Source organism: Actinoplanes sp. 13, assembly GCF_056134165.1.
Genome location: NZ_JBVYOQ010000028.1, coordinates 1 through 57,671, shown reverse-complemented (window position 1 = coordinate 57,671; position 57,671 = coordinate 1). Strand labels below are relative to the sequence as shown.

46 protein-coding genes, 3 tRNA genes and 1 other RNA gene (1 of these 50 running past the window's edge) are annotated in these 57,671 nt (G+C 70.8%); 21 read left to right on the top strand and 29 right to left on the bottom strand.

Features of this window, described 5'->3' with window-relative positions:
- Together eccCa and mycP are read left to right on the top strand one after the other, a co-directional pair.
- Window positions 1-1,622 carry the 3' portion of a type VII secretion protein EccCa gene (gene eccCa, locus AC0NH5_RS35010; protein WP_474411354.1) on the top strand. Its footprint begins 2,260 nt before the window's first position, so the window shows 1,622 of its 3,882 coding nt (coding positions 2,261-3,882); its start codon lies off the left edge, out of view; the stop codon is at window positions 1,620-1,622.
- An 80-nt stretch (window positions 1,623-1,702) separates the two neighbouring features.
- Complete coding sequence (mycP, locus tag AC0NH5_RS35005; RefSeq protein ID WP_474411353.1) at window positions 1,703-3,007, top strand: type VII secretion-associated serine protease mycosin; 1,305 nt, start codon at window positions 1,703-1,705, stop codon at window positions 3,005-3,007.
- A gap of 26 nt (window positions 3,008-3,033) precedes the next feature.
- On the opposite strand, the gene AC0NH5_RS35000 is transcribed toward mycP, so the two are convergent.
- The 5 genes from AC0NH5_RS35000 to AC0NH5_RS34980 are packed head-to-tail and all read right to left on the bottom strand — an operon-like array spanning window position 3,034 to window position 7,585.
- Window positions 3,034-4,212: a MarP family serine protease gene (locus AC0NH5_RS35000; protein WP_474411352.1), complete on the bottom strand. Its 1,179-nt coding sequence runs from the start codon at window positions 4,210-4,212 to the stop codon at window positions 3,034-3,036.
- A 28-nt stretch (window positions 4,213-4,240) separates the two neighbouring features.
- On the bottom strand, window positions 4,241-4,969 hold the full coding sequence (locus tag AC0NH5_RS34995) for an NUDIX hydrolase (RefSeq protein WP_474411351.1): 729 nt from the start codon (window positions 4,967-4,969) through the stop codon (window positions 4,241-4,243).
- The gene (locus AC0NH5_RS34990) at window positions 4,966-5,529 is read right to left on the bottom strand and encodes a TlpA family protein disulfide reductase (RefSeq protein WP_474411350.1); all 564 of its coding nucleotides are present in this window, start codon (window positions 5,527-5,529) and stop codon (window positions 4,966-4,968) included. The genes AC0NH5_RS34995 and AC0NH5_RS34990 overlap by 4 nt, the downstream gene beginning before the upstream one ends.
- Window positions 5,526-6,374: an endonuclease III gene (gene nth / locus AC0NH5_RS34985; protein WP_474411349.1), complete on the bottom strand. Its 849-nt coding sequence runs from the start codon at window positions 6,372-6,374 to the stop codon at window positions 5,526-5,528. The genes AC0NH5_RS34990 and nth overlap by 4 nt, the downstream gene beginning before the upstream one ends.
- 35 nt (window positions 6,375-6,409) lie before the next feature.
- Entirely contained in the window at window positions 6,410-7,585 is a 1,176-nt protein-coding gene (locus AC0NH5_RS34980; protein ID WP_474411348.1) for a CapA family protein, read from the bottom strand.
- Window positions 7,586-7,791: 206 nt separating this feature from the next.
- Between AC0NH5_RS34980 and AC0NH5_RS34975 the strand changes: the two genes are divergently transcribed.
- From AC0NH5_RS34975 to AC0NH5_RS34965, 3 genes are all read left to right on the top strand, one after another.
- Window positions 7,792-8,469 (top strand): Crp/Fnr family transcriptional regulator, encoded by a 678-nt coding sequence (locus AC0NH5_RS34975; protein WP_014447921.1) that lies wholly within the window; start codon window positions 7,792-7,794, stop codon window positions 8,467-8,469.
- A 204-nt stretch (window positions 8,470-8,673) separates the two neighbouring features.
- Complete coding sequence (locus tag AC0NH5_RS34970; protein WP_474411347.1) at window positions 8,674-10,065, top strand: carboxyl transferase domain-containing protein; 1,392 nt, start codon at window positions 8,674-8,676, stop codon at window positions 10,063-10,065.
- 11 nt (window positions 10,066-10,076) lie between these two features.
- Entirely contained in the window at window positions 10,077-12,083 is a 2,007-nt protein-coding gene (locus AC0NH5_RS34965) for an acetyl/propionyl/methylcrotonyl-CoA carboxylase subunit alpha (RefSeq protein WP_474411346.1), read from the top strand.
- Window positions 12,084-12,086: 3 nt separating this feature from the next.
- Here the strand turns inward: AC0NH5_RS34965 and AC0NH5_RS34960 are convergent, their stop codons facing one another.
- Window positions 12,087-12,656, bottom strand: coding sequence for a TetR/AcrR family transcriptional regulator (locus tag AC0NH5_RS34960; protein WP_474411345.1), 570 nt, complete (start codon window positions 12,654-12,656; stop codon window positions 12,087-12,089).
- A gap of 75 nt (window positions 12,657-12,731) precedes the next feature.
- Here AC0NH5_RS34960 and AC0NH5_RS34955 point away from each other — a divergent pair, with 75 nt between their 5' ends.
- Complete coding sequence (locus AC0NH5_RS34955) at window positions 12,732-14,237, top strand: carboxylesterase/lipase family protein (protein WP_474411344.1); 1,506 nt, start codon at window positions 12,732-12,734, stop codon at window positions 14,235-14,237.
- 366 nt (window positions 14,238-14,603) lie between these two features.
- Here the strand turns inward: AC0NH5_RS34955 and AC0NH5_RS34950 are convergent, their stop codons facing one another.
- From AC0NH5_RS34950 to AC0NH5_RS34930, 5 genes are all read right to left on the bottom strand, one after another.
- On the bottom strand, window positions 14,604-15,602 hold the full coding sequence (locus AC0NH5_RS34950; protein WP_474411343.1) for a serine/threonine-protein kinase: 999 nt from the start codon (window positions 15,600-15,602) through the stop codon (window positions 14,604-14,606).
- A gap of 31 nt (window positions 15,603-15,633) precedes the next feature.
- Complete coding sequence (locus tag AC0NH5_RS34945) at window positions 15,634-19,263, bottom strand: adenylate/guanylate cyclase domain-containing protein (protein ID WP_474411342.1); 3,630 nt, start codon at window positions 19,261-19,263, stop codon at window positions 15,634-15,636.
- Window positions 19,260-20,078, bottom strand: coding sequence for an MBL fold metallo-hydrolase (locus tag AC0NH5_RS34940; protein ID WP_474411341.1), 819 nt, complete (start codon window positions 20,076-20,078; stop codon window positions 19,260-19,262). The genes AC0NH5_RS34945 and AC0NH5_RS34940 overlap by 4 nt, the downstream gene beginning before the upstream one ends.
- A gap of 72 nt (window positions 20,079-20,150) precedes the next feature.
- The gene (locus tag AC0NH5_RS34935) at window positions 20,151-20,642 is read right to left on the bottom strand and encodes a RidA family protein (RefSeq protein WP_474411340.1); all 492 of its coding nucleotides are present in this window, start codon (window positions 20,640-20,642) and stop codon (window positions 20,151-20,153) included.
- Window positions 20,639-20,794 (bottom strand): DUF4177 domain-containing protein, encoded by a 156-nt coding sequence (locus AC0NH5_RS34930; RefSeq protein WP_093619400.1) that lies wholly within the window; start codon window positions 20,792-20,794, stop codon window positions 20,639-20,641. Before AC0NH5_RS34930 ends, AC0NH5_RS34935 begins: the two co-directional genes overlap by 4 nt.
- Window positions 20,795-20,940: 146 nt before the next feature.
- Here AC0NH5_RS34930 and AC0NH5_RS34925 point away from each other — a divergent pair, with 146 nt between their 5' ends.
- The 3 genes from AC0NH5_RS34925 to bagB are packed head-to-tail and all read left to right on the top strand — an operon-like array spanning window position 20,941 to window position 23,928.
- A complete protein-coding gene (locus AC0NH5_RS34925) occupies window positions 20,941-21,771 on the top strand; it encodes an Rv0361 family membrane protein (protein WP_474411339.1) in 831 nt (276 codons plus the stop codon).
- Window positions 21,772-21,795: 24 nt separating this feature from the next.
- Entirely contained in the window at window positions 21,796-22,749 is a 954-nt protein-coding gene (gene bagA / locus AC0NH5_RS34920; RefSeq protein WP_474411338.1) for an ATPase BagA, read from the top strand.
- A gap of 48 nt (window positions 22,750-22,797) precedes the next feature.
- Window positions 22,798-23,928, top strand: coding sequence for an ATPase BagB (gene bagB / locus AC0NH5_RS34915; RefSeq protein WP_474411399.1), 1,131 nt, complete (start codon window positions 22,798-22,800; stop codon window positions 23,926-23,928).
- A 10-nt stretch (window positions 23,929-23,938) separates the two neighbouring features.
- Here the strand turns inward: bagB and AC0NH5_RS34910 are convergent, their stop codons facing one another.
- Window positions 23,939-24,241 (bottom strand): WhiB family transcriptional regulator, encoded by a 303-nt coding sequence (locus AC0NH5_RS34910; protein ID WP_041832981.1) that lies wholly within the window; start codon window positions 24,239-24,241, stop codon window positions 23,939-23,941.
- 309 nt (window positions 24,242-24,550) lie between these two features.
- Between AC0NH5_RS34910 and AC0NH5_RS34905 the strand changes: the two genes are divergently transcribed.
- Window positions 24,551-26,974 carry a transglycosylase domain-containing protein gene (locus tag AC0NH5_RS34905; RefSeq protein WP_474411337.1) on the top strand — a complete coding sequence of 808 codons (2,424 nt, stop codon included), beginning with the start codon at window positions 24,551-24,553 and terminating at the stop codon, window positions 26,972-26,974.
- A gap of 61 nt (window positions 26,975-27,035) precedes the next feature.
- Here AC0NH5_RS34905 and AC0NH5_RS34900 read toward each other — a convergent pair whose 3' ends face one another.
- Window positions 27,036-27,488, bottom strand: a complete 453-nt coding sequence (locus AC0NH5_RS34900) for a GatB/YqeY domain-containing protein (protein WP_474411336.1) — start codon at window positions 27,486-27,488, stop codon at window positions 27,036-27,038.
- Window positions 27,489-27,513: 25 nt separating this feature from the next.
- On the opposite strand from AC0NH5_RS34900, the gene AC0NH5_RS34895 reads away from it, so the two are divergent.
- Both AC0NH5_RS34895 and AC0NH5_RS34890 read left to right on the top strand, forming a co-directional pair.
- Complete coding sequence (locus tag AC0NH5_RS34895) at window positions 27,514-28,410, top strand: metallophosphoesterase (protein ID WP_474411335.1); 897 nt, start codon at window positions 27,514-27,516, stop codon at window positions 28,408-28,410.
- A 74-nt stretch (window positions 28,411-28,484) separates the two neighbouring features.
- Window positions 28,485-28,561: transfer RNA gene (locus tag AC0NH5_RS34890), tRNA-Pro, on the top strand.
- Window positions 28,562-28,833: 272 nt separating this feature from the next.
- Here AC0NH5_RS34890 and AC0NH5_RS34885 read toward each other — a convergent pair.
- Window positions 28,834-29,136 (bottom strand): hypothetical protein, encoded by a 303-nt coding sequence (locus tag AC0NH5_RS34885; protein WP_474411334.1) that lies wholly within the window; start codon window positions 29,134-29,136, stop codon window positions 28,834-28,836.
- Window positions 29,137-29,329: 193 nt separating this feature from the next.
- Between AC0NH5_RS34885 and pyrE the strand changes: the two genes are divergently transcribed.
- On the top strand, window positions 29,330-29,854 hold the full coding sequence (gene pyrE, locus AC0NH5_RS34880) for an orotate phosphoribosyltransferase (protein WP_474411333.1): 525 nt from the start codon (window positions 29,330-29,332) through the stop codon (window positions 29,852-29,854).
- 250 nt (window positions 29,855-30,104) lie between these two features.
- On the opposite strand, the gene cutA is transcribed toward pyrE, so the two are convergent.
- The 3 genes from cutA to AC0NH5_RS34865 form a co-directional block, all read right to left on the bottom strand.
- A complete protein-coding gene (gene cutA / locus AC0NH5_RS34875; RefSeq protein WP_474411332.1) occupies window positions 30,105-30,431 on the bottom strand; it encodes a divalent-cation tolerance protein CutA in 327 nt (108 codons plus the stop codon).
- A gap of 424 nt (window positions 30,432-30,855) precedes the next feature.
- Window positions 30,856-31,908: an aspartate-semialdehyde dehydrogenase gene (locus AC0NH5_RS34870; protein WP_474411331.1), complete on the bottom strand. Its 1,053-nt coding sequence runs from the start codon at window positions 31,906-31,908 to the stop codon at window positions 30,856-30,858.
- 8 nt (window positions 31,909-31,916) lie between these two features.
- Window positions 31,917-33,182: an aspartate kinase gene (locus AC0NH5_RS34865; protein WP_474411330.1), complete on the bottom strand. Its 1,266-nt coding sequence runs from the start codon at window positions 33,180-33,182 to the stop codon at window positions 31,917-31,919.
- 154 nt (window positions 33,183-33,336) lie between these two features.
- Here AC0NH5_RS34865 and AC0NH5_RS34860 point away from each other — a divergent pair, with 154 nt between their 5' ends.
- From AC0NH5_RS34860 to AC0NH5_RS34835, 6 genes are all read left to right on the top strand, one after another.
- The gene (locus AC0NH5_RS34860; protein WP_474411329.1) at window positions 33,337-34,140 is read left to right on the top strand and encodes a hypothetical protein; all 804 of its coding nucleotides are present in this window, start codon (window positions 33,337-33,339) and stop codon (window positions 34,138-34,140) included.
- Window positions 34,141-34,321: 181 nt separating this feature from the next.
- On the top strand, window positions 34,322-36,061 hold the full coding sequence (leuA, locus tag AC0NH5_RS34855) for a 2-isopropylmalate synthase (protein WP_474411328.1): 1,740 nt from the start codon (window positions 34,322-34,324) through the stop codon (window positions 36,059-36,061).
- Window positions 36,062-36,122: 61 nt separating this feature from the next.
- Window positions 36,123-36,764, top strand: coding sequence for an HNH endonuclease family protein (locus AC0NH5_RS34850; RefSeq protein WP_474411327.1), 642 nt, complete (start codon window positions 36,123-36,125; stop codon window positions 36,762-36,764).
- Complete coding sequence (locus tag AC0NH5_RS34845; RefSeq protein WP_474411398.1) at window positions 36,659-37,078, top strand: hypothetical protein; 420 nt, start codon at window positions 36,659-36,661, stop codon at window positions 37,076-37,078. Before AC0NH5_RS34850 ends, AC0NH5_RS34845 begins: the two co-directional genes overlap by 106 nt.
- Before the next feature lie 57 nt (window positions 37,079-37,135).
- Complete coding sequence (locus AC0NH5_RS34840) at window positions 37,136-38,701, top strand: beta-N-acetylhexosaminidase (RefSeq protein ID WP_474411326.1); 1,566 nt, start codon at window positions 37,136-37,138, stop codon at window positions 38,699-38,701.
- Between the two features lie 47 nt (window positions 38,702-38,748).
- A complete protein-coding gene (locus AC0NH5_RS34835; RefSeq protein WP_474411325.1) occupies window positions 38,749-40,128 on the top strand; it encodes a calcium-binding protein in 1,380 nt (459 codons plus the stop codon).
- A gap of 55 nt (window positions 40,129-40,183) precedes the next feature.
- Here the strand turns inward: AC0NH5_RS34835 and AC0NH5_RS34830 are convergent, their stop codons facing one another.
- The 9 genes from AC0NH5_RS34830 to ffs all read right to left on the bottom strand — a co-directional run bounded on the left by AC0NH5_RS34830 (window position 40,184) and on the right by ffs (window position 51,546).
- A complete protein-coding gene (locus AC0NH5_RS34830; RefSeq protein WP_474411324.1) occupies window positions 40,184-41,248 on the bottom strand; it encodes an ABC transporter ATP-binding protein in 1,065 nt (354 codons plus the stop codon).
- Window positions 41,245-42,279, bottom strand: a complete 1,035-nt coding sequence (locus AC0NH5_RS34825; RefSeq protein ID WP_474411323.1) for an ABC transporter ATP-binding protein — start codon at window positions 42,277-42,279, stop codon at window positions 41,245-41,247. Before AC0NH5_RS34825 ends, AC0NH5_RS34830 begins: the two co-directional genes overlap by 4 nt.
- Entirely contained in the window at window positions 42,279-43,292 is a 1,014-nt protein-coding gene (locus tag AC0NH5_RS34820) for an ABC transporter permease (protein WP_474411322.1), read from the bottom strand. Before AC0NH5_RS34820 ends, AC0NH5_RS34825 begins: the two co-directional genes overlap by 1 nt.
- A gap of 114 nt (window positions 43,293-43,406) precedes the next feature.
- Entirely contained in the window at window positions 43,407-45,152 is a 1,746-nt protein-coding gene (locus tag AC0NH5_RS34815) for an ABC transporter substrate-binding protein (protein WP_474411321.1), read from the bottom strand.
- A 57-nt stretch (window positions 45,153-45,209) separates the two neighbouring features.
- Entirely contained in the window at window positions 45,210-46,217 is a 1,008-nt protein-coding gene (locus AC0NH5_RS34810) for an ABC transporter permease (RefSeq protein WP_474411320.1), read from the bottom strand.
- Between the two features lie 400 nt (window positions 46,218-46,617).
- A complete protein-coding gene (gene recR / locus AC0NH5_RS34805; protein ID WP_474411319.1) occupies window positions 46,618-47,211 on the bottom strand; it encodes a recombination mediator RecR in 594 nt (197 codons plus the stop codon).
- Window positions 47,212-47,214: 3 nt separating this feature from the next.
- Window positions 47,215-47,514, bottom strand: coding sequence for a YbaB/EbfC family nucleoid-associated protein (locus AC0NH5_RS34800; protein WP_474411397.1), 300 nt, complete (start codon window positions 47,512-47,514; stop codon window positions 47,215-47,217).
- A gap of 414 nt (window positions 47,515-47,928) precedes the next feature.
- Entirely contained in the window at window positions 47,929-51,360 is a 3,432-nt protein-coding gene (locus AC0NH5_RS34795) for a DNA polymerase III subunit gamma and tau (protein ID WP_474411318.1), read from the bottom strand.
- 89 nt (window positions 51,361-51,449) lie between these two features.
- Window positions 51,450-51,546, bottom strand: an RNA gene (ffs, locus tag AC0NH5_RS34790) — signal recognition particle sRNA small type.
- An 82-nt stretch (window positions 51,547-51,628) separates the two neighbouring features.
- Between ffs and AC0NH5_RS34785 the strand changes: the two genes are divergently transcribed.
- Window positions 51,629-51,716 (top strand) — tRNA-Ser (locus AC0NH5_RS34785).
- Window positions 51,717-51,759: 43 nt separating this feature from the next.
- Here AC0NH5_RS34785 and AC0NH5_RS34780 read toward each other — a convergent pair.
- The 3 genes from AC0NH5_RS34780 to AC0NH5_RS34770 all read right to left on the bottom strand — a co-directional run bounded on the left by AC0NH5_RS34780 (window position 51,760) and on the right by AC0NH5_RS34770 (window position 56,543).
- Complete coding sequence (locus tag AC0NH5_RS34780; RefSeq protein ID WP_474411317.1) at window positions 51,760-55,047, bottom strand: toll/interleukin-1 receptor domain-containing protein; 3,288 nt, start codon at window positions 55,045-55,047, stop codon at window positions 51,760-51,762.
- A gap of 300 nt (window positions 55,048-55,347) precedes the next feature.
- Window positions 55,348-55,689, bottom strand: coding sequence for an STAS domain-containing protein (locus AC0NH5_RS34775; protein WP_474411316.1), 342 nt, complete (start codon window positions 55,687-55,689; stop codon window positions 55,348-55,350).
- 764 nt (window positions 55,690-56,453) lie between these two features.
- A tRNA-Ser gene (locus AC0NH5_RS34770) sits at window positions 56,454-56,543 on the bottom strand.
- 115 nt (window positions 56,544-56,658) lie between these two features.
- On the opposite strand from AC0NH5_RS34770, the gene deoD reads away from it, so the two are divergent.
- Window positions 56,659-57,366 carry a purine-nucleoside phosphorylase gene (gene deoD / locus AC0NH5_RS34765; protein WP_474411315.1) on the top strand — a complete coding sequence of 236 codons (708 nt, stop codon included), beginning with the start codon at window positions 56,659-56,661 and terminating at the stop codon, window positions 57,364-57,366.
- Window positions 57,367-57,671: the final 305 nt, after the last annotated feature.

Here is a 57,671-nt window from a genome sequence, read left to right as displayed (position 1 = left end):
CGACCCTGGACGAACTGCTCGGCCCGGTCGCCGTCACCCACGACCGCGGGCTCGCCTGCGCCAACCCGGCACTGCACGGCAACCTGCAGGTGCCGATCGCGCTCGTGGACAAGCCCCGGGAACAGCTCCGTGACGTCCTCTGGCTGCAGCTGGCCGGGGCGGCGGGACACGTCGCGGTGGCCGGTGGGACGTTGAGCGGCAAGTCCACTGTGCTGCGGGCCCTCGTCTGCGGTCTGGCGCTCACCCACACCCCGGCCGAGACGTGGGTGTACTGCCTGGACTTCGGTGGCGGGACCCTGGGAACGCTGCGCGACCTGCCGCACGTGGGTGGTGTCTTCGGCCGGCTGGAGGCGGAGGGGGTCCGGCGCACGGTCGGCGAGATGGTGACGCTGCTCGAGGACCGGGAGCGGTCGGGAACGGGGTCCGGCGTGGACCGTCCGGCGGTCTTCCTGGTGGTGGACGGGTGGGCCACCTTGCGCAAGGACTTCGAGGAGCTGGAGCCGGTGCTCACCGACCTGGCCACCCGCGGCCTCTCGTACGGCATCCATCTGGCCGCCACGGCATCGCGGTGGATGGACTTCCGGCCGGCCGTCCGCGACCTGTTCGGCTCCCGGCTCGAGCTGCGCCTCGGGGACCCCGCCGACTCGATCGTCAGCCGGCGGGCGGCGATGGCCGTGCCGGAGACGCCGGGCCGGGGTGTGCTGGAACACCCCGCCGACCGGAGCCGAGGTTTGCACCTGCTCACCGTCCGGCCCGAGGTGGGCCCGCTGGGCGACACCCCGGCGCTGGTCAAGGCGGTGGCGGCGGCCTGGACCGGGCCGTCCGCGCCGCCGGTCCGGTTGTTACCGGCCTCCGTCGCGTACGCCGAGATCAGATCCGCGGACAGTACGGGCCTGCACCTGCCGATCGGCATCGCCGAGTCCGACCTGCGGCCGGTGGCGATCGACTTCGCGGCCGACCCGCACTTCCTGGTCCTCGGCGACGCCGAGTGCGGCAAGTCGTCGTTCCTGCGGGCGCTCGCCACCACGGTGACCGCCCGGTTCGAGCCGGAGCGGGCCCGGATCATCCTGGTCGACTACCGGCGCAGCCTGATCGACCTGCCGGAGACCGCCCACCGGATCGGGTACGGCATGCAGGCCGCGCACACCCGGGAGCTGATGGAGTCGGTCGCCGGGTACATGCGGCGGCGGCTGCCCGGCCCCGAGGTGACCGCCCAGCAGTTGCGGGACCGCTCGTGGTGGACCGGGCCGGAATTGTTCGTCCTGGTCGACGACTACGACCTGGTGGCCACCGGCCCGGACAACCCGCTCACGCCGCTGCTCGACCACCTGCCGCAGGCGCGTGACGTCGGCCTCCACCTGATTCTCACCCGCCGATGCGGCGGTGCCGGCCGGGCGCTCTACGAGCCGGTGATCCAGCGGCTGCGGGAACTCTCCACGCCCGGGCTGGTGATGGCCGGTTCACCGGACGAGGGGCCGCTGCTCGGCACCGTGCGGCCGGCGGCGCTGCCACCGGGGCGTGGCCGGCTGGTGACGCGGCGTGAAGGGGTCCGGCTGATCCAGCTCGCCCAGCTGCATCCCTTCCAAGAATCCGGGCATTCAACAGACTCGGAGTGCGATTAGCCACTCAGGACCGCAGCGACACGCCCTCCGTTGGGAGTAATCTCCCTCCATCGACTGACCGACCGTCCAGGGAGAGCAGAGTGAGTGCAGACTCCCGGCGAATCGCCCCGGGCGTGCGACGACTCGGCACCGCCGTCGTGGCCGGCCTGTTCGCGTTCAGCGGGCCGAGCACGGCGGCTCTCGCCGGGCCGGCGTCCTCCGCTCCCCTTCTTGCGGAACCCGGTGCGACCGGACCCGACTGGGTGCGTGCCGAGCAGTGGCACCTCCAGACGCTCAACGTGCCCGGCGCCTGGGAATACACGGACGGCGCCGGTGTCACGGTCGCGGTCATCGACTCCGGCGTCGACGCCCAGCACCCCGACCTGGTCGGCCAGGTGCTCCCCGGCCTCGATCTGGTGGCCGGCGACGGCGACGGCCAGACCGACCCCGTCGGCCACGGCACCACGGTGTCGGCCATCATCGCCGGCCGCTCCGACGACACCTCCGGCGTCGTCGGGATCGCCCCCAAGGCCAAGATCCTGCCGATCCGGGTGCTCGACTCGGAGAACCGCTACAACGACGCCCTGGTCGTGGCGAAAGCAGTGCGCTGGGCGGTGGACAAGGGCGCCAAGGTGCTGAACCTGTCGCTCGGCGGCAGCGCCTCCAGCGCCACCCTGGCCGCGGCCCTCGACTACGCGTTCGCCAAGGACGTGGTGGTGATCGCCTGCACCGGCAACGCGACCGCGTCGAACACCGCCGAATCCGGCGTGTGGTACCCCGCCCGGGAACCCGGCGTCCTCGCCGTCGCCGGCACCGAGCGCAAGGGCGACATGCTCTGGACCGGTTCCATCACCGGCAAGGAGACCGTGATCTCGGCCCCGGCCACCGAGCTGGTCGGCGCCCGTGGCCCGGACACGTACTGGCGGGTTCAGGGCACCAGCTTCGCCGCCCCGATGGTGGCCGGCACCGCGGCACTGCTGCGGGCCCGCTGGCCGGACATGCCGGCCGGCGAGGTGGTCGACCGGATCATCAAGACCGCCAAGGACCGCGGCGCTCCCGGCCGTGACCCGGAGTTCGGCTTCGGCCTGATCGACCCGGTTGCGGCGCTCACCGCCGACGTGCCGGTCGTCCTCGGCAACCCGCTGGACAACACCCCGCCGCAGGGTGTGGCCCGGTTCGGCAACGCGCCCGCTTCCGGGCAGGCGCAGTCCGCGCCGGAGGAGTCGGCGCGGCTGCCGGGTGCGGCGACGGAGGCACCGGCACCCAACGCGGGCGGCTGGGTGGCGCCGTCACCGGCGGTGCCGACGGGAAGCAGCCATGCGCGGCTGATCGCGGTGCTGTTGTTCCTCCTGTCGGCGGTGGCCGCGGCAGTGACCATCCGGCGTTTCGCCCGCGCGACCGGCTGAGCACGCCGGTCCGGCCAGGCCCTGTTTCAAGCGCACTCCCCGGTGCGTACGCCGCGGTCGTTCTCCCGTCCGGCCTTTGCCACACCGGCCGCCTCGTCCGCCGTCAGCGCGAACCCGACGTTCTTGTCGTCCGCTGCCGCAGCGAAGATCACGCCGAGCACGTCCCCGTTCGGGGCGATCAGCGGGCCACCCGAGTTCCCGCTGCGGACAAAGGACTTGATCGTGTAAATCTCACGGGTCACGTCACCCGAGTCGTAGATGTCCGGTCCGGTGATCCGGCTGACGTCCCGGACCCGGGCGGACTGGGCGTTGTACGGCCCGTCCTGCGGATAGCCCAGCACGATCGCGTTCGCCCCGGTGATCGCCTCTTTCCCGGCGAACGGCATGACCGGGGCACGCAGCCCCGGCACGTGCAGGACGGCCAGGTCCCGTTTCGGGTCGTAGACCACGACGGTGCCCTCGAGCTGGCCGCGGGAGGTCTCGACGACCACCTCCTCGGTGCCGGCCACCACATGCGCGTTGGTCATCACGCGCTCCTGGGCGTAGACGAAGCCGGTGCCCTCGATGCGCCGGGAACAGCTGGGCGCCGCGCCGAGCACCTTGAGCACCGACCGCTTCGAGTCCTGCACCACCCGGCTCTTCGCGAGCCGCTGGTCGGGCTCGGCGACCTCCTTGGCCTGGGTGCGGGCCAGCCCGCCGAACACGTCCGGGAAGCCGCTGGTGTTGAGAGTGTCGCGCAGCGCCGAGGAGAGCGTCTGCGCCTCCTCCGGCATCAGGCCGTTGATGCCGGTGAGGATGGCGCTGCTGCGGAACTCGCGGTTGACCGCGGGGAACGGGGTCGACCCGAGCGGCACCGCCACCAGCCAGGAGGCCAGCAGCAGGGCGACCACCGAGATCACCGCGCCACCGGCGTCGTCGAGGTGTTGCAGCGGTTTGCTGAAGATGCCGCGGCGCAGGTTGGTGCCGAGCCAGCCGGCCAGCGTCTGGCCGAGCACGGCGAGCGTGAGGATGACCGCGAGCGCGACAACCAGCCGCACCGTCCCGTCCGCGAACTGCTGGGCCAGCAGCGGTCCGAGTTGGAGCCCGATCAGCACGCCGCTGAAGAAGCCGCCGAGTGACAGCGCGCCGATGACGAAGCCCTGCCGATATCCGCTGATCGCGAAGAGCAGCATCAGCACGACCAGAATCACATCGACCACGGGCACCCACTCAGCCTAGAAGTCGGGGACCACCTCACGGCACCACCTCGTCGGGCGCTCCCCCGCGCGCGGCCGGAACCGGCGCCGCGGCGTCGGGAAGCCCGACGAGACGACCCGGCTCCCAGGGGACGGACCACCCGGCCATGTCGAGCAGAACCGAGATCACCCCCGCTGTGAATCCCCAGACGAGCAGGCCCCGGACCTGGAAGGCAGGACCGATCCAGCCGCTCGGATGTCGCACCCGGATACGGTTCGCGGGGTCGGCGAGTTCACTGATCGGCAGGCGTGCGACGTGCGCGACTTCGGCGGGCTGCAACGGGTGCACCGGGTGCGGGCGGCGCCACCAGGCCAGCACCGGGGTGACCACGAACCGGCTGACCGGGATCCACAGGTCCGGCAGCAGGGCCAGCACCTCGGCGCTGGACCGGTCGAGGCCGACCTCCTCGTTCGCCTCGCGCAGCGCGGTGACGGTCGCGTCGGCGTCCTCCGGGTCGGTGGCACCGCCCGGGAAGGCGGGCTGACCGGCGTGGTTGCGCATGGTCGCGGCCCGCTGCAGGACCAGCAGGTCGGGCCCGCCCGGGGTGTCGGCGTCCGGCTCGCTCTCGCCGAGCAGCACGAGGACCGCGCTGGAACGTCCGCCGCCGCCGGCCGGTTGCCGCAGCGTGGTGAAGTCCTCGGTGCGGCACTGCCCGGCCCGGGTCAGCAGCGGCTCGAACCAGGGCGGCAGATCGTCCGGCCGGTGGAGAACGTGTCCCTTGCTCATCGCGTCACCGTCACGCCGGTGTGCTCCCGCATCAGTGTGATCAACTCGTCGACATCCACGGCCTCGCGATGCACGTACATCTCACCGTCGGCACCGACGAAGACGGTGAGTGGCAGCGTCGCCTGCCCGAGCGCGCTCGCGAACCGGCGGTCCGGGTCGAACAGGGTCGGGAAGCTGACGCCGTGGTCGGTGGCGAAGGAGACCGCGGCGGAGCGCCGGTCGTTGCTGTCCACCCCGAGCACTGTGTATCGCCCGTCGGCCCGGTCGGCGAGCCCCTGCATCACCGGCAGCTCGTCGCGGCAGGGCGCGCAGTACGACGCCCAGACGTTGATGACCGCCGGGACGCGCAGCCGGGGCATCCGGATCTCGCCGCCGCCGGTGAAGCAGGGCAGCGCGACGTCGGGCAGGTCGGTGCTGACCGGGGCGGGCGCGATCAGCGCGGTGCAGTCGGCGAACGGTGACGGTGGCTCCGGGCCGTCCGGCTCGGCCGAGGCCGTGCAGGCCGACAGCGCCAGCAGGACCACGACCGCGGCCGTCGACATCCCGCGGAACCGCCTCACGGTTCCTCCGGAGCGAGCGGCTCCTCCGTTGCAAGCGCGGCCGGCTCCTCCGCGGCGAGGACCGCGGCAGCCGGCACCAGGCCGGGGTCGACTCCGGCGGCCACGGCCAGGTCACGGGCGCGCGGGCCCTTCAACAGCCGCGCCGCCGGCTTGGCCTCGGTCGGGCCGGTCCCGTACGACGGGCACATGCTCGCCAGGGCGCAGGCGCCGCAGGCCGGTGTCCGGGCGTGACACACCCGCCGCCCGTGGAAGATCACCCGGTGCGACAGCATCGTCCAGTCGCGCTTCTCGATCAGGTCGGCGACCAGGAACTCGATCTTCACCTCGTCGGTCTCGTCGACCCAGCCGAACCGGTTGGTGAGGCGGCGGAAGTGGGTGTCCACGGTGATGCCGGGGACGTCGAACGCGTTGCCCAGCACGACATTGGCGGTCTTGCGGCCGATCCCGGGCAGCTTCACCAGGTCGTCCAGCTTGTTCGGCACCTGTCCGTCGTGGCGCTCGATCAGGGCCTGGCCGAGCCGGATCAGCGAGTTGGTCTTGGCCCGGAAGAAGCCGGTCGGCCGGAGCAGCTGCTCCATCTCGGCGCGGTCCGCGGCGGCGTAGTCGGCTGCCGTCCGGTACTGCTGGAACAGTTTCGGCGTCACCTGGTTGACCCGCACGTCGGTGGTCTGCGCGGAGAGGATCGTCGCGACGGCCAACTCGAGAGGGTTGGTGAAGTCGAGCTCGCAGTGCGCGTCCGGGTGGGTCTCGGCGAGCACCCGGGCCATCCTGCGGGCACGGCGTTTGCGGCCGAGCTCCGTCTCGCGCGCGTAGCGGGAGGCATTCGCTGCGCGGGGTCGAGTCACCGGTAAAGAGTACGTCGGCAACGCGAGATCATCCGTCACGCCGAGGGCTTGATCGTCCCGTCGTCACCGATCGTGACTCCGGTGTCCGGGAAGTCCTCCGCCGACAGCTCGCCGACCATCTTGCGGCCGCGCTCGTTCTCGTCGTCGCGGACCGGCACGCCGGTGCTGTCGAGATAGGTCGAGAGGAACTTGCCGCCCGCGTACTCGCCGTCGCCGGTGAGCGACACGTGCAGGATCCCGGAGTATTTGAGCACGCCGGTGCGGGACAGCGTCCGTCCGCCGCCGGCGAAGTTGCCCAGGCTGTACGCGATCAGTTTGCCCTGGTAGAACTCCATGCCGCGCAGCACGTGCGGTCCGTGCCCGACGACCAGGTCGGCGCCCGCGTCGACGACGGCGTGGCTGAACCTGATCGGGTCGCCCCGGTTCTCGCCGAAGAACAGCTCGGTGCCCGGCTTCACGTGCGTCTTGTCGGAGCCCTCGGCGCCCATGTGCACCTGCACCACGACCAGGTCGGCCTTGGTGCCGGCCTCCTCGACGACCTCCCGCGCGGCGTCCAGGTCGTTCAGGTCGTTGGCTCCCGCGTACGACGAGAAGCCCACCACCGCGACCTTGATCCCCTTGACCTCCACGACGGTGATCTGGTCCTCGGCCCCGGTGTGCTCGATGCCGGCGTCCTCCAGTGCCTCGACGGTGTTGCGGTAACCCTGGGCGCCGAAGTCCTTCGAGTGGTTGTTCGCCGTGTTGACCAGCTGGAAGCCGGCGTCCTTGAGGTGTCTGGCGTAGGACGGCGGCGACCGGAACGCGTAGCAGTTGGGCCGCGGCGGCGAACCGCACTTGGAGGTGCCGGTGTCACCGGTGAGCGGCTGTTCCAGGTTGCCCATCACCAGGTCGGAGGCGAGTCCCTCGCGCACCGAGTCGAAGAATCCCTCGCCGCCGTTCGCCGGCAGGCGGTTCGGTGCGCTGCCCATGATGATGTCGCCGGTGGCGGAGAGCGTGATCGACTCGACGCGCGCGGATTCCTCCTGTTTCGCAGGCCGGCTCGCGGCCGTCGACGCGGCCGGTGCGCTCCACGACGGCGTTGACGGACTGTCGCGTTGCGCCAGGGCAATACCCCCCAAACCGACACCAACCAGGGCAGCGAGGGCGATGGTGACGGTGAGTACGGGCCGGCCGAAAAGGCCCCGCCCCGGGGGTGGGGGGTGCGGATTCATCGACCGGGACGATACCGTCGGCCTGCAAGCGGGATCGACCGACGAAAGGCCTGTCCTGATATGCCCGTACCGCCGAATTGTTTCCGGCGGTCCAGGCGAATCTGGTTACCGTCCGGTATCTGGATCAAGGGGTGGCCGCCCGTTTCCCGCCCGCGTGCGCCTAGACTGATCGAGCGCAGACGTTGCGCGTTTTCGGAGGTGCGGCGATGGATGAGGTACTGGCGCGCAGCGGAATCTTTCAGGGCGTTGACCCGGAAGCCGCCGAGGCGCTCGCCAAGGAGATGGACACGATCGAAGTCCGCAAGGGCGACGTGGTCTTCAACGAGGGCGAGGCCGGTGACAGCCTGTATATCGTTCTGTCCGGCAAGATCAAGCTCGGTCGACGAGCCGCTGACGGCCGGCAGAACCTCGTCTCCATCATGGGCCCGTCCGACATGCTCGGCGAGCTGTCGCTCTTCGACCCGGGCCCGCGCACGGCGACCGCGACCGCGGTGACCGACAGCCGGCTGGCCCGGCTGAAGAAGTCGTCGCTGCGGCCCTGGCTGAACAACCGGCCCGAGATCGCCGAGCAGTTGCTGCGGGTGCTCGCCCGCCGCCTGCGCCGGACCAACGACGCGCTGGCCGACCTGATCTTCACCGACGTGCCCGGCCGGGTCGCGAAGAACCTGCTCCAGATGGCCGGCCGGTTCGGCACCCGCGACGGCGGCGTCCTGCGGGTGACCCACGACCTGACCCAGGAGGAGCTGGCGCAGCTCGTCGGCGCCTCCCGCGAGACGGTGAACAAAGCGCTCGCCGACTTCGCCTCGCGCGCCTGGCTCCGGCTGGACGGCAAGAGCGTGATCATCCTGGACCCGGAGCGCCTGGCGCGTCGCGCCCGGGTCTGACCTTTCGCTTATAAGGGGCCGTCCATCCGGACGGCCCCCTAAACGTGCCCGATCCACCTGTTCGAGGGACCGGGCCGCGGCGATCGGGTCCGTGTCGCACCCGCACGGACGCTCGTTACGGAGGTGGCCGAGAGGCACCGGCGTGACAGGGAAGGGCGCGGCTTTGATTGCAGGCAGGGGCGTAGCGGGCATCGGGGTGTCTCCATGACCGTGCTCGACACCACGCTGGACCCCCGCGATCCCGCGTACCTTTCGGGGCGCAGCTCGACCCTGCAACTCCTCGCCGAACTGGAGACCGTGCTCGACCAGGCGCGGGGCGGCGGCGGGGAGAAATGGGTCACCCGGCACCACGCGCGCGGGAAGCTCCTCCCCCGCGAACGCATCGAGATGCTGCTCGACCAGGACAGCCCTTTCCTGGAGCTGGCGCCGGTGGCGGCGCGGGGCTCGGAATACCCGGTCGGCGCCAGCGTGGTGACCGGTATCGGGGTGATCGAGGGCGTCGAGTGCGTGGTGATCGCCAACGACCCCACGGTGGACGGGGGCGCGGTCAACCCGTACACCGCCGAGAAGATCCGCCGGGCCGCGCGGATCGCGTCGGTCAACCGGCTGCCGCTGGTCAACCTCGTCGAGTCGGTCGGCGACGCCAAACCGGGCGGCGGGATCGCCCGCGAGCTGAGCCGCCTCACCGCCGACCGGGTGCCCACCGTATGTGTGATCTTCGGGGTCACCACGGGTGACGCGGCCTACCTGCCGGCCCTCTCCGATTACACGATCATGGTGCGCGGGCACGCGAAGGTGCTGACCATCCACCCGCAGCCGGTACGCGCAGGCGCCAACGGCCACACCGGCGTCGAGGTGCGCGCCACGCCCGTGGTGCCCGCCGGGCCGGCCGGGCCCGCCGACCAGTTGGCCGAGGACGAACGCGACGGCTTACGGCTGGCGCGACAGTGCGTACGCCGCCTCAACTGGCGCAAGCACGGCCCGCCGCCGCGCACCTCGCACCCCGCACCGCCCCGCCACGACGCCGAGGGCCTGCTGACCCTGGCCGCCCTCGAGCCGGCCGGCTTCGAGCCACGCGAGGTGCTCGCCCGGATTCTCGACGACAGCGACTTCGACGAGTTCAAGCCCAACGCCGGAGCCCTGCTGACCGGCTGGGGTGAGCTGCACGGGTACCCGCTCGGCGTGCTCGCCACCCCGGGCAGCCCCTGCTCGGCCGCCGAGGCGCAGAAGGCGGTGCACTTCCTGCACCTGGCCAACGCGACCGCCACCCCGCTGCTGTTCCTGCTGCACGCGGGCCTGCCCGCGGGCGAGGAGGCGGAGGCGCCCGACGCCCGGCACGACGCCCCGCTCGTGCACGCGGTGGCCAAGTCGGCCGTGCCGCACCTGGTCCTCGGGGTCGGATCGGCCGCCTGCGACCTGATGGACCGCCCGGACGAGCCGCGCTTCCAGTTCAGCTGGCCCACGACGGGCCGCACACCGACCGACGACGGCGTCATCGACCCCCGCGACACGCGTACGGTCCTCGGCCTCTGCCTCTCCGCGGTGCACAGCGCGGCCGTGGAGGGCGCCGGACACGTCGGCGTGTTCAGACCCTGAAAGGTAGACCAGTGATCCGACGAATTCTGGTGGCCGACCGAGGTGAGGTCGCCCGCCGGGTGTTCGCCACCTGCCGGCTGGTCGGCATCGAGACAGTCGCCGTCTATTCCGACGTCGACTCCGACGCGCCGCACGTCACTGAGGCCGACTATGCGGTCCACCTGCCGGGCAACACGCCGTCCGACACGTACCAGCGGACCGAGGCTCTGATCGCCGCCGCGCAGCGGGCCGGGGCCAACGCCGTGCACCCCGGCATCGGCCGGCTCGCCGAGGATCCCGGCTTCGCCGAGGCGGTGATCGAGGCGGGGCTGATCTGGGTCGGGGCGCCACCCGCGGTCCTGCGCACGCTGAGCGTCAAGACCGAGATGAAGAAGCTGGTCGCCGAGGCGCAGGTGCCGGTCCTGCCGAGCTTCACCGACCCGGAATCGGTGCCCGGGTTCCCGGTGCTGATCAAGCCGGCCACCGGCTGCGGCGGCCTCGGCATGCGGGTCGTCCGCGACGCCGCCACGCTGGCCGAAGCGGTGGCCTCCACCCGGCGTGAGATCGGCGGGGACGTCTTCTGCGAGCCGTACGTGACGAACGTCCGGCACATCGAGGTGCCGATCCTGGCCGACGCCCAGGGCGCAGTGGTGCCCTTCGGCGAGCGCGAGTGCTCGGTGCAGCGCCGCTACCAGAAGATCGTCGAGGAGACCCCCTCCCCGGCGGTCGACCCGGCGCTGCGCGAGGAGCTGTGCCGGGCCGCGATCGTCGCGGTACGCGCCCTCGGTTACGTCGGCACCGGAGCGGTCGAGTTCCTGCTCGACGCGGACGGCGCCTTCTGGTTCCTGGAGCTGACCCCCACCCTCCAGGCCGATCACGCGGTCACCGAGTGCGTCTCCGGGTACGACATGGTTCGCCTGCAGCTCCTGGTGGCCGAGGGCGGCAACCTGCCGATGCCGGGCCCGCCGCCGATCCGGGGGCACGCCATCGAGGTGCGGATCTGCGCCGAGGATCCGGCGTACGCGTGGCTGCCCGCCGCCGGCACCCTGCACCGGTTCGCGGTGCCGGATGTGGCCGGCTCGTTCCGCCCGCTGCCGCAGCCCGGCCTGCGCCTGGACGCCGGGGTGGCCGACTGCTCGGTGGTCGGCATGCACCACGACCCGATGCTGGCGAAGCTGATCGCCTGGGCACCGAGCCGGCAGGAGGCCGCCCGGATGCTGGCGTCCGCGCTGGCCCGGACCCAGCTGCACGGCGTGGTCTCCAACCGGGACCTGCTGGTGCGCGTCCTGCGGCACGTCTCGTTCCGCTCCGGCGACATCGACACCGGCTTCCTGGACCGGCACCCCGAGGTCTTCGCGCCGCTGCTGTCCTCGGTGGACGCCGTCCGGCTCTCCTGCCTGGCCGCCGCTCTCGCCGGGGCCGCCGGCCGCCGCGCCACCGCGCCGGTGCTCGGCTCGCTCCCCTCCGGCTGGCGCAACGTCCCCTCCGGCTCGCAGACCGCGGTCTACGACGGCCCGACCGGCCCGGTCGAGGTCGGTTACCGGATGAACCGGCACGGTGAGCTGGCCGGCTGGTGGGTGCGCGCGGTCGACCCGGAAGAGCTGGACCTGGCCGGTCTCGGTCAGGCCCCGGTCGCCGACGAGCACCCGCCGATCGTCATCGTGCAGGCGAGCGCCGACCGGGTGGTCCTCAACGTGCAGGGCATCCGGCTGGCGGTTCAGGTTCACCGGGTGGGTGACGTGTCATATGTGGACAGCCCCGAGGGCTCGGTGGCGCTCCGGGAGATCTCCCGGTTCCCGCTGCCCGCCCCGGAGGCCGGCGAGAGTTCCCTGATCGCCCCCCTGCCCGGCGCGGTCCGCCGCATCCTGGTCGTTCCCGGTCAGCGGGTCCGGGCAGGCGAGCTGCTGCTCACGCTCGAGGCGATGAAGCTGGAGCACCCGGTGCACGCACCCGCCGCGGGTGTGGTGGCGTCGCTGCCGGTGCACCCCGGTGCCGAGGTCGACACCGGCGAGCTGTTGGCCGTCCTGGATCCGGAGTGATCGTCACTCGATGATCTTCCCGAGCGCCCGCAGGCCGGCCACGACGTCGGCGCCGGTGGGCGGGTGCTCGGGGTCGGCCAGCATCTGCATGACCACCCCGGACATCAGCGCGACCTGCACCATGCCCAGCGTGCGCATCGACTGCTCCGGCACCTCCGCCTCGGGGGCGCCGGTCAGGATCCCGGTCATCCCGCTGCGGCCCTGCCGGATCCCGTCGGCGAGCGCCGGCATCAGGTCGGGCTGCCGTTGCGCCTGCATGAACAGCTCCATCGAGGCCAGCCACATCTTCGGGTGAGCGCGCGCCTGGGCGAGCAGGTCGTCCCACATCCGCTCATATGCCTGTGCGGGCCGGCCGCCCGGCGGCACGAGGATCCGCCCGGTCAGGTCGCCCCACTCGTCGAGGATCGCGAACAGCGCCTGGAAGAGCAGGTTCTCCCGGGACCCGAAGTGATAGCCGATCGCGGCCAGGCTGACGCCGGCTGCGGTGGCGATGTCCCGGGCGCTGGTCCGGTCGAAACCCTTCTCCAGCAGACAGGCCTTCGCGCCGGCGAACAGAGCCTCCCGGTTTCCCATGATCGGACCGTATCAGACAGCCGTCTTGCACGAACGTCTTGCACGTTCGTCTAAGGCGGCCGTATGGTCAGCGGCATGCATCCACTTCTGTCACTTCTGGCCGGCGCAGTCCTCGTCGCCCCGGCCCCAGCCGCCGACGTCATCCACACCGACCGGGGCGCCGTCCGCGGCACCGTCACCGCCACCGGCGCCCGCAGCTTCCAGGGCATCCCCTACGCCGCACCCCCCACCCGCTGGACCGCACCGCGACCCGCCGCGGCGTGGCGCGGCGTCCGCCCGGCCACCCGTCCCGGCCCGGCCTGCGCCCAGCCCGCCGGCCTTCCGATCGGCGTGCCCGGCGAAGCCGAGGACTGCCTCTACCTGAACGTCACCGCACCCGCCGGCAAACGCCGCCACCTGCCGGTGATCGTCTGGATCCACGGCGGCAGCATGATGGTGGGCACCGGCGACATGTACGGTCCGGACCGGCTGGCCGCGGACGCCGTCGTCGTCTCGATGAACTACCGCCTCGGCGTCCTGTCCTTCCTGACGCACCCCGCGCTCGACGCGGGCTCCGCCCACGGCTCCGGCAGCCTGGCCCTGGAGGATCAGCAGGCCGCCCTCCGCTGGATCCGCACGAACATCAGCGCCTTCGGCGGCGACCCGGACAACGTCACGATCATGGGGCAGTCCGGCGGCGGCTACGCCGTCTGCAGCCACCTGGCCTCGCCCCGGTCGGCGGGCCTCTTCCACCGCGCGATCATCCAGAGCGCACCCTGCACCGAGGGCAGCACCCGCACCCGGGCCGAGGCGGAGGCCGACAGCGCCGCCACGATCGAGGCGGTCGGGTGCGCCGGCGCCCCCGACATCGCGGCCTGCCTTCGTTCCCCCGCCACCACGACCGCCGAGCTGCTCAGCGCGTACGGCGCCTGGTCCGAGCCGCGCCCGGTCGCCGGCACGTCACTGCTGCCGCTCGCGCCGGCCGAAGCCCTGCGCACCGGCCGCTTCAACCGGGTGCCGGTCCTGATCGGCGTCAACCACGACGAGGAGAACGGCAGGTACGCGGGCCAGGAACTGAACGGCTCGCCCATCCCCGCCGCGTCCTATCCGTCCCTGGTCCGCGAGCAGTTCGGCCCGCACGCCGAGGCCGTCCTCGCCCGCTATCCGCTGACCGATCACGCCGGTTCCGCCGGGCTCGCGCTCGCCACCGTCGGCACTGATCACAACTGGTCGGTGCCGACGTACGACACCGCCCGGCTGCTCTCCCGCTGGACGCGCACGCACATGTTCGAGTTCGCCGAGCAGGACACACCCTGGTTCGCCGGTTACCCGGAGCCCAGCTTCCCCTGGCGGGCCCAGCACATGGCCGAGATCGCCTACCTCTTCGATCTGCCACTCTTCGCCCGGCGCACGCCCGAGCAGGACCGCCTGGCCGCGCGCATGATCTCCACCTGGACTGCTTACGCGGACGCCGCGGACCCGGGTTGGCGATCCTTCACGACTCGCCGGCCCCACATCGAGTCCCTGAAGTCCGGCCCCTGGGTCGCCGCCCCGGACTTCCGCGGCGACCACAACTACCGTTTCTGGTCATCGCTCAGCTGAGCGACCGACGTTCCGTCCAGGACACCTTCTTCTGGTACGCGCAATGCCCGCCCGTCGTGCCGAACCGGCCCGTGTGGGGACTTGAGGTGCGGAGCGCACCCGAAATCAACACGCTGGTTGCCGCCCCACGCGTGTGGGGACTTGAGGTGCGGAGCGCACCCGAAATCAACACGCTGGTTGCCCCCCGGCTGTCGCCCCTTGCGGGTTTGCGGTTGGAGCAGGGGTGGCAGGTCAGCCCGGCGGGCGCGGCACGGCCTTGACCGACGCTCGGCTCGCGTGGAGGCCCGGAACTGCTCTCGTGCGTTCGGGGACCCATGGGTCGTACATCCGCGGGATTCTCTTGAACGCGCAGAGCGAGCTGAGGGATCAGCTGAACCAGCGGCTGAAGAAGCCTTTGCGGGCGCCCGGGTTGTGAACTGTCGGGGTGTCGTCGTCGCGGGTCGGGGTGCTGGGCACGATCGGTCGCGGTCGCGGCAGGTGGTTGGGCGGCGTGGTGGTCGCGGAGCGGTAGACGGTCGGCGGCGGCTGTGGCGTGTTGGGGTCGAGTTGCAGGTTGTTCAGCAGGTCCCGCATCTGTTCCGCGGTCGGGCGCGAGGCCGGGTCGTTGGCCATGCCGTACCGCAGGACGTCGGTCAGCGACCGGGGCACGCCGGGCAGTTCCGGGATCGGCTGGTGGAAGAGGTCCATCAGCGTGATCAGACTCGGACTGCGGTCGCCCTGCCAGCGGGGCGGGCGGCCGCTCATGACGGCATAGAGGGTGGCGCACAGGGCGTAGACGTCGGCGGCGCCGGACGGGCTTTCGTGCCGGAACATCTCGGGGGGCGCGTAGGCGGGGGTGAGCACCTCGAGGGTGACCGAGGAGTCGCGCATCTCGCCGAGGACGGCCAGGCCGAAGTCGGCGAGGACCGCCGGGTTGAAGTGCGAGTAGAGGATGTTCGCCGGTTTCACGTCGCGGTGCAGGACGCCGTTGGCGTGCGAGTGCACCAGGGCGTCGGCGATCTTGATGCCGACGTCGCGGGCCTCGGCGGGGGTCAGCGGGGAGACGCGCATCCGGTCGAGGTACGACCCGTCGCAGAGCTCCATGATCAGGTACGGGTGCTGGTCGACGGTCACGCCGACGTCGAAGAGGTCGACCACGTGCGGGTGCGACGACATGCGGCCGGCCGCGCGCGCCTCGCGGAGAAACCGGGCCTGGTCGCGGGCGCTGTCGAGAGTGCGGTTCTCCATCTTGATGGCGACCTCGCGGCCCACCGAATCCTGGGTGGCCCGGTAGACGGTGGCGTAACCACCACGGGCCATGACCGACAAACCAGACATGCCTGGCACATAGGGTACGGGGAGGGCGCCAGGCGGAGTGTCCGTCACGCTAAAGAAAATACGCCAGCCGGATCGGAGATCATCCGGGCACGTCAGACGCGTAGGCGACAGTTTCGGCCGCGACCGTTTCGACACCCGTCACGGCGAGCGTGTCGCGCAGCTCCTCCGCCGCTATCCGCTCACTGGCCTGCTCGGTCGCGTACGCCAGCCGCACGGCTTCGTCCGCGGCCGCGCGGGCTTCGTCGCACCGGTCCGAGGCCGCCAGGACCCGGGCGCGGACCATGGCGGTGATCACACCGCTGCGGACGTCCTCGGCCGGCAGCTCGTGGGCCCGCTCGATCCACGTCAGCGCGGATTCGACCCGGCCGTCGGCGAGCAGAGCCGACGCGTACGCCGCCAGCGCGTGCCGACGCGAGAAGAGCAGCGACGGCGTGGACGTGTCACTGGCGATCGGCGCGAGCAGCCCGACCGCGGTGGCCGCGTCACCGGCCCGGTTCCGCGCCTCGGCGAGCAGCACCCGGGGCCCGACCTGAGCCGGCGCCAGCGGGTTGTGCGGCTCGACCGCGGTCATCACCCGGCGCGCGTCGGCCTCGGCGGTGACCAGGTCGCCGCGTTGCAGCGCGACGAAGCCGTGCAGCGTGCCGGCCATCCCGATCAGCAGCGGGTGCCCGGTGCGGTCGGCATAGACCAGCGCGTCGGTCAGCAGGTCGGCGGCGTGGTCCAGCTCGTTCAGGCTGCGGGCGATGGCGCCCCGGACGACCATCGCGAGGCCACGGCCCCAGTCGTCGTTGAGCTCGTTGAACTCGCGGAACGCCCGGCGGGCCTGGCTGTCGGCGGCGCCCAGGTCGCCCAGCTCGGTGGCGGCGTACGCCTCGACGACCCGCAGGGTGCCGACCGCCCAGCCCTCGCCGACCCGGTCGCCGAAGGGCAGGAAGATCCGGGCCAGCCGGCGGGCCTCCTGGAGCCGGCCGGCGAGCAGCCGGGCGAAAGCCGTGGTGCCGCGCAGCCAGGACCGGCCGACCGGGTCGCCGAGCTCGGCGAAGAGCCGCGCGGCCCGGCCGAGCACCGCGTCGGTGCCGGCGAAGTCGCCCCGGGTGGTGGTCACCCAGGCCAGGTTCTGCAGTGCCCAGGCCTGCCCGTGCCGGTCCCCGGCAGCGAGCGTGACCTGATAGGCCGCGGCGAACCGGCTGCTCGCCTGGCTGAGCCGGCCGGTCAGGAAGTCGGCCATGCCGAGCCGGCGCATCGCGTTCGCCCGCTCCGGCAGCAGCTGCGCCTCGGTCGCCACCTCCAGGGCCTCCTGCCAGGAGGAGACCGCGTTGCCGGTGTCGCCGAGAGCCTCGTACGCCCGGCCGACCAGGATGGCGCCCTCGGCCCGGCACACCGGTTCGTCCGCGGCGGCTTTGACGATCTTCTGGCCGTGCGCCAGCGCCTCCTCGGCCCGGCCCAGGCGCAGCAGCGCGCGGGCATAGACGAGCTGGTCGGGCAGGGGCAGGCCGTCCTTGGTGAGCGTGGTGGCGCGCTCCGCGTACTCGATGGCCGCAGCCGGCTCGATGTTGGCCAGGGCACGCCGGGCCATCCGGCCTAGCGCGGCCACCCCCAGCGGCGCCACGTCCCGGGCGGTGGCGTCGGGGCGCAGCCGGACCGCGTCGGCCAGCTCGACGGCCGCCTCGACGTGGGTGGCGATGAAGGCGTCCCGCTCGTTCTCGCTCAGGTTGAGCCGGGCGGCGCCGTCGTGGCCGTCGCGCACCCGCTCCGGCGCCGCCCACGACGCCAGGTACGCGTGCCGCTCGGCGAGGTCCGCCTTACCGATGTTCGCGTACGCCGCCTCCCGCATCAGCGGGGTGGTGAACGCGTAGCCGCCGCGCGACCGGTGCAGCATGCGGCGCTGCAGCAGCTCGTCGACGGCGCGCTCCAACTCGACCGAGGCCACCGCGCCCGGGAGCATGTCGGTGCCGGCCCGCCGCTCCTGCAGCGCCTCCAGCACCCCGCTGGGCACCGTCGTCCCGGCCACCGACGCGTCCCGCAGCACCGAACGCGGCTCGGTGGGCAACGCGTCGATCCGGGCGGCGAGCACGGCGGCCAGGTCCCGGGAGAGCAGCTGGCTGCCGAGCGACCCGGCGGCGAGCTTCCACCGGCCGGCCGCGTTGGCGCCGACCGCGGGGGTGAGCGCGCCGCGCTCCATCAGCAGCGTGACCATCTCGGCCAGGTAGTACGGGTTGCCCTGCGCGGTGGCGAGCAGCCGGTCACTGTCGGCCGGGGGCAACTTGCCGCCGTTGAGGTACGACGTGAGCAGCCGCGACGCGTCAGCGCCGCGCAACGGCGGCAGGGTGTGCACCTCGGCGTCGGCCAGCCGGGTCATCACCCCGGCGGTCCGCACCAGCTCCGGCCGCCCGAGCAGCAGCACCACGACCGGGCCGTCCAGCTGGGACAGCGTGTTGCCGAGCGTCTCGACGGTGGTGGCGGTGGCATCGTGCAGGTCGTCCACGATCACCGTCAGCGGCGCCTCGGTGGCCAGCGCGGTGAGCACGCCGGCGACCGCGATCGAGATGGCCTCGGCGTCGATCCGCTTGGCGCTGGGCGGCCAGTCCGCGGGCGCGGCCGGGCCCACCGAGTTGCCGGGCGCCTCGCCGTAGCCGAGCAGCACCAGCAGCCGGTCGGTGTCGAACTGGGTGCCGAGACGGCCGGCCAGCTTGCGCAGCCGCTCCTCCACCACCGAGCGGCCGATCGTGGCGTTCATGTCCTTGGGCAGGCCGGCGGCCTTGCGCACCAGGTCGGCGAGGGGCGCGTACCGGCGGCGCTCACCGAAGGCACGGCACCGCACCCGCAGCACCCGGGCGCCGTGCCCCGCATAGGCCCCGGAGCCGGCGTCGTACCCGGCGGCGAGCCGCTTCACCTCGCCGGCGAACCGGGACTTGCCGATGCCGGCCTCGGCGGTCATCACCATGATCCGCGGGGTGCCGGAGTCGATCGCCTCGGCGAGCCGGCCGGAGACCCGGCCCAGCTCGGTCTCCCGGCCCACGAACGGCGCCTCGTCACCCAGGCCGGACCGGGTGCCCGGGGCGTCGTGCAGGCCGAGCAGCTCGTACGTCGGGACCGGCTCGCGCTTGCCCTTGAGCCGCAACGGGCGCAGCTGCCGCCAGGAGGCGACGTGCCGGGTGCCGGCGCTGGTCCGCTCGCCGGCGTAGACCGCGCCGACCGCGGAGGCGTCGGCCAGTCGCGCGGCGGTGTTCACCGTGTCGCCGATGACCGTGTATTCGATGCCGGCCTGCATGCCGGCGACCACCTCGCCGGTGTTCAGCCCGACCCGCAGACCCAGCGGGGCGCCGCCGCCGCGCTCGTCGTCGAGCACCCGGCGGACCGCGCGCTGCATGCTCAGGGCCGCCCGGACCGCGCGTTCGGCGTCGTCCTCGTGCGCCACCGGTGCGCCGAAGACCGCCATGATGCCGTCACCGGTCAGCTTGTCCACGTGCCCGCCGAACGTCTTCACCGCGCCGGCCAGCGCGGCCAGCACCCGGTCGGTCACCGCGCCGACCCGCTCCGGGTCGAGGTCCTCCGACCAGGAGGTGAAGTCGGAGAGGTCGCCGAAGAGCACGGTCACGATCCGTCGCTCGGCGGCGGGCAGCGAGGCCGCCGCGGGCAGCGCCGCGCCACAGTGGTGGCAGAAGCGGGCGCCGGGCACAGCGACGGTCCCGCACACGGGGCAGGTCACGGCCGATCCAACCGTCGGGGACCGGTCCCGGATTCCCGTATCAGGTAATCGATCTGCGCGGCCGCGGACCATGCGGCGGCGAACCGCACGGCCGGGTCGATGTCGGGGTAGACCAGCTCGACCACTTCCTCCGGGGTCCGGGCCCCGGCGGCCATCGCGGATCGGACCTGGTCGAGCCGCTCCCGGCGGTGATCCCGATAGAAACCGGCCCGCTCGGCCGTGTCGGCCCGCGCCGGGCCGTGGCCGGGCAGCATCACCGTCCCGGGGTACGCGCTGAGCACGTCCAGGCTGTTCAGATAGGCGCCCAGGTCGCCGTCGGGCCGGGCCACCACAGTGGTGCCGCGCCCGAGGATCGTGTCACCGGTGAACATCGCGCTGTCGTTCCCACACTCGACGAGAAAGCACACCGAATCCTGCGTGTGCCCCGGAGTGTCCAGCACCTGTATTTCCAGACCGTTCCCGCCGAGATGCTCGTTCGGGTCGAGAGTGTCACCGTGCCGGCAGTGCGCCGGGTCCGCGGCCAGCACCGCGGTGCCGCCGAGCAGCTCGGAGAGCCGCTCGGCGCCCTCGACGTGGTCGTGGTGCCCGTGCGTGATCAGGATGAACTGGAACGGGCCGTGCTGAGCGATCCGGCGCAGGTGCCCCTCGTCCAGCGGACCGGGATCGATCACCGTGGCGAACTCCGCGCCGGGGGCCCGCAGGATCCACGTGTTGGTGCCGTCCAGCGTCATCGGGCCCGGGTTGGGCGCCCGCAACAGCGTGACCCAACCCGGTAACCGGTCGACTTCCGTCGACTCGGGATCAGCACCCCCCATGCCCCGAATCGTACGTCGCTCGCCGAGCGGGGCCGAGACACGATGTCCGATCCCGGCGAAACCTTCGGCCGATCACGCCACTTCGGCGATGACCTCGACCTCGACCGGCGCGCCCAGCGGCAGCTCGCTCACCCCGACCGCGCTGCGCGCGTGCCGGCCCTGCTCACCGAAGACCTCGCCGAACAGGTTGGAGGCACCGTTGACGACGAGTGGCTGGCCGGTGAAGCCCGGCGCGGACGCCACGAACCCGGTGACCTTGACGATTTTCACGAGCCGGCCCAGGCCGACCAGCGACTCGATCGCGGCCAGGGCGTTCAGCCCGCAGATCCGGGCCAGCGCGGCAGCCTCGTCCTGGGTCACCTCGTCGCCGACCCGGCCGGCCTTCGGCAGCTTGCCGTCGACCAGCGGCAGCTGACCGGAGACGTAGACGTAGTTGCCGGTCTGCACGGCCGGGACGTAGGCGGCCAGCGGCGGGACCACCTTGGGCAGGGTCAGGCCCAGTTCGGCGAGCTTGGCGTACGCGTCCACGCCGCCCTCACCCGCGATCGGCGCCGGCCCGGTCACGATTTGGGCCGCTTCAGGTAGGCCACCAGCTGCTCCGGGTTCGGGCCGGGCACGACCTGGACGAGCTCCCAGCCGTCCTCGCCCCAGTTGTCGAGGATCTGCTTGGTCGCGTGGACCAGCAGGGGCACGGTCACGTACTCCCACTTCTGCATGGCTGGACTTCTCCCTCTAGGTCGGTTACCGGCACAGCTTAGGGCCCGGCGCTCGGGGCGGTTGATTAGGCTGAGCCGAAGATTCACTGAATGCGCACACGCCGTCACCCAGTGCAATAAGACTGAGCGCGACCAGCGGAGGTGACATGACACATCAACCAGGGCCAGAGTGGTCCGGGCACCCGGCGCCACCGCCGTCGCCCGAGCCGGAGCCGGGCGCCGCGGGGGCGCCCGGACCACAACTCGACGCGACCGCGGAGCACCCGATCCTGTTCACGGACACCGCCGAGCAGCCACCGGTCCACGGCCCACCCGATCCCGGCCAGGTGCTCTCCCCGGTTCCGCCGGCCCCGGGATGGCACCAGCCGGAGCCCTCCGGCCCCTGGCACGCCCGGCACGAGAAACCCGGCGAATGGCAGTACCCGCCGCCCGAGCATCTGGCCTTCCAGCACTCCCCGCCGGCCGAGACCGGACCGCAGGAGCCGATCTGGGTGAGCCCGCCGCCCGGATCCGGCCCGGGGATGCACGGCGACCCGCGCCGGCGCTCGACGGTGTTCCTCTCGCTGGCCTTCGCCGCCACCCTGGTGCTCTGCGGCGGCGGCGCGGTCTCTGCGTACTTCCTGTTCCGGGACGCCGACAACCCCGGCTCGCCGGACCCGGCGACCGCGGTCAACCGCTTCCTGACCGCGGTCTACACCCAGCAGGACGCCGGCGCCGCCGGGAACCTGGTGTGCCGCAAGTCCCGGGACGCCAAGAAGCTCGCCGACCGGGTGGAGCAGATCAGCGCGTACGCGAACGGCTATCAGGGCGCGGTGTTCCGCTGGGACGATCCGACCGTGGGCGAGCGCGAGGACGACGAGGCCACGGTGGGCGTACGCGTGGTCCTGTCGACGGAGGACGAGAAGTCGGCCGCCCAGGATCTGCGGTTCACGGTCATCCGGAAGACCGGCTGGCTGGTCTGCGACGTGTCCGGCTGACGCCGCGGCCGTACCTTTGAAGGTATGGGCGACGAACACCGCAACTGGCCGCAGCGACTGCACGTGGTCACCGGCAAGGGCGGCACCGGCAAGACCAGCGTCGCCGCCGCGCTGGCCCTCGGGCTGGCCGCCGGCGGACGGCGCACGCTGCTCGTCGAGGTGGAGGGCCGGCAAGGCATCGCGCAGCTGTTCGGTCTCGACCCGCTGCCGTACGCGGAGCGGCGGATCGCCACCACGACCGGCGGCGGCGAGGTCCGCGCGCTGGCCGTGGATCCCGAGGAGGCCCTCCTCGAATATCTCGACATGTTCTACAAGCTCGGCGCCGCGGGCCGGGCCCTGCGCAAGGTCGGCGCTATCGACTTCGCCACGACCATCGCACCGGGCCTGCGCGACGTGCTGCTCACCGGCAAGGTCAAGGAGGCGACCACCCGGTCGCACGACGGCCGCCGGGTGTACGACGCGGTGGTGCTCGACGCCCCGCCCACCGGCCGGGTCGGCCGCTTCCTGAACGTCACCGACGAGACCGCCCGGCTGGTCAAGGTCGGCCCGATCAAGACGCAGAGCGAGGGTGTGGCGTCCCTGCTGCGCTCGCCGATGACGGCGGTGCACGTGGTCACCCTGCTGGAGGAGATGCCGGTCCAGGAGAGCTTGGACGCGATCACCGAACTCAGCGCGCTGAAGATCCCGATCGGCCGGATCATCGTGAACGGCGCCCGGCCACCTCTGCTCGCCGCCGGCCGGATCACCAAGGCGGAGATCAAGCGTGGCCTGGCCGCGGCCGGGGTGACCAGTGCGCCGGCGACGGTGAGCCAACTCGCAGCCGAGGGGCAGGCCCACCTGACCCGGCGCGAGCTGGAGGAGTCGCTGCGGATGGAGTTGGCCGAGCTGGGACGCCCGATGATCGAGCTGCCGTTGCTGCCGGACGGCGTCGACCGGGCCGGCCTGGAGCAGTTCGCCGCACGTCTCCTGAAGGCTTGATCGCCGGGATGCCCGATCAAGACGCACTACGCTGGAACGGTGGCTGATGTGACCGCTCCACGACTGGACGTCGATGGCCTGCTCGCCGACCCGGCCATCCGCATCGTGGTGTGCTGCGGGGCCGGTGGGGTGGGCAAGACCACAACGGCCGCGGCGCTCGGGCTGCGCGCCGCGGAGGTGCACGGCCGCCGGACGGTCGTGCTCACCATCGACCCGGCCCGCCGGCTCGCGCAGTCGATGGGCCTGACCGAGCTGGACAACACACCCCGGCAGGTCAAGGGCATCGACGTCACGGAGAGCGGCGGCGAGCTGCACGCGATGATGCTCGACATGAAGCGCACCTTCGACGAGGTGGTGGAGCAGCACACCACCCCGAAGCGCGCGGCCGAGATCTTCGCGAATCCGTTCTATCAGGCCATGAGCTCCACGTTCTCCGGGACTCAGGAGTACATGGCGATGGAGAAGCTGGGCCAGCTGCGAGCCGGCGACGAGTGGGACCTGATCGTGGTCGACACCCCGCCGTCACGGTCCGCGCTCGACTTCCTGGACGCCCCGGCGCGTCTCTCCCGGTTTCTCGACGGCCGGATGCTGCGCATGCTGCTGGCTCCGGCACGGACCGGCGGACGGAGCATGTTCAGCCTGGTGACCGCGTCGTTCGGGCTGTTCTCGCGGGCCGTGCAGAAGATCCTCGGCGCCCAGTTGCTCACCGACCTGTCCGGCTTCGTCGCCGCGCTGGACTCGATGTTCGGCGGGTTCCGGCAGCGCGCCGACCAGACGTACCGGATCCTGCAGGACCCGCAGACAGCATTTCTGCTGGTCGCCGCGCCGGAACGGGATGCGATCCGGGAGGCGGCGTACTTCGCCGAGCGGCTGGTGGCCGAGCGGATGCCGCTGGGCGGCCTGGTGCTGAACCGGATGCATCAGACCGAGCCGGCCGGCCTGACGGCCGACGAGAGTGAGGCTGCGGCCGAACGGCTGGAAGCCGACGGCGAGGCCCAGTCCACCGCTGACGTGCTGCGCATCCACGCGACGCTGCTGCGGCAGACCGAGCGGGAGGTACGGGTGGCCGCCAAGTTCACCGAGGCTTTCCCCTCGGTGCCGACCACCGCGGTCGCCGCACAGCCCGCCGACGTGCACGACGTCGACGGGCTGCGGACGATCGGAACGCTGCTTGCTTAGGTGCTGCTAATCAGCGGGTGGAGACGAGCACCTTGTCGGCGCCCTTCTCCCGCAGCGCGGCCTCGAACATCTTCCGCCAGCTCGCCACGTGCGGGTGCCGGCGGAGAAGTGCCCGCCGTTCCCGTTCTGTCATGCCTCCCCAGACGCCGAACTCGATGCGGTTGTCCAGGGCGTCGGCGAGGCATTCGTAGCGAACCGGGCAGCTGCGGCAGATCCTCTTCGCCACGTTCTGCTCGGCGCCCTGCACGAACAACGCGTCAGGGTCGCCACTCTGACACGCCGCCATGCTGGGCCAGTCGCTGATCATCCCCATCGGTAAACGTCCCCCCTTGCTTTCACCCCCGGGCGCCGCGGCTATGTCCCCCTCGCCGCGCAGACGCCGTGCGATGTCTCGCCGGACCATCATGCTCCGTAGTTGGGTGATTACGCAACGTTGTCCCTCAAATACGTATAGCCCGGTAGTTCCGGGCATAGCGGCCAGGAACTTGTAGCGGATCGGGGGTTTCTTTGGTGCATATGTGGGAAATCGCCGCGCCATGGCGGGTGACAGCCCACACTCGATACGGTCAAGGCGAACCTTCTCGACGAGCAGTCGCGTGCGCCGTTCGCGTACCCTGCTCGGGTGACCTCCTGGTTTCGCCGACGCGATCACAACATCTTCACCAACGCGACCTCGCTTCTGGTGTGCGGCCTGCTGGCCGGCGTGGTCGTCGCCGCTGCCGCATTCCCGGCCGCCGCGATGACCGGTCTGGCCGCCAAAGCCGGCGGCCAGACGTTCGCCAATCTGCCGGGTGAGCTCAAGGACTTCAGCTCCCCGCAGATCAGCCGGATCTACGCGTCCGACGGGCGCACCCAGCTCTCGCTGTTCTACGACGAGTTCCGCAGCGACGTTCCGCTGAAGGACATCTCGAAGAACATGCAGAACGCGATCCTGGCGGCCGAGGACCGGAAGTTCTTCGACCACAACGGCGTCGACCTCAAGGGTGTCGCCCGCGCGTTCGTGGGCAACAGCCAGGGCGGGACGCAGCAGGGCGCCTCCACGCTCACCATGCAGTACGTGCGGATGTCGCTGGCCTACTCGGCCACCAACCCGCAGGAGGTGGTCGACGCCACCGAGGACAGCGCGAAGCGCAAGATCACCGAGATGAAGTACGCGCTGCAGGTGGAGAAGCAGCTCACCAAGGAGCAGATCCTCGAGCGCTACCTGAACGTCGCGCCCTTCGGCAACCAGGCGTACGGGGTGTTCGCCGCCAGCCAGGTCTACTTCAACAAGCGGCCGAAGGACCTGACCGTCGCCGAGGCCGCGATGCTGGCCGGCATGGTCAAGGCACCGTCGAGCTTCAACCCGACGACGCCCTCCGGCCACGAGCAGATCACCGCGCGGCGCGACAACTACATCATCCCGGGCATGGTCACCCTGGGGGCGATCACCCAGCAGCAGGCCGACGAGGCGAAGAAGCAGAAGGTTCCCACCAAGGTCAAGCCGGTCGGCAACGGCTGCGCCTGGGTCTCCAAGAACTACTGGGGCTTCTTCTGCGACTACTTCTACCGCTGGTGGATGCAGCAGCCCGCGTTCGGCGCGACGGAGTACGACCGGGAGCGTCGCCTGAAGAGCGGCGGGTACCGAGTGGTCACCACGATCGACCTCAAGGGCCAGGCGGCCGCCCGTAAGGAGATCACCAAGCGGCAGTCCGACAGCAGCCAGAACGCCGTGCTGCTGGCCGGCATCGAGCCCAGCACCGGCAAGGTACGGCTGCTCGCCGCGAACCGGAAGTACAAGCTCGACGACGCGGACAACCCGACCAACAAGATCTCCTCGGACCCGAAGAAGGCCAGGAAGAACATCCGCGGCACCCACCCGAACACCACGAACCCGCTGCTGAGCGGTGGCGGTGACATCAACGGTTACCAGGCCGGGTCGGTGTTCAAGATCTTCACGATCATCGCCGGGCTGGAAGCCGGCTATCCGCTCGGCTACACGATCAAGACGGACGCTCAGTACCGGTCGAAGTACAAGACCAGTCCCAGCGACCGCTCGGCGTGTCCGGGCACCAACCAGTGGTGCCCGAAGAACTCCGGCAAGGGCGTCGGCGTGTTCACCATGTGGAGCGCGTTCGCCAAGTCGATCAACACGTATTTCGTGCCGCTGGAGGAGCGGGCCGGCGCCGACAAGGTGGTGGCCGTGGCCAAGCGCTTCGGCGTCCAGTTCCGGGCCGGCCTGGACCGGCAGATGGCCGACGACCCGGAGCAGGCCCGCGGCTGGGGCACGTTCACCCTCGGCGTGTCGCAGTCCACCCCGCTGGAGATGGCGAACGCATACGCGACGCTCGCCGGTGACGGCATGTACTGCCAGCCCACGCCGGTGGAAAACATCACCACCAAGGACGGCGAGAAGCTCGAGATCGGCAAGCCGCACTGCATCCGGGCCACCACCAAGGACGTGGCGCGGGCGGCGCTGGACGCGGCCCGCTGCCCGGTCGGCGACTCGGCCCAGCTGGGCGCCTGCAACGGCTCGACGGCCGGCCCCACCAAGGGCATCGTCGGCCACCCGGTCTTCGGCAAGTCCGGCACCACCGACAACGACAAGACCGCCTCGCTGATCGCGGGCACCACGTCGCTCGTCGTCGCCGGTTACATGGCCAACCCGGACTGGCCCGAGCACCGCGACCGGATGAGCCACGACATCATCAACCCGGCCGTTCAGCACACCCTCAAGGAATTCATGAAGGGTAAGCCGAAGGAGCAGTTCAAGAAGCCGGGCAGCAGCAAGATCGCGTACGGCGACCAGCGGTCCATCCCCGACGTGGAGTGCGACTCGCTCGGCTCGGCGCGGTCGCGGCTCGAGGGCGCCGGCTTCGAGGTGTCCATCGGCGGCGAGATCGACTCGAAGTGTCCCAAGGGCACCGCGGCGGGCACCAACCCCTCCGGCAGGACCATCAAGAACGGCGCCGTGATCATCGAGGTCAGCAACGGCAAGCAGGACAAGCCGGAGACTCCCGGCCCGGGCGGCAGCGCGCCGCCGGGCCCGGGTGGTGACCGGGACTAGCCAGGCGACACGGAACGGGGCGGGAGAGTCGATCTCCCGCCCCGTTTCGCGTACTCGAACCTCAGCTCAGCCGGCGCCGCACCTCGGCCGCCACCCGGCCGCCCTCCGCGCGCCCCGCCACCGCTGCCTGAGCCGCCTTCATCGCCGGGCCCATCTGGGCCTTGCTGCTGAACCCGCCCGCGGCCAGTGCCTGCCCGACCAGCTCGGCGATCTCCGCGTCGGTGAGCTGCTTCGGCAGGTAACGGTCCAGCACCTCGCCCTCGGCCGTCTCCTTGGCCGCCTGGTCGTCGCGCCCGGCGCCGGAGAAGGCGGTCGCCGCCTCACGGCGCTTCTTCGCCTCCTTGGTCAGCACCGCCAGCACCTCGTCGTCGGTGAGATCCCGGGCCTCGTCGCCGGCGACCTCGGCGGTCCGCACCGCGGACAGCGCCATCCGCAGCGTCGACGTGGTCAACTCGTCCCGGGCCTTCATGGCGGTGTGCAGGTCATCGTTCAGGCGGTCTTTCAACGTTCCCATGGACGGAGAAACTACCCTTGCCGTCATGCGTAAGCGCTCCTTTATCTCGGCCGCCGCCGCCCTGACCGCTGTCGGCGGTGCGACGTTCGCCTATGCCTCGCTGATCGAGCGGAACATGTTCACGCTCCGGCGCTTCGACGTCCCGGTGCTCGAACCGGACGCGGAACCGCTGCGCATCCTGCACCTGTCGGACCTGCACATGATGCCGGACCAGCGGCGCAAGCAGGAGTGGGTGGCGGCGCTCGGCGGGACCGACCCCGACCTCGTCGTGGTCACCGGCGACAACCTGTCCTCGGCGTTCGCCGTGCCCGGCGTCCTGCGCGCCCTGGAACCCTTCCTCGACCTGCCCGGCGCGTTCGTCTTCGGCTCCAACGACTACCGCGGCCCGGTCTTCAAGAACCCGCTGAAATACGTGCTGCCCGGCGAGCGGGAGTACGTGCAGGGCAACGACCTGCCCACCGAAGACCTGCGGGACGCCCTGGTGAGCGCCGGATGGGCGGACCTGAACAACGCCCGCACCGTCCTCAAGGCCGGCGGCCGCTCGATCGAGCTGGTCGGCGTCGACGACCCGCACATCCAGCAGGACGACTACGCCTCCGTGGCCGGCCCGATCAGCCCCGGCGCCGACCTGCACCTCGGGGTGACCCACACGCCCGCCACACGGGTCCTGGACGCGATGGCGGCCGACGGCTTCGCCCTGCTGCTCGCCGGCCACACCCACGGCGGGCAGGTCTGCGTCCCGTTCTACGGCGCCCTCACCACCAACTGCGACCTGCCGCTCAGCATGGCCAAGGGCCTGCACCGCTGGCCCGGCTCGGAATCCTGGCTGCACGTCTCGGCCGGCCTCGGCACCCACCCGACCGCACCGATCCGCTTCGCGTGCCGGCCGGAAGCCTCCCTGCTCACGCTTACACCGCGCTGACCTGGGGTTTTAGCTGTTGAGGGATACCCGTTTCCGGCAGGCTGGGGGCGTGAGCTAGTATTTCTCTCGCAGCTCGGGGTGTGGCGCAGCTTGGTAGCGCGCTTCGTTCGGGACGAAGAGGCCGTGGGTTCAAATCCCGCCACCCCGACCACGTGGTTGCAGGTGAGGCCCGGTCTGCCGCTCAGGCAGGCCGGGCCTCCCGCATATCTTCGGCCTTTTCATCGGGTGTGAATGCGTCCGGGAGTCCGGTCGCCAAGGCGCGCGTCACAGCGGCGCCATGATCTTGATTCGGGTCGGTCCCCCGAACCGCGTCCGGCGCACCCCCGTCCGGGCGGTGCGCCGCAGGTTCCACGCCGGCCGGCCGGCTCCATCTCGGCCGTCAGCGGCCGCGGCGGTCAGCGCCGCCTCAGCCGCCTAGCCGCCTCAGATGGCCAGCTGCGCCCGGCCTGCCATCCCGGGCGCCACCGGGCCGGCCACGCGGGGCGCCATCTGCTGTGGCACGCAGTACGGCCCCAGCATGGTCTCGACCACGGGGGCGATGGAGGACGGCCGGTCGCCACCGAGCTGCATGAGCCGGGTGGCGCGGGCCAGTGACCCGGTCTCACCGTCACGGAAGCCCTCCCGGTACCCCCGCTCGTAGCGTTCACCACGACCCAGGGCGCGGCCGAGCGCGAAACATGAGGAGCCGGCGAGGGCGAGCAGGAAGAGCATCGCGAAGGGTGTCACAGAACTATCCTTCCGGGCGCAAGCCACTAATTAGGCGAAAACTACCCCAAACAGACATAGGATGCGGTATTGGAGAGATCAAGTACGCCAACGGGTGACCGCGAGTCTGATCCGCGTCTCGCCGTCACCGACGCGACCCGACGGCCAGGGGCGCCGCACGACGCCCCGAACCGGCCTGTCAAGCTCAATGCTTGTGACTGACTCCGACCTCGCCCGCCAGGTCCGCAGCGTGAGCCGGCTGACCGGCGAATTCACCCTGCGATCCGGGCGCACCGCGACCGAATATTTCGACAAGTACCAGTTCGAGGCCGACCCGGTCCTGCTCGACCAGCTGGCCGAGCAGCTGGCCGTGCTCATCCCGGAAGGCACCGAGGTCCTCGCCGGCCTGGAGATGGGCGGCATCGCGGTGGTCACCGCCCTCGCCCGGCACGCCAAGCTGCCCACCGCCTTCGTCCGCAAGCAGGCGAAGAAGTACGGCACCGCCCGCCTCGCCGAAGGCGCCGAAGTCGCCGGCCGCCGGGTGCTCGTGGTCGAGGACGTCGTCACCTCCGGCGGTCAGGTGGTGCTCTCCACCAACGACCTGCGCAAGCTGGGCGCGCACGTGGACCACGCGGTCTGCGTCATCGACCGGCAGGAGGGCGGCTCGCAGGCACTGGCCGCCGAGGGCATCACCCTGCGCGCCCTGCTGACCCGCGCCGACCTCGACGCCGCAGCCTGACCTTCGCGGCTGGCTCTCGGCGCCGCCTCCCCCATACGAGACAGCCCTGAGAGCCAGCCCACCCAGCTGGCCCCAGCGCTGCCCGATCGTCAACGCCGGCCATCCGCCCAGCTGGCCCCAGCGCTGCCCGATCGTCAACGCCGGCCACCCGCCCAACGGGTTCCCGGTGCTGCTGAGGGTCCTCGGGCAGCGTCCAGCGCCAGCCGGACCCGGGCAGCCGGCTGTAAGTGCTGTGAGGCGGCCCCGACCGCTAAGGGCTGGTCTCCTGGAACACCCACGCGACGTACGCCGGGTTGGCCGCCACCACCGGCACCGCCAGCACGCACGGCACGTCATAGGGGTGCTCGGCGTCGGCCCGCTCGATGATCCGGTCGACGAGCTCCAGCCTGGTGTGCAGCGCGACCCGCGCCTCGGGCTCGTCCTGCACCGCCCCGTCCCACCGGTAGATCGACCGGATCGCCGCGACCTGCTGCCCACACGCGGCCAGCCGGTCCTCCACCAGCCGCCGGGTGAATCGGGCCAGCCAGTCCGCGTCGGCTGCGGTGATCACGACCTCGCAGATGCCGGTGTCGCTCATGGCCGCCACGATAACCCCACGGCGCCGGGCCGTTCCTTAAGGCTTCGACCCGCTTTAGTACGCGCCATGGGCTGGACAAACGCAACTACTCCACCCGTGACTACCCCGCGATCACCTGCAACTCCAGGCCGCAGCGCGCCGCCGGGCTGAAGTGGGTGGCCACGCCGACACCGATCCGGGCCGCACACGAAACCGAGAAAGCCCGGGGCGACACGGCAGCGCACGGCGCGGGCAGCCGAGGTCAGGGCCGCGCACGGTGTAGCAGCGCGGCGCGGAACGTGGCAGCGTGCGGGTGACAGCCGGCGCGGCAGTGCGGCGCGCGGTGTGGCGGCGCGGGGCGCGGTGTGGCGGCGCGGGGCGCGGTGTGGCGGCGCGGCGCGGCGGATGGGGGCGAAGTGCCGTGGAGCGGGCCGGTCCCGGGTCGTTACTTGCCGAACTCGGCGGCGATGATCTCGGCGTTCTGGACGGTGTTCAGGGCGGCGCCCTTACGCATGTTGTCGCCGGTCACGAAGAGGGACAACGCCCGTGGGTCGTCCATCGCCCGGCGGATGCGGCCGACCCAGGACGGGTCGGTGCCGACCGCGTCGATCGGCATCGGGAACTCGCCGGATTCAGGGTCGTCGACCAGGATCACGCCGGGGGCGTTGCGGAGCACCTGGCGGGCGCCGTCCGCGGTGACCTCGGAGGCGAAGTTGGCGTGGACAGCGATCGAGTGACCGGTCACCACCGGCACGCGCACGCAGGTCGCGGAGACCTTGAGGGCGGGCATCGCGAGGAGTTTGCGGGTCTCGTTGCGGAGCTTGAGTTCCTCGGAGGACCAGCCGAGCGGGGCCAGGTCACCGGACCAGGGCACCACGTTGAGCGCGAGGGGTGCCGGGAACGGGCCGAGGTCGTCGCCGACGGCCTGCCGCACGTTGCCGGGGCGGGAACCGAGGAGCCGGTCGCCGGCCACCTTGCTGAGCTGGTCGTGCAGGGTGTCGACGCCGAACTGGCCGGCGCCGGAGGCCGACTGGTAGGAGGCCAGGACGAGTTCGCGCAGCCCGTACTCCTGGTGCAGCGGTGCCACCGCCATGATCATGGTCGCGGTGGTGCAGTTGGCGCTGGAGACGATGCCGCGGGGACGGTACGCCAGGTCTTCTCGGTTGACCTCGGGCACGACCAGCGGGACGTCCGGTTCCATGCGGAACGCCGAGGAGTTGTCGACCACGACGGCGCCGCGGGCGACGGCGATCGGCGCCCAGTGGACGGCCACGTCGTCGGGCACGTCGAACATGGCCACGTCGACGCCGTTGAAGGCCTCGGCGGTCAGCTCACGGACGACCAGCTGCTCACCGCGGCAGGTCAGCACCTTGCCGGCGGAGCGTGCCGTCGCGATCAGCCGGATCTCGCCCCAGACGTTGCGCCGGGACGAGAGCAGCTCGAGCATCACGGTCCCGACGGAGCCGGTTGCTCCGACGACGGCGAGCGTCGGCGCCATCGCCGGGCTTACCGGCCGGTACCCGCGTAGACGACTGCCTCTTCGTTACCGCCGAGCTCGAACTGGTCGTGCACGGCACGGACCGCGGTGTCGAGGTCGGTGTCCCGGCAGACGACGGAGACCCGGATCTCCGAGGTGGAGATCATCTCGATGTTGACGCCGGCCGCGCCGATGCAGGCGAAGAAGGCCGCGGCGACACCCGGGTGCGAGCGCATGCCCGCGCCGATCAGCGAGACCTTGCCGACGTGGTCGTCGAAGAGCAGGCTCTTGAACTTGATCTGCTCCTTGATCTTGTCGAGGGCGGCCATCGCGCTCGGCCCGTCGGCCTTGGGCAGCGTGAACGAGATGTCGGTGCGGCCGGTGCCCTCGGTGGAGACGTTCTGCACGATCATGTCGATGTTGATCTCGGCCTGGGCGACCGTCTCGAAGATCCGGCCGGCGGAACCGGGCTCGTCCGGCACCCCCACGATCGTGATCTTGGCTTCACTGCGGTCGTGCGCGACCCCGGTGATCAGTGCTTGCTCCACGTCAGGGTCCTCCATCGATCCGGTGACGAGCGTGCCTTCTTTGAGCGAGTACGAAGAGCGTACGTGGATCGGCACCTTGAAGCGGCGCGCGTACTCCACGCATCGCAACATCAGCACCTTCGCACCACCGGCCGCCAGCTCCAGCATCTCCTCGTACGTGATCTGCTTGATGTGCTTGGCGTCCGGGACGATCCGGGGGTCGGCGGTGAAGACGCCGTCCACGTCGGTGTAGATCTCGCAGACGTCGGCGTGCAGCGCCGCGGCGAGCGCGACCGCGGTGGTGTCCGAACCGCCGCGGCCGAGGGTGGTGATGTCCTTGGTGTCCTGCGACACGCCCTGGAACCCGGCGACGATGGCGATCGCGCCTTCGTCGAGCGCGGTCCGCAGCCGGCCGGGGGTCACGTCGATGATCCGGGCCTTGCCGTGCACCGAGGTGGTGAGCACGCCGGCCTGCGAGCCGGTGTACGACCGGGCTTCGTACCCCAGGTTGTGGATCGCCATGGCGAGCAGAGCCATCGAGATGCGCTCGCCGGCGGTGAGGAGCATGTCCAGCTCGCGGCCCGGCGGGAGCGGGCTGACCTGGTTGGCCAGGTCGAGCAGCTCGTCCGTGGTGTCGCCCATCGCCGAGACGACGACCACGACGTCGTCGCCGGCCTTGCGGGCGGCCACGATGCGCTCCGCCACGCGCTTGATGCGCTCGGCGTTCGCTACTGACGAACCACCGTACTTCTGCACCACAAGAGCCACGGCGAAACCATTCCCTCTCCGTCACCAGCGATCGCCACCACCCTAGCCGCGCAGCCGCCGCCCCTCGACAGGCGTTCCCAGATTCCGGCCACCCCGGCGCGACACGCCGAACGCGCGGAAGCGGCGTGTCACCGGATGGGGCGAGAATGTCGCGGTGTTTCTTCCTTCCGGTTCCCGGCGCGTACTGTCCGCGCTGACCGCCACGCTGCTGGGCACTGCCCTGGCCGGGTGCGGCGGCGACGAGCCGGAAGCGGCGCCGACCAGCCCACCCTCCTCGGGCACCTCCGGAGAACCGGCTCCGGACCCGCTGGCCGGCACCGCCCGGGACACCCTGGCCGCCCTGGCCGCCCTCGGCCTGGACCGGCGGTACGCCGCGCTCTACACCTGGGACGTCGGTGACGGCGCGCCCCGCAGTGTGGTGGCGACCGTCGCCAACGACGGGAGCTGGCGGGTGGACATCCCGAACGGCGCGCTCGGCGGCACCACCGGCGTCTCGATCGTGCGCAACGGCAACGGCGTCTACCAGTGCTCCCTGCCCACGCCGGCCAACCCGGTCGCGGCCGCCTGCATCCGGGTGGCGGAGCAGGGCGAGAAGGTGCCCCGCAGGTACGACCCGAGGGTGCAGCGGTTGTTCCGGCAGTGGCTGCACGTCTTCACCGACCGGGACGCGGCGCTGGCCGTCTCCGCGGCGCAGCCGCTGCCCGGCGCCCAGGGCACCTGTTACGCGGTCGACTCGGTCTCGGCCTCGCTCAAGGCGCCGGTCGACGTCGGCATCTACTGCTACACCCCGGACGGTCTGCTGTCCGCGGCACGGGTCGGGTTCGGCGTGCTCACGCTGGCCCAGCAGGTCGCCGGGCCGCCGGCGGTGCAGCTGCCCGGGCCGGAGGTGGCCGGCGAGCCGATGGGGATGAACAGCCCACCGCCGGTGGAAGCGCCCAGCCCCGCGCCGTCCGCCTGAGGGTCCCACGATCCGGGCGAACGGTTCGCCACCCGGATGTGGATCACGTAACGTGTGTGGCGACATGTGGCACGCGTTTCTCCTCCTTCGCTGCCGCGACGAGGCCCCATTCCAGGCCGGCACCTCGTCGCGGAGTTGATGCACGCCGCCTGCTCGTCTTCATTTCGACAGGAGCAGTCACATGTCCACCAACCCTGAGGCTGGGCCGTTCAGTACCCAGCAACGCAGCTCGATGCCGTTCGAGCGCTACGAGCCGTACCAGAAGCAGTTCCCGATCTCCCTGCCGGACCGGCGCTGGCCGTCCCAGGTGACCGAGACCGCGCCGCGCTGGTGCGCGGTCGACCTGCGGGACGGCAACCAGGCGCTGATCGACCCGATGTCCCCCGAGCGCAAGCGGCGGATGTTCATGCTGCTGGTGAAGATGGGCTACAAGGAGATCGAGGTCGGCTTCCCGGCCGCCAGCCAGACCGACTTCGACTTCGTACGCCAGCTCATCGAGCAGGACCTGATCCCGGACGACGTCACCATCCAGGTGCTGGTGCAGTGCCGCGAGCACCTGATCGACCGGACCTTCGAGTCGATCCGGGGCGCCAAGCGCGCCATCGTGCACTTCTACAACTCGACCTCGACGCTGCAGCGGCGCGTGGTGTTCGGCCTGGACCGGGACGGCATCACCGACATCGCGACGACCGGCGCGCGGCTCTGCCAGAAATACGCGGAGATCCACACCCCGGACACCGAGATCTTCTACGAGTACTCGCCCGAGTCGTACACCGGCACCGAGCTGGACTACGCGCTGGAGGTCTGCTCGGCGGTCATCGACGTGATCGACCCGACGCCGGACCGCCCGCTGATCATCAATCTGCCGGCCACCGTCGAGATGGCCACGCCGAACGTGTACGCGGACTCCATCGAGTGGATGGACCGCCACCTGCCGCGGCGGGACAGCGTGATTCTGAGCCTGCACCCGCACAACGACCGGGGCACCGCGGTGGCCGCCGCCGAGCTGGGCCTGCTGGCCGGCGCCGACCGCATCGAGGGCTGCCTGTTCGGCAACGGCGAGCGCACCGGCAACGTGGACCTGGTCACGCTGGGTCTGAACCTGTTCTCGCAGGGCATCGACCCGCAGATCGACTTCGCCAACATCGACGAGATCAAGCGCACCGTCGAATATTGCAACCAGCTGCCGGTGCACGAGCGCCACCCGTACGCGGGCGACCTGGTCTACACCGCGTTCTCCGGCTCGCACCAGGACGCGATCAAGAAGGGCCTGGCAGCGCTGCAGGCCGACGCCGACACCGCCGGTGTGCCGATCGACGACTTCGGCTGGGGCGTTCCCTACCTGCCGATCGACCCGAAGGACGTGGGCCGCACCTACGAGGCGGTCATCCGGGTCAACTCGCAGTCCGGCAAGGGCGGCGTGGCGTACATCATGAAGGAGGAGCACAAGCTCGACCTGCCGCGGCGGCTGCAGATCGAGTTCTCCGGCGTGGTGCAGCACCACACCGACGTCGAGGGCGGCGAGGTCGGCCCGCAGCAGATGTGGGACATCTTCGCCGGCGAGTACCTGGTCGAGCACCAGGCCCGGTCCGCGTTCACTGTGGAGAGCTACAGCACGGCCACCGTGGACGGCAAGGTCGAGATCGACGTCCAGGTGTTCCACCGCGGTGTGCGCCGGCCGCTGGTCGGTGTCGGCAACGGCCCGATCGCCGCGTTCGTGCAGGCCGTCGAACCGCTGGGGATCAAGGCCCGGGTGCTGGACTACAACGAGCACGCGCTGACCTCCGGTGGCGACGCGCAGGCCGCGGCGTACGTCGAGGTTGAGGTGGGCGACGTCACGGTCTGGGGTGTCGGCATCGACGCCAACATCGTGAGCGCGTCCATCAAAGCGGTGACCAGCGCGGTCAACCGCGCGAGCTGAGTGTCACTCCCCCGCGTGCCATGATCGGCGGCACGCGGGGGTCCCACCTACGCTGAGGTACGTGCCCCCTCACCGTGTTCGATCGCTCCTGTTCACCGCCGCCTCCTGCACCGCGCTGCTGCTCACCGGCTGCGGGGTGGTCGCCGCCGACGAGAACCCGGATTCCGGCCCCACCTCCGCGGGCAACGCCACCGCCCAGCTCGACAGCCTGACCGTCGCCAAGGCCGCCTCGATGCGCGGTTACAGCCGGGAGAAGTTCCCGCACTGGCGCGACACCGGCGACAACTGCGACGTCCGGGACACGGTGCTCAAGCGGGACGGTGAGAAGGTCAAGTTCTCCGGCTGCAACGTGGTCGCCGGCACCTGGCACAGCGTCTACGACGACCAGGTCCTCAACTCGCCGACGAAGGTCGACATCGACCACATGGTGCCGCTGGCCAACGCCTGGCGGTCCGGCGCCGGGAAGTGGACCGAGGACGAGCGCGGCGACTTCGCGAACGACCTGGAACGCCCGCAGCTGGTCGCCGTCTCGGCCACGTCGAACCGGTCGAAGGGCGATCAGGATCCGTCGACATGGAAACCGCCGGTGCGGGAACACTGGTGCACGTACGCCGGGGACTGGATCGCCGTGAAGAGCCACTGGAAGCTGACGGTGACCACCGCGGAGAAGAACGCGCTCACCGACATGCTGGAGACCTGCTGATGACCGAAGCGACCGAGCCGGCCGCAGCGGCCGAACCGGCCCAACCGGCCCAACCGGCCGGGGCGGCGCAGGGCCGGACCACCGACATCACCGCCGGGCCGGGCGGTGTGATGACCGACGAGGTCGGCGTCGTGACCGGAGATCTGACGCTGCGCAGCGAGATCACCGACGGCCAGGTGGTGCTGACCGTACAGTACAAGGACGCCGAGGAGTGGTACGCGGTGACCGGCGGCAAGGCGCCGCTCGCCGATTCGTCCGGCTTGGAGGCAGTGCACGCGATCGCCGTCGCTCTGCTGAACCGTCCGGAAGGCTGACGGCGGCCGACCGGCTCCTGAGCCGCCGCATTGATCCACGTGGGTACGGTCGCGCGGGTGCGTCTCACCCACCTGGCCGTCTCCGCCGTGCTGGCCCTCACACTGGCCGTGACGGCCGCGTCCGCGGGCCCGGGGACCGGACCTGTGCCGCCCTCGCTGACCGGGGTCCTGCCCGCCCCGGCCGAGGCGGCGCCTGATCCGCGGGCGGCGTTCGCGTTGACCCGGGACACGGTCATCGCCGCGTCCGGTGCAGCCGAACCGGTGGCCGAGCGACTCGCCGAGGCGTTCCGGCCGGCGACCGGCTTCCCGCTGCGGATCGTCCCGGCTGCCACCGGCGACGCGATCACGCTGGTCCTCTCCGGCGCCGGACCCGCCGAGGAGTATCGGCTGGACGTGCGCGCCGACGGCGTCGAGGTGCGGGCGTCCCGGCCGGTGGGGCTGTTCCTGGGCGTGCAGACGCTGCGCCAGCTCCTGCCGCCGGAGATCGAGTCCGCGACGGCGCAGCACCGGGACTGGGTCATCCCGGGTGGGCGGATCCAGGACCGGCCGCGGTACGCGTACCGGGGCGCGATGCTCGACCTGGCCCGTCACTTCCACGAGCCGGCCGAGGTGCGCCGCTACATCGACCAGATCAGCCGCTTCAAGATCAATCACCTGCACCTGCACCTCTCCGACGACCAGGGGTGGCGGATCCAGATCGACAGCTGGCCGCGACTGACCACAGTGGGCGGCGCGACGGGCACCGGGGTCCGCGGTATCGGCGGTGGGTACCTCACCAAGGACGACTACCGCGACCTGGTCCGGTACGCCGCCGACCGGTTCGTCACGATCGTTCCCGAGATCGACATGCCCGGTCACGTGAACGCGGCCCAGGTGGCGTACCCCGAACTGACCTGCGCCGGGGTGGCGCCCCGGCCGCGGATCGACATCCGCGTCGGGTACAGCTCGCTGTGCGCCGGCAAGGAGATCACCTACCGGTTCGCCGAGGACGTGATCCGCGAGCTGGCGGCGATGACGCCCGGCCGTTACCTGCACATCGGCGGGGACGAGGCGCACTCCACGCCGCACGCCGACTACCTCGCCTTCCAACAGCGGGTGCTGCCGCTGGTGGCGAAACACGGCAAGATCCCGATCGGCTGGCAGGAGATCGCCGCGACACCGGCCGCCCGGACCGCGGTCGTGCAGTACTGGAACCACGAGGGCGCGACGGGCCCCGTCGAAGCGGCGGCCGCGGCCGGGGCGAAGGTGCTGATGTCACCGGCCAACAAGGCGTACCTGGACATGCAGTACGACCTGCTGACTCCGGGCGGCCTGCACTGGGCGGGCACCATCGAGGTGCGAGCCGCCTATGACTGGGACCCCGGCCGGCTGCTGTCGGGCGTACCCGAAGAAGTGGTTCTGGGGGTCGAGGCGCCGTTGTGGTCGGAGACGCTGCGCGATCTCGCCGACATCGAGTTCCTGGCTTTTCCGCGCCTCGTGGCGCTCGCCGAGCTCGGCTGGTCGCCGCGGGCGACCCACGACTGGCCGTCGTTCCGCGCCAGGCTCGGCGCTTACGGTCCAAGCTGGACCCGGCAGGGTGTTCGTTTCTATCGATCGCCGCAGGTCCGCTGGGCTCGACCCTGACCCTTATGATGATCGAAATTCACGACGGGGGCTCTCCTGTGGCATCGATGCGCACGCTCTCCAGGGCCGGTCTCGTCCTGCTCACCACGTCCGCCGCGATCAGCCTGCTCGCCGCGCCCGCGCAGGCCGCCACCACCGGCGTCGCGTCCGTGGTCTCGGGCACGCAGGTTCAGTTCAAGGCCGGCTCCGGCGCGGTCAACAAGGTGATGGTGACCCGGTCCGGCAGCACGGTCACCGTCGACGACCGGGTCGCCGTGCGAGCCGGCAAGGGCTGCAAGAAGGTCAAAGGCGACAAGACACGGGTCCGGTGTACGACCTCCGGCGCGCCGACCCGGGTGCGCGTCAGCCTCGGCGCCAAGAACGACTCCGTGGTCAACCGGTCCGGCCTGTCGATGACCGCCTCCGGTGGCGACGGCAAGGACACCCTGACCGGTGGCCCCCGGGCCGACCGGCTCAACGGCGGCTACGGCGCCGATCGGGTGTCCGGCCTGGGCGGCAACGACTCCCTGTTCGGCGACTGGGGCAACGACGTGCTCTCCGGTGGCGACGGCGCCGACTACCTGGCCGGCCAGGGGGACAACGACCGGGAGTACGGCGGGAACGGTCACGACACCTTCGGCCAGGACATCGACCCGAACGGGCGCGGATGGCCGGACGCTGACCTGCTCTCCGGCGGCCCGGGGCAGGATCTCGCCGACTACAGCGGCCGGCGGCAGGCGATCACCGCGGACTCGGACTCGGGATCGGGTGACGACGGCCGCAAGGGCGAGCGGGACACCCTGACCGGCATCGACTCCATCAACGGAGGCGCCGGCAACGACCGCCTCTACGGCACCGACCGCGCCGACCACCTCTCCGGCGGCCTCGGCAACGACCTCCTCGCCGGACGTGGTGGCAACGACCAGCTGTCGGATCACGGGGGCGCCAACCGGCTCGAAGGTGGCTGGGGCAACGACACGCTCTTCCACGGCACCAAGGCGGATGTGCTTCTCGGCGGCACCGGCGAGGACACCGTCGACTATCGCAGCCGCACCGCACCGGTGACCGTGGACCTGGACGGCGCCGCCGGTGACGACGGGCAGGCCGGCGAACGGGACACCGTGGGGGCCGACGTCGAGAACATCGTCGGCGGCAACGGCAACGACCGGCTCACCGGCAACGCCGCAGCCAACGACATCGACGGCTGGCTCGGCGCCGACATCGTTCGCGGTGGTGCCGGCAACGACCGCCTGACCGGCTTCGAAGGCCGCGACCAGTTGTACGGCGAGGCCGGCGACGACCACCTCTTCGAGACGTACGGGGACGGCTCGGACCGGCTCGACGGTGGCGCCGACGGCACGGCGACCGGCGACAACTGTGTCGGGTACACCGAGGCACCGGACCTCGACGTGCTGGTCGGCTGCGAGTACTCGAACCCCTGGATCTGAACACCGAACGGCCCCGCGGACCGGGTCCGCGGGGCCGTTCGGTTCGGATCAGGCCTCAGGCCTTGGCACCGGCCGGCTTGCGGCCGACCACTTCCTCCTCGGCCGTCACCGGGAAGTGGCAGGCGGTGAGGTGCGAGTCCGGGTCGTCGAGGCGCTGCACCAGCGGCGGCTCCTCGGTGGCGCAGATGTCCTGCGCCTTCCAGCACCGGGTCCGGAACCGGCAGCCGGACGGCGGGTTGATCGGGCTCGGCACGTCGCCGGTGAGCAGCACGCGCTCGCGCTCCAGGCGATCGCGGCGGCTGGGGTCCGGCACCGGCACGGCGGACATCAGAGCCACCGTGTACGGGTGGCGCGGGTTGCGGTAGAGCTCTTCCCGGTCGGCGATCTCGACGATCTTGCCGAGGTACATGACCGCGACCCGGTCGGAGATGTGCCGCACCACCGACAGGTCGTGCGCGATGAACACGTACGTCAGGTCGAACTCGTTCTGCAGGTCCTCCAGAAGGTTGACCACCTGCGCCTGGATCGACACGTCGAGCGCCGACACCGGCTCGTCCGCCACGATCATCTTCGGTCGCAGCGCCAGCGTCCGCGCGATGCCGATGCGCTGCCGCTGGCCGCCGGAGAACTCGTGCGGGTACCGGTTGTAGTGCTCCGGGTTCAACCCGACCAGCTTCAGCAGGTCCTGGACCGCCCGCTTGACGCCGTGCTCGGTCTTGACGCCCTGGATCCGGAACGGCGCCCCGACGATCGCGCCGACCGTGTGCCGCGGGTTCAGCGACGAGAACGGATCCTGGAAGATCATCTGCATGTCCCGGCGCATCGGGCGCAGCTTGCCCTGGCTCAGGTGCGTGATGTCGCGGCCCTCGAACGTCACCGTCCCGCCGGTGGGCTCCAGCAGACGGCTCAGCAGCCGGCCGGTGGTGGACTTGCCGCACCCGGACTCGCCGACCAGGCCGAGCGTCTCACCCTTGAAGACGTCGAAGTCGATGCCGTCGACCGCGCGCACCGCGCCGATCTTGCGCTTCAGCAGGCCCTTGGTGATCGGGAAGTGCTTCTCCAGGCCACGGGCGGAGAGCAGTGGCTCCCGGCTCGGCGTGGGGATGCTCTGCTCGGTCATGCTCCGACCTCCAGCTTCGGCCGGATCTCCTCGGCCCAGATCCGGCGCCGCTCGGCCGCCGGAAGATGACACCGCACCCGGTGCCCGCCGCCGGCCTCGGTGAGCTCCGGGACGACGGTGGTGCCCAGCCCGCCGGTCCTCGGCTCGAACACGCACCGCGGGTGGAACGCGCAACCGGACGGCAGGTTGATCAGTGAGGGCGGGGAGCCGGCGATCGGGATGAGCCGATCGGTCAGCGGACGGTCCATGCGCGGCATGGATCCGAGCAGACCCCAGGTGTACGGGTGCTCGGGCGCCTCGAAGATGGTCCGTGCGGGACCGTACTCGATCGCCTTGCCGCCGTACATCACCAGCACGTCGTCGGCGAGCTCGGCGACCACGCCCAGGTCGTGCGTGATGATGATCAGCGCGGAGTTGAACTCCTGCTGCAGGTCGTGCATGAGGTCGAGGATCTGCGCCTGCACGGTCACGTCGAGCGCCGTGGTCGGCTCGTCCGCGATCAGGAGCTCCGGGTCGCAGGAGAGCGACATGGCGATCATGGCGCGCTGCCGCATACCGCCGGAGAACTGGTGCGGGTAGTCGTCCACCCGCCGGTCCGGCTGCGGGATGCCGACCCGGTTGAGCATCTCGATGGCGTGCTTGCGGGCCACCTTCTTGGAGACGTTGTGGTGCACCCGGTACGCCTCGATGATCTGGGTGCCGACCGTGTAGTACGGGTGCATCGCGGACAGCGGGTCCTGGAAGATCATCGCCATCTTGCGGCCGCGCAGCCGGCGCACCTCTTCCGGGGAGGAGTCGACCAGCTCCTTGCCGTCCAGCCAGATCTCGCCGGACACCCGGGCGTTGCGCTTGTTGTGCAGGCCCAGGATGCCGAGGCTGGTCACCGACTTGCCGGAGCCGGACTCGCCCACGATGCCGAGCGTCCGGCCGCGCTCCAGCGAGAAGGTCAGGCCGTCGACGGACCTGACCAGACCGTCGTCGGTCGGGAAATGGATCTGCAGATCCCGGACCTGGAGGAAGGGGTCGGCCATCAGTTGAGCCTCACTCGCGGGTCGACCACCGCGTAGAGGAGGTCGACGATCAGATTGGCGAGGACGACGAAGAATGCGGTGAGCATGACGACGCCGAGAATCTTCGGCAGGTCGTTCGTCGCGATCGCGTCGATTGCGTACTTGCCCAGCCCGGGCAAGGAGAACGTGGTCTCGGTGAGCACCGCACCACCGAGCAGCAGGCCGACGTCCAGACCGAAGATGGTGACGATCGGAGTCAGCGCGGCACGCAGGCCGTGCTTCGTGATGACGGATCGCTCCGGCAGCCCCTTGGCCCGCGCTGTGCGGACGTAGTCCTCACTCATCGTCTCCAGCATGCCCGCTCGGGTCAGACGCGCATAGGAAGCGGAGAACAGGAACGCCAGGGTGATCCACGGGAGCAGGAGGTTGTACGCCCACTCGGCGGGATTGTCCTCGATGGGTGTGTAACTGCCACCGGGCGCGGTGATGCCGAGCTGGTAACTGAAGATCGCCAGCGACATCAGGCCGGTGAAGAAGATCGGGAGAGAGACGCCACCGAGAGCGATGGTCATCGCCGCGCGGTCGAAGATGGAGCCCCGCCGCAGGGCGGAGACGACACCGGTCGCCACACCGGTGATCAGCCAGATCACCGCGGCGCCCAGCGCCAGGGAGAAGGTGACCGGCATGCGGTCCAGCAGCTCCGGCCACACCGGCGAACGCGAGATGAAGGAGTAACCGAAGCACGGGGCCGGGCACTCCTCCGGGCCGGTGCCGAGGTCGTAGGTGGCCCCGACGAAGACGCCCTGAAGCCACTCCCAGTACTGCAGCCAGATGGGGTCGTTGAAGCCCAGGCGCTCGGCGGCCGCCGCGATCTCGGTCGCGTCAGCGGTCCGGCCCACGTAGCGGGCTGCCAGGTTCTCCGCGGTTCCACCCGCCCACCGGGGTACCAGGAAGAAGATCGCGAAGGTGACCATGCTGACCACGATCAGCATGAGCAGGGCGCCGATCACGCGCCGGATGATGTAGGTCGCCACGTTGTCCGGCTGCGGGAGGCCGGCCAACCCGGGTCGTGCCCGGGCCGGCCGGCCTCCCGACCGCCTTCACCTGCCTTACTTGTCTTCGTCGGGTGTTGCGCTCAGCGGAGCGACCTACTTGGTGGCGCCCATCATCATGTAGTCGTACTGGCCGTAGGCCTCATTGACGAAGATGTTGGTCGCGTTCTTGCTGCGCAGGGTGAGCGCCTTGGAGTACACGCTGGGCAGGACCACCGCGTTCTCCATGACCTTGCGGTCGATCTGGCCCCAGATCTCGTTGCGCTTGGCGGCGTCGGACTCGGCAACCGCCTGGTCGATCATCGCGTCCACCTCGGGGAGGTAGATGCTCAGGTTCGACGAGCCACCGGACTCACGGATGGTCCGGCTGTCGACGATCTGCGAGAGGAAGCCGAAGCCGTCGTTCCAGTCCGAGGCCCAGCCGTTGGTCATCAGGCCCAGCTTCTGGCCGTCGCGGTAGCTCGGCTTGCCGGCGTACAGCGAGAAGTAGTCACCGGTGGGCAGCGGCTTGAGGGTCAGGTTGATGCCGACCCGGGCGAGCGACTGCTGCAGCGACTCGGCGATCGCCTGCTCCTTCGGGCGGTCCGACCGGTACGCCATGTTGGTGGTGAAGCCGTTCGGCTGACCACACGCGGCCAGGTGCTCCTTGGCCTTGGCCACGTCACCCTTGTTGTCGGCGCCGGCCGGGTAGAGGTCGAACTGCTGGTAGCCCGGGATGACCGGCGGCATCAGCGAGGTCGCGATCTCACCACCGGCGAGCGGGCCACCGTACGCGGCCTGGAGGCCGGTGCGGTCGGCGGCGAACATGATCGCCTTGCGGCAGTCGAGCTTGTCGAGCGGAGCGACCTTCGGGTTGATCGACGTGTACCAGGTACGCGCCGCCAGCGGGTTGTCCGCCTGCGCCTTCAGGTTCGGGTCGTTGAGCACCCGGGACAGCGACGCCGGCTGAACACCGGTGCCGGCCAGGTCGACGTCGAGGTCGCCGGAGATGATCCGGTTGTCGATGTCGTTGGCCTCGACGCCGAGGGTCACCTCGTAGCGGTCCGGCAGAGCCGGGCGGTTCGGGTCGGTGGCCTTGTCCCAGTTCGTGTTGCGAACCAGGGTGAAGCCCTTGCCCTCCTGGTAGCTCTCGAACTTGTACGGGCCGGAGGAGACGACCTTCTCCTTGTACTTGACGCCGGTGTCCTTCGCCTGCGGAACCGGCGCGGAGCCGGGCAGCTGGCCCAGGTAGTCGAAGCCGCCGAACGGCTGCTTGAGGTGGAACACGATGGTCCGGTCGTCCGGGGTCTCGATGGCCGAGTCCGTGTTCATGTCCTTCGACTTGTACGGACCCTGGTAGCCCTCCGGCAGGGCCAGGAAGTCGCCGAAGTAGGTCGGGCCGTTCACCAGGACGCTCTTGTCGACCGTCCGCAGGATGCCGTACTTGACGTCCTTGGAGGTGATCGGCGAGCCGTCCTCGAACTTCAGGTTCGGGCGCAGCTTGTAGGTCCAGGTCTTGCCGCCCTCGCTGGGCGTGCCCAGGCCCTCGGCCAGGTCGCCGACCAGCTCCTCGCTGCCCTTGCCGGGGACCGGCTTGAACATCGTGAGGGTACGGGCGTACGTGCGCAGGAAGTTCCACGAGAGGCCGTAGTAGGTGTCACCCGGGTCGACCGAGTCCCAGTCCTCGGAGATGGCGAACTTCAGCGTGCCGCCGGTCTTCTCGCTGGGGTTGAACACCTTGCCGATCGCGGAGTCGAACGCCGGAGTGGCGCTGTTCCCGTTGGAGTTGTTGTCGTCGTCCGAGCCGCCACCACAGGCAGCGAGGCCGAAAACGAGCACAGCGCTCGTCAAGGCCGCGGTCACCGACCGTCTCCTCATCAGATTTCTCCCCTTCATTGTTTCCTCAAATCGGATCGTTGGTCACCGCGTCTTCGGGTCGAGGGCGTCACGCAACCCGTCACCGAAGAGGTTGAAGGCGAGCACAGTGATGAAGATCGCCATACCCGGCCAGAACATGAAGTACGGCAGCGTGTAGTACGCGACCGCGTCGGAGAGCATCCCGCCCCAGGTCACGCCCGGCTCACCCTGCACCTGCCGGGCGACACCCACGCCGAGGAACGACAGCGACGCCTCGAAGATGATGTTCGTGGGGATCAGCAGCGTGGCGTAGACCAGGATCGGAGCCACCAGGTTCGGCAGGATCTCCTTCCACAGGATGTACGGCCCACGCGCACCGAGACCCCGCGACGCGTCCACGAACTCGCGCTCGCGCAGGGAAAGCGTCTGCCCGCGGATGATGCGGGCGATGTAACCCCAGTTGAAGAAGCCGATGATGAAGATCAGCAAGACCAGGCGCAGCGCGAGGCCGGAGAGCCCGAAGGCCTCCGACGGCACCACGCCGGCCAGCGCCAGCGCGAACACCAGCACCGGGAACGCCAGGAACACGTCCATGGCGCGGCTGATGATGGTGTCGACCCATCCGCCGAAGTACCCGGCGATGACCCCGAGGGTCGTGCCGATCACGACGGAGAGAATGGTGGCGAGGAACGCCACCAGGAGCGAGATGCGGGCGCCGTAGACGATCTCCGCGAAGATGTCCCGCCCGTTCTGCGGCTCGATGCCCATCGGGTGGTCCCAGCTCATCCCGCCGAAGGTGCCCTCGGGCACCAGCGTCGGGTCGAGCAGGTCCTGGTGGAACTCGTTCGGCGTACTGCCGGTGATCTTGACGATCAGCGGCGCGAAGAGCGCCATGAGAACCAGCAGGATGATGACGACGCCGCCACCGATGGCAGCCTTGTCCCGTTTGAGACGAGTCCAGGCGATCCGTCCGAGCGACCGCCCCTCGATCGCCTTACCGGAAACAGCGGGCTCGGTCGGCTCCGGCTCCATCGGAACCTGGTCCGAGACCGTGCCGGATCCAACGACCATGGAGTGTCCGGTCCTCTCCCAGCCGCCGCACGGCAGGAGTCCACAGTCACCGGAACAGAGGCACACGGAGACCTCGACCGGCGACGATGGCCCACGCAGCGAACGGCAACCGATCGGTTATCGCATGCTTCGAGTGCCCACCCCCGTTGCTCGGCCTAGATCAGGCCGATGCCACGAAGGCACCCGACGGCGGGTGTTGCCGCCATCGAGAGGAACATTCACCTAGCAAGCGCTCTGGGTCAAGCTCACCGACCGCACACGACTGGTTCCGTGTCTCCGTCGTGACGTCACCGTGACCTAGACGGTGAACAAACGGAAAGTACCGCGTAGACGGTCAACAAGTTGCTAATCCGGGCCAAACAACTCGCGCGGCGTTACCGGGACGTTACGAGTTGTAAAATCAGATCGCGCGGCGACCCTCGAACGCCCTACCGAGCGTGATCTCGTCCGCGTACTCAAGGTCACCACCGACCGGCAAACCGCTGGCCAGACGGGTCACCGCGATCCCCATCGGCTTCACCAGCAGGCCGAGATAGGTGGCGGTCGCCTCGCCCTCGGTGTTCGGGTCGGTCGCCAGGATCAGCTCCCTGATCTCACCGGTGCCGAGCCGCAACAACAACTCCCGGATCCGCAGGTTGTCCGGGCCGATGCCCTCCAGCGGGTTGATCGCCCCGCCGAGCACGTGATAGCGGCCCCGGAACTCCCCGGTCCGCTCGATCGCGACGACGTCCTTCGGCTCCTCCACCACACAGAGCACCTCGTTGGTGCGGCGCGGATCCCGGCACACCCGGCACTGCTCCGACTCGGCGACGTTGAAGCAGGTCGTACAGAACCTGACCAGCTCCTTCACCTTCCGCAGCGCGGAGGCGAGCCGGTTCACATCCGCCGGGTCGGCAGACAGGACATGAAAAGCGATGCGCTGGGCCGACTTCGGGCCCACGCCCGGCAACCGGCCCAGCTCATCGATCAGGTCCTGGATGGCACCTTCGTACACGGATCAGAACCCCGGCAGGGAGAGGCCGCCGGTGGCCGGGCCCATCTTGTCCTCGGCCAGCTCACGCTGCGCCTCGGCGGCGTTGTGGATCGCCGCGAGCACCAGGTCCTCGAGCGTCTCCACGTCGTCGGCGTCGACCGCCTTCGGGTCGATCCGCACCGACTTGAACTCACCCAGACCGGTGATCACGACAGTCACCAGGCCGCCGCCGGCGGTGCCGGTCAACTCGGCCTCGGCCAGCTCGGCCTGCGCCTGCGCGACCTGCTGCTGCATCTTCTGCGCCTGCTTCATGATCTGCTGCATGTTGGGCTGTGCACCGGGGCGCATGGCACCGCTCCTCAAACTCATCGGTCACTTGTAGGACACGCGGCGGTCGAAATTACCGCCGCCAGCGTAGCCGTCAGGCTCCTGTTGCCCGCCGACACGCCACCGGACACCCACCCACGCCGCGAATCACCGCCGGCGTGCGCGACCGGACAACCCGCCCACGCGCCCCGAATCACTGCCCCCGCGGCCGGACACCCGCCCACGCGCCCCGAACCACTGCCCCCGCGGCCGGACCCGCCCACGCGCCCCGAATGACAGCCCGGGCGGCCGGACATCCGCGCGCCGCATCACCGCCCGCAGGCGGCGGGACCACCCACAGACGTCCCGGCCCACCCGTGCCCCGACCGCCATCCACAGCCGGCCGGACCGCCCGCAGTCCCCACCAGCCGGTCAGAGCTCGGCGATCTTCTCCGCTCCGAAGGCCTCCCGGAGCAGCTGCATGGCCTGCTCCTCGCCACTCGCCCGAGCGGTCTTCTCGTCGATCACGTCGTCCGTCGGCTCGTCACCCGGGTCGAAGCCCACGAAACCGGACGAGCCCTTGGCCGGAGGCGGACCGTCGTACTCGGGGTCGTAAGGCGCTTCCTCGGTCGGCGTACCGTCCGACCACGCGGATCCACCACCGCCCCCACCGGAACCGGCAGCCGGCCCTCCACCGGGCCTGGACGGCGCCGCGGCGGCCCCGGCACGGTTGGCCGGTGCGTTACGCCCGCCGGCCGCAGCGGCACGGGCAGCGGCGAGCCCACCGGCCGGTCCGGCGTTCCCGCGCGCAGCGGCCCGGGCAGCCTCCATCGCGGCCGAGCGCGCCGGCGGTGCAGGAGCGGCCGGTGGCGCGGCCGGGCGTGTGGGCGGCGCGGTCGGCGACGCGGCCGGGCGTGTGGGCGACGCGGAAGCTGCGGGCGGCGCAGCCGATCCCGCGAGCGGCGCAGGAGCGGAAGGCGACGCCGCTGCGGATGACGGCGCCCCGGACGACGGCGCGACTGGACTGTTGTGCACGGCCGGCGCAGGTGGAGCGGAATGGCCGCCCACTGAAGCGCCCGGCTTCGCGGGTTCCGGCCAGCCGTTGTCAGTCGATGTCGCGGGTGTCCCGCCGGCTTGAGCGGGCTCCGGCCACCCGGAACCCTCCGACGAGGGTTCCGCCCCCGAGCCGCCGGGACGAGCAGGCTCAGGCCAGTCACCACCCGCAGGGGACGCCGGAGCAGCGCCGCCCGGACGAGCAGGCTCGGGCCAGCCGCCACCCGCAGGAGCTACACCGCCCGGACGAGCAGGCTCGGGCCAGTCACCACCCGCAGGAGACGCCGGAGCAGCGCCACCGGGGCGGGCCGGCTCGGGCCAGCCGGTGTCGCTCTCAGCGGCAGGCGGTCGAGAGCTGTGGTCGCCCGAAGGAGGACGGGCCGGCTCAGGCCAGTCGTCGTCGCCGTCGGTGGCGGCGGGACGGGATGGCCGGGAAGGGCGGGACTCGGTACGGCCGGTGTTGCGTTCCGGCGCGGAGGACGAAGCAGCCGAGCTCGCCGGACGGTTGGCGGTGGCGGGGCCGGGCGACTGGCGGCGGCCCGAACCGGGACCGGGCTGAGTGCCTGCGCCCCGGGCGGTTGCCTCACCGACCTCGCAGTGGATCTGCCAGCGACCGCCCAGCGCCTCGCCGAACGCGGACGCCAGCGCGTCCTTCCAGTTCAGGAAGCGCTCGGCGAGCTTCGGCGTGGGCGCGGCGAACACGATGGTCTCGCCGTCGAGTTCGCGCACGCCGATGCCGTACTCCTGCATCGCCCGCACCCGGTCCTGACGCCGGCCGAGCGCCTGCCAGGCGGCGCGGACCTTCTCCAGCCGATCATCGCGAGCCGGCACGGAAGGAGCAGGGGGCGCGGAGGGCATAGGAGCACCCGAAGGCACGGAGGGCGCCGCAGCAGCCGGCGAAGCCGAAGAGGCGGACGGCACCGACGTCACCGGCGCAGCCGCATCGTCAGGTGCAGCCCCAGGTGCAGCCGCAGGTGCAGGAGCCACCGACGGGGCCGGTTCGGATGCCTCGGCCGGTGTCGTTGCCGCGGCGGGTTCCCGTGCGGGTGCCGCAGGCACGGGCGGCGGCGTCGGCTCCACCTCCTCGGGCGGCTCCTGGTCCCAGGGCGGCTCGTCGTCGTAATACTCGGCGTCGGAAACAGGAGCGACGTGACCGCCCTCGGCCACCTCGTTCCAGTCGGGCTCCGCCTTGGCGGACGAAGCCGGCGCGGAGACAGGCGCGGCGGAGACAGGCGCCGCGGAGTCAGGCGCGGCGGACACAGGCGCGGCCGACACAGGCGCGGCCGACACAGGCGCGGCCGACACAGGCGCGGCCGAGACAGGAGTGACAGCCGGCACCGCAGGCCCCGGGACGGCAGAGACCGGGGCATCCGCCGGCTCGGCAGGGACCGCCGCAGCAGCCGGAGACACCGGCGCCGCTACCGGAGACCCCGGCGCTGCAGCCGGAGACCCCGGCGCCGCCTGACGGGCGGCAACCGGCCGTGCCTTGCCCCCGGCAGCGGCCGCTGCAGCCGCGGCGGCAGCCCGAGCCGCGGCCAGCCCACCCCCGCCGGCACCGCCGGGCGAAGCGACCGGGGCCTCCGGCGCCGTCACCGCACGGGGCTCCTCGACCGGGGCGGAGGTCGGTGCGGGGTGCTCACCTCGTACGCCCGCTGGTGTTCCTCGCTCCAAGCGCTCCAGACGCTGCAGCAGCGACCCGGTCGAGTCCTCGGCCCCCGGCAGCAGCATGCGGGCCGTGATCAGCTCGAGCAGCAGCCGGGGCGCGGTCGTGCCGCGCATCTCCACCAGGCCGTTGTGCACGATGTCCGCGCAGCGGGAGAGGGTGGCCGGGCCGAGCCGGCCGGCCTGACCGGCCATCGCCTCCAGCTGGTCGGCGGGGCCGTCGATAAGGCCTTTCGTCACCGCGTCCGGCACCTGCTGCAGGATGATCAGGTCGCGCAGGCGTTCGAGCAGGTCGGAGGCGAAGCGGCGCGGGTCGTGGCCGGCCTCGGCGACCCGGTCGATCGTCGCGTAGGCGGCGGCGCCGTCACGGTCGGCCAGGGCGTCGCACATCTCGTCGATGAGGGCGGCGTCGGTGACGCCGAGCAGGGCGACGGCGCGGGAGTAGCTGACGCCGTCCGGCCCGGCGCCGGCGATCAGCTGGTCGAGCACCGAGAGCGAGTCCCGGGCGCTGCCGCCGCCGGCGCGCACCACCAGCGGGAACACCGCCGGGTCGACCTGCACGCCCTCCGCCTCGGTGAGTTTCTGCAGGTAGGGGCGGAGCGTGGCCGGCGGGATCAGCCGGAACGGGTAGTGGTGGGTGCGCGAGCGGATGGTGCCGAGCACCTTGTCCGGCTCGGTGGTCGCGAAGATGAACTTCACGAAGTCCGGCGGCTCCTCGACGAGCTTGAGCAGCGCGTTGAAGCCGGCCGACGAGACCATGTGCGCCTCGTCGATCACATAGATCTTGTAGCGGCTGTTGGCCGGCGCGAAGAACGCCTTCTCCCGCAGCTCACGGGCGTCGTCGACGCCACCGTGGCTGGCCGCGTCGATCTCGATGACGTCGATCGACCCGGTGCCGTCGGTGGCCAGGGACTTGCAGGAGCCGCAGACGCCGCACGGGTCCGGGGTGGGGCCCTGCTCGCAGTTGAGCGACCGGGCCAGGATGCGGGCGCTGGAGGTCTTGCCGCAGCCCCGCGGGCCGGAGAACAGATAAGCGTGGTTCAGCCGGCCGCTGCGCAACGCCTGCGACAACGGCTCGGTGACGTGCTCCTGGCCGATGACCTCGGCGAAGGTACGCGGCCGGTACTTCCGATAGAGGGCGAGCGCCACTCCTGCCACCTCCTGACGACCGCGCCATTCTCCGCCGAGGGTCTGACAAGAACAAACGACGTGCCCCGACAGTGCAGGTCCAGGAGGAACGAAAGGACCCCCCGTGCACCCGCCAGAGCCCGCTTATCCTTGCTGCCTTCCGGCCCTGGGGAGGTTCACGAGATACGCGCCGCACGAGGGGCTGGTTCGAAGCCTACCCGGTGGACCTTCGGCGCGTGCGCAGCCCCCTGCGGGAAACGCCCGGACATCCTGTCGTATCCTGGCGCACGGAGGATTCGCCTAGAGGCCTAGGGCGCACGCTTGGAAAGCGTGTTGGGTTAACACCCTCACGAGTTCGAATCTCGTATCCTCCGCCAGCGTCACGAAAGGCCGGACCCAGCGGGTCCGGCCTTCGCGCTTCTAGGAGCAGGTCGGCTGGTACGGCGCCTCCGGGACGTGCGCGGCCCAGTCCTCCGCGGTGAACCCGCCCCCGGTGACGGCACAGGCGACCGTGACCGGGTCGGCGCGCAGGTCGTTCAGCGCCCCGTAGTCCCAGACCATGGCCCGGACACTCGTGTATTTCGGGCCGCTGGTGGTCAGCGTGCGCCCGTCCGGGTGGAAGAGCAGCCACTTCGACGTGAGGTCGGCGTGCTTCAATCCGGCCACCCGGACCGGACTCGACGACTCGGGCACGTCCCAGAGCGCCGCTTCGTTGTTCTCGGTGCCGGTCGCGACGGTGCGACCGTCGGGCGCATATGCCACCGACCACACCGGGCTGCGGGTGCCGGTGAGGATCGCCTGCCGCCGGAGCGGACCGGCGACGTCCCACACCGCGGCCGTCTTGTCCGCGCTGCCGGTCACCAGGGTGCGCCCGTCCGGGCTGAACGCCATGGCGAGCACGCGATCGGAGTGTCCTTTCAGCGTGCCGAGACGAACGGGCTGGTCGCCCAGCCTCCAGATCGCGACCTCTTCGTCCTCCCCGAGGGCGATGGTGCTGCCGTCGCGGCTGAACGCGAGGAACTGGACGGGGTCGGCCGTCGTCAGGGTGGCGGTCTGCACCGGCTGCTGCCGATCGGCGAGGTCCCACACCGCCACGGTCAACCCTCTGCTTCCGGTGGCCAGCTTGCGCCCGTCCGGACTGAAGGCGATGTCGGTGCCGAAGGTCGCGGCGGGAACCGAGCCCAGTGGCACCGGCGTGCTCGGATCGCTGAGGTCGGTCAGCATGACTCGATCGTTCATCTCGTATCCGAGCGTGGCGATCATGTCGCCCGAAGGGCTGACCGTGGCCCCACGCAGAAGCGCGGGGTGGACGCGGACGGTGGCGCGCTCGACCGGGCCGGTGGGGTTCGACAGGTCCCACACCGTCGCCGTTCCTTCGAGCTGCACGGTGATCAGGCTCCGCCCGTCCGGGGTGAGCCCGGACGCCAGCACCGTGTCGCCTCGCCCGGCGGCTCGACCGAGAACCCCGGGCTCGCCGTGTGCCCTGATGCTCCACAGGCTGAGCGTGCCGGCGGCACCAACCGTGGCGAGAATCCGCTTGTCAGCGCTGAACGCCATCGATCTTGCGGAACCGGAGTGATCTTCCAGGTCCAACATGTGGACAGGCTTGGAACCGCTCGTGTCCCACAGACGCGCTGTCCCGTCCTTGTCACTGGTGGCCATCAGCGAACCGTCGTTGCTGAACGCCATGTCGAAGGACCGCGTCGCCTCGGTGTGGTACTTCTGCGGGTTCCGCGGGTCGTACATGTGCCACAGCGCCACGTTTCCGTCTTTGCCGTTGGTGTAGAGCACGGGCCGGGTCGGGCTGAACACGGCCCGCGACCACTCGCCCTCCAGCGTGGCCACCTCGACGGGACGGGTGCGGTCCCTGATGTTCCAGACGGTGCTAACGGTCACCGCGGTACGGCCGTCCGGGCTGAACGAGATCGGCCCCAGGGCGCCCTTGGCCTGCCGGGTGAGCATGCCGGGGCTCCTCCGGTCCGCCATGTCCCACAGGGTCCACTCCCCGTAGAGGTCGACGACGGCCAGCGTCTGCCCGTTCGGGCTGAAGGTCAGCCAGCCGCCTTCCTGTCCGGGCAGGCTGCCGAGCGGCGCCGGGTGTGCCGGATCGGAGACGTCGAACAGATGGATCCCGTAGTCCAGGCCGCCGGAGAGGGCGAGCGTCTTCCCGTCCGGGCTGAAGACGGGGTCGCCCACGTACCATCTGCCGTCGAGCTGGGCGGTACGGCGTGGCTTCGCCCGGTCGGCCACATTCCACAGTGATGCCGTGTAGTCGGACTCGACGACGGCGACGACGTCGCCGGGCCCGTGAGTCAGAGCAAGGACCTCGTCGAGGGCGCCGAGCCGGCGCGTGGAGGTGACAAGGCCGGTGAGTTCGCTGCCGGCCTCGGCGCCGGGCTGGATCCGCTGGGCCGCGAGCCCGAGTCCGAGTGCCGTGGCCGGGTCGCTGCCGATCATCGTCTGGGCCCGGTTGAACAGCCGCCGTCCGAGCGTGACCTGCTCCTGCCAGCGGGCCTCCTCGGCGGCCGCCTTCGCCTTCCGCTCGTTCTCCGCAGCGATCAGCTTCTGCCGGCGCGCCTCGTCCGCGGCCTCTTCGGCCATCCGCTGCTGGTGCCGGGCCGTACGCTTCTGCCGCTCCGCCTCCGCCCCGGCCAGTTCGGCCAGGCGCTTCTGCTGTTCCGCGATCTTCTGCTGGCGGACCGTCTCCTTCTTCGACTGCTGCACCAGTTCGCGCTGCTCCTGGGCCAGCGCCTGCTGCTGCTCAGCCAGCTTCGACGCCTGCTTCGCCAGCTCCTGCTGGCGGCGCGCGTTCTTCTCCTGCCGCTGCGCATCGGCCGCCGCTCGCTCGGCGGCGTCCTGCTGTTCTCGGGCCCGCTTCTCCTGCTTCTTGCGCTCGGTGGTGGCGGCGCGGGCGCGGGCTTCCTGCGTACGGGCGTTCTCCTCCTGTGCGCGGGCGTTCGCCTCCTGCCGCTTGGCCTCTTCCGCGGACCGCTCGGCGTTGCCCCGCTGCTGGAACGCGTCCCGCTGCTGGCGTTGTGCCTCCACCGCCGCCTCGGCGGCCCGGTCGGCGTTGTGTCCGGCGAGCACGCCGGTCCCCGAGGCCACCACGGTCAGCGCGGTCAGGGCTGCGACGGCCACCCGGCGCAGCCGGCGGCTCCGGCGGTGCTGCCGGACGTCCTCGCTCTCCAGTTCGTCCTTGTTCACGCCGTGCATGGGGGCGGCCAGCTCGGCGATCGCGTCCCGGAAACGGGAGTCCCGGAGGTTGAGGTCCCGGTCGTCGCGAGCCCACCGCAGGTCGAGGAAGAGCGGCTCCTCGGCGAACACGCCGCGCAGCGCGTCCGGCACGGCCGTCGAGTCGGCGCTCAGGTCGCCGCGCTCCCCGTCCCACCGCCACTCCCCGTCGGTCACCACGGGCAGGATCCGGTTCGCCGGCTTCGTCGAGATCCAGTACTCGATCTCGCGGTTCACCCACGGCGACTGCGCCGCCGCCGGTGACGCGAGCAGCACGAACCACTCCGAGCCGTCCAGCGCCTTCTGGATCGACGACCACAGCCCGGGCGTCACCGACAGACCGGTCTGATCCCGGAAGATCCACAAAGCGCGGCGGCGGTGCCACGGCTTCGCCAGCCGGTGCAACCCGCGCTGCACGGCCGGCGCGAGCCGCCCGTCCGCGGCATGGCTGTACGAGATGAAGCCGTTGAAGGTCACGCCCGATCCCCGTTCTCGGTCATCAATGCCGACCGATTGTCCATGGCGGCATCCTCCGGCGGAACTCCGTGCCGGGTCCTCGATGCTCACATGAGACCCACTGCGGGACCGTTTCGCCCGGTCTCGTATTGTTCGGCGCGAAAACAGTGCAGGTGAGGGCCGGGCTCCCGAAGAGGAGCCCGGCCCTCGCCGTTTTCGCCGACATGCCTGATCCGGTATTCGCCCGAGCCGGTCGCACCACGACCCTGTGCGCGTCGCGCAGCGAGACGATGACGTGGCCCGGCGCCCGTCCGGCGCACGCTAGAGCTGTGCGGCCGCTATCGCGTCGTCCACCTCCGGGAAGATCGCGAAGTAACGTCCCAGGCCGACCGTCTCCATCAACTGCGTGAGAAACGGATTGGCGCCGGCGAAACTCAGCCACCCGCCGCGGGCGGCGATGACCTGTTTGCTGGTGATGAACGCGCTCAACCCCACCGAGTCGCAGAACTTGAGGTCGGTGAGGTCCACGACGATCCGCGGAACCGGGCGTTCGAGCAGTCCGGCGAGCGTGGCGTGCAACTGGTTCGCGGTGTCCGCGTCGAGCTCGCCGCGCAGGTGGAGCACGGCGACATCGGATCGATGATCAGTGACTGTTGCGTGCATGCGATCAGGGCTTCCTACCCGTCCTATGGGTATTCCACCCTAGATCGTCTCCATCCGCACACATCGGACACGGCGTGCGTCGCAAAGTGGCTTGGCACCAGCACGAAGTGGATAGACACCGACGGGCCGGATCCCCTGAAGGATCCGACCCGTGGAAGGCTGGCCGGGACAGTCAAGCATGGACGGCGCAGCCTGGGCTCCTGGCGCGCGTCAGAGCTCGCGCCACCGCCAGCGTGGACCCCGCCACGCGTCGGCCAGGATCATCGCTGAAGCCCGGCCGGGACACTCCTGCACCTTCGACTTACCCTCGGGTCCGCCCAACTGGGCCTCGACCTGCCAGGTTTCGCCGTCGGTTCGGACGTAGACATCACGGCGCTGAAGTCGGACGTCCCCATTCCACCAGTGTCGCTCAACTCTCACGTGTCAAATCTAGGACAGGCATCGACAAATGTGGGTGGGGCGATTCTGTGAAACTTTCTCGCCGCCCGGTCGGAACCGCATTGTCTGATCCGGTGGTTTTGGGCCCCGTGACTTGCGCTACACCCCATGTCTCAGGGTTGTCCAAGATCGACTACACAGCGTATTTCAGGCCTCTGACGTGCGACGAAACACCCCCGTTACACGCACACACGCTGATCATGGGGAACAGCCGAACGGACTAGCCGTCGACGGCACGCGCGGACGACCCCGCCGAAGGGCACACAGCGTGACGGATGAGGCAGGAGAAAACAAGAGAGCCCGGTCACGCGGACCGGGCTCTTTGATGGCGGTGGCGGCGGGATTTGAACCCGCGGAGGGCTTGCACCCTCACACGCTTTCGAGGCGTGCTCCTTAGGCCACTCGGACACACCACCGGGAAGTACGTTACCGGACGCCGGAGCGCTTCTGCCGCCGGGTCACCCATAACCCGGCACGACCGCCCTGACCTGGCAAGATCGGCGGCATGGACAAGCGGAACGGAGAGCTGGCATGAGCGTGCACATCGGCGGCAAGCCGGGCGACATCGCCGAGCGGGTGCTGCTGCCCGGTGACCCGATGCGGGCGAAGTGGATCGCCGAGACCTTCCTGGAGGACGCGGTCTGTTACACCCAGGTCCGCGGGATGCTCGGCTTCACCGGCACCTGGAAGGGCGAGCGGGTCTCGGTGCAGGGCTCCGGCATGGGCATGCCGTCGGCCTCGATCTACACCCACGAACTGATCAACGAGTACGGCGTGAAGTCGCTGATCCGGATCGGCTCCTGCGGCGCCCTCGCCATGGACCTCAATCTGGGCGACGTCGTGGCCGCCATCGGCTCGGCCACCGACTCCAACATGAACCGCACCCGGTTCGACGGCCTGGTCGACTACGCGCCGGTGGCCGATTTCGGTCTGCTGCGCACGGCCGTGGAGACCGCCGAGGCGCACGGCGTACCGATGCGGGTCGGCCCCATCCTGGCCGCCGACGCCTTCTACACCGATCGTCCCGACCTCTACGACTCGCTCGCCGACTACGGCGTGCTGGCTGTCGAGATGGAGTCGGCCGCGATCTACACGATCGCCGCACGCTATCGCGCGAAGGCGCTGACGATCCTCACGGTGAGCGATCACATCAAGCGCGGCGAGGCGATGGATTCCGCGCAGCGGGAGCAGGGCTTCAGCAACATGGTGCGGATCGGCCTGGACACGGCGATCGCTTAACCCTTTTGTCAGTACGACCTGTGCCAGGTCCCGGGGCCACCCGGCGACCTGGCTGCCAGGCCGCCTGTGCCGCCCGCGCCGGGCTGAGCTGCCCACTCACCCCGTGTGTGAAGTTCAGCCTCGCTCCGCCCCCCAACTTCACACGCTGCACGTAGCTCGACCTTGCGGCCCCGCTGCGCACCCCAACTTCACACGCTGCACGCAGCCCGACCTTGCGTGTGAAGTTCAGCCCCGCTGCGCACCCCAACTTCACACGCTGCACGCAGCCCGACCTTGCGTGTGAAGTTCAGCCCCGCTGCGCACCC

Excerpts from the sequence above, each read along its gene's own strand:
- AC0NH5_RS34995 (WP_474411351.1), bottom strand. The coding sequence starts at position 4,969 with ATGAGCAAGGGACACGTTCTCCACCGGCCGGACGATCTGCCGCCCTGG.
- AC0NH5_RS34980 (WP_474411348.1), bottom strand. The coding sequence starts at position 7,585 with ATGAATCCGCACCCCCCACCCCCGGGGCGGGGCCTTTTCGGCCGGCCC.
- AC0NH5_RS34975 (WP_014447921.1), top strand. The coding sequence starts at position 7,792 with ATGGATGAGGTACTGGCGCGCAGCGGAATCTTTCAGGGCGTTGACCCG.
- AC0NH5_RS34970 (WP_474411347.1), top strand. The coding sequence starts at position 8,674 with ATGACCGTGCTCGACACCACGCTGGACCCCCGCGATCCCGCGTACCTT.
- AC0NH5_RS34960 (WP_474411345.1), bottom strand. The coding sequence starts at position 12,656 with ATGGGAAACCGGGAGGCTCTGTTCGCCGGCGCGAAGGCCTGTCTGCTG.
- AC0NH5_RS34955 (WP_474411344.1), top strand. The coding sequence starts at position 12,732 with ATGCATCCACTTCTGTCACTTCTGGCCGGCGCAGTCCTCGTCGCCCCG.
- AC0NH5_RS34940 (WP_474411341.1), bottom strand. The coding sequence starts at position 20,078 with ATGGGGGGTGCTGATCCCGAGTCGACGGAAGTCGACCGGTTACCGGGT.
- AC0NH5_RS34930 (WP_093619400.1), bottom strand. The coding sequence starts at position 20,794 with ATGCAGAAGTGGGAGTACGTGACCGTGCCCCTGCTGGTCCACGCGACC.
- AC0NH5_RS34925 (WP_474411339.1), top strand. The coding sequence starts at position 20,941 with ATGACACATCAACCAGGGCCAGAGTGGTCCGGGCACCCGGCGCCACCG.
- bagA (WP_474411338.1), top strand. The coding sequence starts at position 21,796 with ATGGGCGACGAACACCGCAACTGGCCGCAGCGACTGCACGTGGTCACC.
- AC0NH5_RS34910 (WP_041832981.1), bottom strand. The coding sequence starts at position 24,241 with ATGGGGATGATCAGCGACTGGCCCAGCATGGCGGCGTGTCAGAGTGGC.
- AC0NH5_RS34900 (WP_474411336.1), bottom strand. The coding sequence starts at position 27,488 with ATGGGAACGTTGAAAGACCGCCTGAACGATGACCTGCACACCGCCATG.
- AC0NH5_RS34895 (WP_474411335.1), top strand. The coding sequence starts at position 27,514 with ATGCGTAAGCGCTCCTTTATCTCGGCCGCCGCCGCCCTGACCGCTGTC.
- cutA (WP_474411332.1), bottom strand. The coding sequence starts at position 30,431 with ATGAGCGACACCGGCATCTGCGAGGTCGTGATCACCGCAGCCGACGCG.
- AC0NH5_RS34870 (WP_474411331.1), bottom strand. The coding sequence starts at position 31,908 with ATGGCGCCGACGCTCGCCGTCGTCGGAGCAACCGGCTCCGTCGGGACC.
- leuA (WP_474411328.1), top strand. The coding sequence starts at position 34,322 with ATGTCCACCAACCCTGAGGCTGGGCCGTTCAGTACCCAGCAACGCAGC.
- AC0NH5_RS34835 (WP_474411325.1), top strand. The coding sequence starts at position 38,749 with ATGCGCACGCTCTCCAGGGCCGGTCTCGTCCTGCTCACCACGTCCGCC.
- AC0NH5_RS34830 (WP_474411324.1), bottom strand. The coding sequence starts at position 41,248 with ATGACCGAGCAGAGCATCCCCACGCCGAGCCGGGAGCCACTGCTCTCC.
- AC0NH5_RS34825 (WP_474411323.1), bottom strand. The coding sequence starts at position 42,279 with ATGGCCGACCCCTTCCTCCAGGTCCGGGATCTGCAGATCCATTTCCCG.
- AC0NH5_RS34810 (WP_474411320.1), bottom strand. The coding sequence starts at position 46,217 with ATGGTCGTTGGATCCGGCACGGTCTCGGACCAGGTTCCGATGGAGCCG.
- AC0NH5_RS34800 (WP_474411397.1), bottom strand. The coding sequence starts at position 47,514 with ATGCAGCAGATCATGAAGCAGGCGCAGAAGATGCAGCAGCAGGTCGCG.
- AC0NH5_RS34775 (WP_474411316.1), bottom strand. The coding sequence starts at position 55,689 with ATGCACGCAACAGTCACTGATCATCGATCCGATGTCGCCGTGCTCCAC.
- deoD (WP_474411315.1), top strand. The coding sequence starts at position 56,659 with ATGAGCGTGCACATCGGCGGCAAGCCGGGCGACATCGCCGAGCGGGTG.